At 62.8% G+C, this 57,671-nt stretch carries 44 protein-coding genes and 3 tRNA genes (1 of these 47 only partly in view); 23 read left to right on the top strand and 24 right to left on the bottom strand.

Annotated features, from left to right (window positions below):
* Positions 1-6 precede the first annotated feature (6 nt).
* On the bottom strand, positions 7-1,563 hold the full coding sequence (locus tag J2S97_RS13940; protein WP_307050396.1) for an ABC transporter substrate-binding protein: 1,557 nt from the start codon (positions 1,561-1,563) through the stop codon (positions 7-9).
* 344 nt (positions 1,564-1,907) lie between these two features.
* On the opposite strand from J2S97_RS13940, the gene J2S97_RS13935 reads away from it, so the two are divergent.
* The 3 genes from J2S97_RS13935 (at position 1,908) to J2S97_RS13925 (ending at position 4,751) form a co-directional block, all read left to right on the top strand.
* Complete coding sequence (locus J2S97_RS13935; RefSeq protein WP_307050394.1) at positions 1,908-2,822, top strand: 2-hydroxyacid dehydrogenase; 915 nt, start codon at positions 1,908-1,910, stop codon at positions 2,820-2,822.
* Complete coding sequence (locus J2S97_RS13930) at positions 2,819-3,211, top strand: universal stress protein (protein WP_307050392.1); 393 nt, start codon at positions 2,819-2,821, stop codon at positions 3,209-3,211. Before J2S97_RS13935 ends, J2S97_RS13930 begins: the two co-directional genes overlap by 4 nt.
* 175 nt (positions 3,212-3,386) lie before the next feature.
* Positions 3,387-4,751: an MFS transporter gene (locus J2S97_RS13925; protein WP_307050391.1), complete on the top strand. Its 1,365-nt coding sequence runs from the start codon at positions 3,387-3,389 to the stop codon at positions 4,749-4,751.
* 147 nt (positions 4,752-4,898) lie between these two features.
* Here the strand turns inward: J2S97_RS13925 and J2S97_RS13920 are convergent.
* Positions 4,899-4,981, bottom strand: a tRNA-Leu gene (locus J2S97_RS13920).
* Positions 4,982-5,334: 353 nt separating this feature from the next.
* Here J2S97_RS13920 and J2S97_RS13915 point away from each other — a divergent pair.
* Genes J2S97_RS13915 through pknB form a run of 7 tightly spaced genes read left to right on the top strand, consistent with a single transcriptional unit; the run spans position 5,335 to position 15,027 of the window.
* Positions 5,335-6,081 (top strand): FhaA domain-containing protein, encoded by a 747-nt coding sequence (locus J2S97_RS13915; RefSeq protein WP_307050389.1) that lies wholly within the window; start codon positions 5,335-5,337, stop codon positions 6,079-6,081.
* Complete coding sequence (locus tag J2S97_RS13910) at positions 6,078-6,560, top strand: FHA domain-containing protein FhaB/FipA (protein WP_104174632.1); 483 nt, start codon at positions 6,078-6,080, stop codon at positions 6,558-6,560. The genes J2S97_RS13915 and J2S97_RS13910 overlap by 4 nt, the downstream gene beginning before the upstream one ends.
* Before the next feature lie 2 nt (positions 6,561-6,562).
* Entirely contained in the window at positions 6,563-8,332 is a 1,770-nt protein-coding gene (locus J2S97_RS13905; RefSeq protein WP_373460559.1) for a PP2C family protein-serine/threonine phosphatase, read from the top strand.
* The gene (locus tag J2S97_RS13900) at positions 8,329-9,789 is read left to right on the top strand and encodes an FtsW/RodA/SpoVE family cell cycle protein (protein WP_307050386.1); all 1,461 of its coding nucleotides are present in this window, start codon (positions 8,329-8,331) and stop codon (positions 9,787-9,789) included. The genes J2S97_RS13905 and J2S97_RS13900 overlap by 4 nt, the downstream gene beginning before the upstream one ends.
* Positions 9,786-11,246, top strand: coding sequence for a peptidoglycan D,D-transpeptidase FtsI family protein (locus J2S97_RS13895; RefSeq protein WP_307050384.1), 1,461 nt, complete (start codon positions 9,786-9,788; stop codon positions 11,244-11,246). The genes J2S97_RS13900 and J2S97_RS13895 overlap by 4 nt, the downstream gene beginning before the upstream one ends.
* The gene (locus J2S97_RS13890; protein WP_307050383.1) at positions 11,243-13,072 is read left to right on the top strand and encodes a protein kinase domain-containing protein; all 1,830 of its coding nucleotides are present in this window, start codon (positions 11,243-11,245) and stop codon (positions 13,070-13,072) included. Before J2S97_RS13895 ends, J2S97_RS13890 begins: the two co-directional genes overlap by 4 nt.
* A gap of 56 nt (positions 13,073-13,128) precedes the next feature.
* Entirely contained in the window at positions 13,129-15,027 is a 1,899-nt protein-coding gene (pknB, locus tag J2S97_RS13885) for a Stk1 family PASTA domain-containing Ser/Thr kinase (RefSeq protein ID WP_373460558.1), read from the top strand.
* Between the two features lie 24 nt (positions 15,028-15,051).
* Here the strand turns inward: pknB and J2S97_RS13880 are convergent, their stop codons facing one another.
* From J2S97_RS13880 to J2S97_RS13870, 3 genes are read right to left on the bottom strand one after another with little or no spacing between them, the layout of a single operon-like run.
* Positions 15,052-15,693, bottom strand: coding sequence for an aminodeoxychorismate/anthranilate synthase component II (locus J2S97_RS13880; RefSeq protein ID WP_307050379.1), 642 nt, complete (start codon positions 15,691-15,693; stop codon positions 15,052-15,054).
* Positions 15,690-15,860: a hypothetical protein gene (locus J2S97_RS13875; RefSeq protein WP_307050377.1), complete on the bottom strand. Its 171-nt coding sequence runs from the start codon at positions 15,858-15,860 to the stop codon at positions 15,690-15,692. The genes J2S97_RS13880 and J2S97_RS13875 overlap by 4 nt, the downstream gene beginning before the upstream one ends.
* Positions 15,861-15,864: 4 nt before the next feature.
* Positions 15,865-16,659: a class E sortase gene (locus J2S97_RS13870; RefSeq protein ID WP_307050375.1), complete on the bottom strand. Its 795-nt coding sequence runs from the start codon at positions 16,657-16,659 to the stop codon at positions 15,865-15,867.
* 176 nt (positions 16,660-16,835) lie between these two features.
* Here J2S97_RS13870 and J2S97_RS13865 point away from each other — a divergent pair, with 176 nt between their 5' ends.
* Positions 16,836-17,090, top strand: a complete 255-nt coding sequence (locus J2S97_RS13865) for a cell division protein CrgA (RefSeq protein WP_307050373.1) — start codon at positions 16,836-16,838, stop codon at positions 17,088-17,090.
* Between the two features lie 99 nt (positions 17,091-17,189).
* Here the strand turns inward: J2S97_RS13865 and J2S97_RS13860 are convergent, their stop codons facing one another.
* The gene (locus J2S97_RS13860) at positions 17,190-19,472 is read right to left on the bottom strand and encodes an immune inhibitor A domain-containing protein (protein ID WP_307050371.1); all 2,283 of its coding nucleotides are present in this window, start codon (positions 19,470-19,472) and stop codon (positions 17,190-17,192) included.
* A gap of 151 nt (positions 19,473-19,623) precedes the next feature.
* On the opposite strand from J2S97_RS13860, the gene J2S97_RS13855 reads away from it, so the two are divergent.
* On the top strand, positions 19,624-20,235 hold the full coding sequence (locus J2S97_RS13855; protein ID WP_307050369.1) for a DNA-3-methyladenine glycosylase I: 612 nt from the start codon (positions 19,624-19,626) through the stop codon (positions 20,233-20,235).
* 1,124 nt (positions 20,236-21,359) lie between these two features.
* Here the strand turns inward: J2S97_RS13855 and J2S97_RS13850 are convergent.
* Both J2S97_RS13850 and J2S97_RS13845 read right to left on the bottom strand, forming a co-directional pair.
* Complete coding sequence (locus J2S97_RS13850) at positions 21,360-22,229, bottom strand: rhomboid family intramembrane serine protease (protein ID WP_307050367.1); 870 nt, start codon at positions 22,227-22,229, stop codon at positions 21,360-21,362.
* 6 nt (positions 22,230-22,235) lie between these two features.
* Positions 22,236-22,781 (bottom strand): peptidylprolyl isomerase, encoded by a 546-nt coding sequence (locus J2S97_RS13845; RefSeq protein WP_307050364.1) that lies wholly within the window; start codon positions 22,779-22,781, stop codon positions 22,236-22,238.
* Between the two features lie 154 nt (positions 22,782-22,935).
* Here J2S97_RS13845 and J2S97_RS13840 point away from each other — a divergent pair, with 154 nt between their 5' ends.
* On the top strand, positions 22,936-23,892 hold the full coding sequence (locus tag J2S97_RS13840) for a hypothetical protein (protein WP_307050362.1): 957 nt from the start codon (positions 22,936-22,938) through the stop codon (positions 23,890-23,892).
* 122 nt (positions 23,893-24,014) lie between these two features.
* Positions 24,015-24,890 carry a glycosyltransferase gene (locus J2S97_RS13835; RefSeq protein ID WP_307050360.1) on the top strand — a complete coding sequence of 292 codons (876 nt, stop codon included), beginning with the start codon at positions 24,015-24,017 and terminating at the stop codon, positions 24,888-24,890.
* A 52-nt stretch (positions 24,891-24,942) separates the two neighbouring features.
* On the opposite strand, the gene J2S97_RS13830 is transcribed toward J2S97_RS13835, so the two are convergent.
* Positions 24,943-25,857, bottom strand: a complete 915-nt coding sequence (locus J2S97_RS13830) for a DMT family transporter (protein ID WP_307050358.1) — start codon at positions 25,855-25,857, stop codon at positions 24,943-24,945.
* 109 nt (positions 25,858-25,966) lie between these two features.
* Here J2S97_RS13830 and J2S97_RS13825 point away from each other — a divergent pair, with 109 nt between their 5' ends.
* Positions 25,967-26,335, top strand: coding sequence for a cupin domain-containing protein (locus J2S97_RS13825; RefSeq protein WP_307050356.1), 369 nt, complete (start codon positions 25,967-25,969; stop codon positions 26,333-26,335).
* Positions 26,336-26,387: 52 nt separating this feature from the next.
* Here the strand turns inward: J2S97_RS13825 and J2S97_RS13820 are convergent.
* The 11 genes from J2S97_RS13820 to dnaA all read right to left on the bottom strand — a co-directional run bounded on the left by J2S97_RS13820 (position 26,388) and on the right by dnaA (position 38,676).
* Positions 26,388-26,463: transfer RNA gene (locus J2S97_RS13820), tRNA-Ala, on the bottom strand.
* A 71-nt stretch (positions 26,464-26,534) separates the two neighbouring features.
* Entirely contained in the window at positions 26,535-26,687 is a 153-nt protein-coding gene (locus J2S97_RS13815) for a DLW-39 family protein (RefSeq protein WP_307050354.1), read from the bottom strand.
* A 23-nt stretch (positions 26,688-26,710) separates the two neighbouring features.
* Positions 26,711-26,784, bottom strand: a tRNA-Ile gene (locus J2S97_RS13810).
* A gap of 98 nt (positions 26,785-26,882) precedes the next feature.
* Positions 26,883-27,530 (bottom strand): DUF3566 domain-containing protein, encoded by a 648-nt coding sequence (locus J2S97_RS13805; protein ID WP_307050352.1) that lies wholly within the window; start codon positions 27,528-27,530, stop codon positions 26,883-26,885.
* On the bottom strand, positions 27,527-30,235 hold the full coding sequence (gyrA, locus tag J2S97_RS13800; protein ID WP_307050350.1) for a DNA gyrase subunit A: 2,709 nt from the start codon (positions 30,233-30,235) through the stop codon (positions 27,527-27,529). The genes J2S97_RS13805 and gyrA overlap by 4 nt, the downstream gene beginning before the upstream one ends.
* Positions 30,236-30,298: 63 nt before the next feature.
* Positions 30,299-32,389: a DNA topoisomerase (ATP-hydrolyzing) subunit B gene (gene gyrB / locus J2S97_RS13795; protein WP_307050348.1), complete on the bottom strand. Its 2,091-nt coding sequence runs from the start codon at positions 32,387-32,389 to the stop codon at positions 30,299-30,301.
* Between the two features lie 412 nt (positions 32,390-32,801).
* Positions 32,802-33,362, bottom strand: coding sequence for a DUF721 domain-containing protein (locus J2S97_RS13790; RefSeq protein WP_307050345.1), 561 nt, complete (start codon positions 33,360-33,362; stop codon positions 32,802-32,804).
* Entirely contained in the window at positions 33,359-34,564 is a 1,206-nt protein-coding gene (recF, locus tag J2S97_RS13785; protein WP_307050343.1) for a DNA replication/repair protein RecF, read from the bottom strand. The genes J2S97_RS13790 and recF overlap by 4 nt, the downstream gene beginning before the upstream one ends.
* Before the next feature lie 36 nt (positions 34,565-34,600).
* Positions 34,601-35,485 carry a phosphogluconate dehydrogenase (NAD(+)-dependent, decarboxylating) gene (gene gnd, locus J2S97_RS13780; protein ID WP_307050338.1) on the bottom strand — a complete coding sequence of 295 codons (885 nt, stop codon included), beginning with the start codon at positions 35,483-35,485 and terminating at the stop codon, positions 34,601-34,603.
* 107 nt (positions 35,486-35,592) lie between these two features.
* A complete protein-coding gene (gene dnaN, locus J2S97_RS13775; RefSeq protein WP_307050336.1) occupies positions 35,593-36,717 on the bottom strand; it encodes a DNA polymerase III subunit beta in 1,125 nt (374 codons plus the stop codon).
* A 537-nt stretch (positions 36,718-37,254) separates the two neighbouring features.
* Positions 37,255-38,676 (bottom strand): chromosomal replication initiator protein DnaA, encoded by a 1,422-nt coding sequence (gene dnaA / locus J2S97_RS13770; protein ID WP_307050334.1) that lies wholly within the window; start codon positions 38,674-38,676, stop codon positions 37,255-37,257.
* Positions 38,677-39,145: 469 nt separating this feature from the next.
* On the opposite strand from dnaA, the gene rpmH reads away from it, so the two are divergent.
* The 8 genes from rpmH to J2S97_RS13730 all read left to right on the top strand — a co-directional run bounded on the left by rpmH (position 39,146) and on the right by J2S97_RS13730 (position 44,858).
* Complete coding sequence (gene rpmH, locus J2S97_RS13765) at positions 39,146-39,283, top strand: 50S ribosomal protein L34 (RefSeq protein ID WP_003800212.1); 138 nt, start codon at positions 39,146-39,148, stop codon at positions 39,281-39,283.
* Positions 39,284-39,325: 42 nt separating this feature from the next.
* The gene (gene rnpA, locus J2S97_RS13760) at positions 39,326-39,736 is read left to right on the top strand and encodes a ribonuclease P protein component (RefSeq protein WP_307050332.1); all 411 of its coding nucleotides are present in this window, start codon (positions 39,326-39,328) and stop codon (positions 39,734-39,736) included.
* A complete protein-coding gene (gene yidD / locus J2S97_RS13755; RefSeq protein WP_307050330.1) occupies positions 39,729-40,124 on the top strand; it encodes a membrane protein insertion efficiency factor YidD in 396 nt (131 codons plus the stop codon). Before rnpA ends, yidD begins: the two co-directional genes overlap by 8 nt.
* 16 nt (positions 40,125-40,140) lie before the next feature.
* The gene (gene yidC / locus J2S97_RS13750) at positions 40,141-41,124 is read left to right on the top strand and encodes a membrane protein insertase YidC (protein ID WP_307050328.1); all 984 of its coding nucleotides are present in this window, start codon (positions 40,141-40,143) and stop codon (positions 41,122-41,124) included.
* The gene (locus tag J2S97_RS13745) at positions 41,124-41,690 is read left to right on the top strand and encodes a Jag family protein (RefSeq protein WP_307050326.1); all 567 of its coding nucleotides are present in this window, start codon (positions 41,124-41,126) and stop codon (positions 41,688-41,690) included. Before yidC ends, J2S97_RS13745 begins: the two co-directional genes overlap by 1 nt.
* Positions 41,691-41,709: 19 nt before the next feature.
* Positions 41,710-42,360, top strand: a complete 651-nt coding sequence (gene rsmG / locus J2S97_RS13740; protein WP_307050324.1) for a 16S rRNA (guanine(527)-N(7))-methyltransferase RsmG — start codon at positions 41,710-41,712, stop codon at positions 42,358-42,360.
* Between the two features lie 87 nt (positions 42,361-42,447).
* On the top strand, positions 42,448-43,515 hold the full coding sequence (locus J2S97_RS13735; RefSeq protein WP_307050321.1) for a ParA family protein: 1,068 nt from the start codon (positions 42,448-42,450) through the stop codon (positions 43,513-43,515).
* A gap of 65 nt (positions 43,516-43,580) precedes the next feature.
* Entirely contained in the window at positions 43,581-44,858 is a 1,278-nt protein-coding gene (locus J2S97_RS13730) for a ParB/RepB/Spo0J family partition protein (RefSeq protein WP_307050319.1), read from the top strand.
* 7,694 nt (positions 44,859-52,552) lie between these two features.
* On the opposite strand, the gene trxA is transcribed toward J2S97_RS13730, so the two are convergent.
* The 4 genes from trxA to murJ all read right to left on the bottom strand — a co-directional run.
* Positions 52,553-52,879 carry a thioredoxin gene (gene trxA, locus J2S97_RS13725; protein WP_307050317.1) on the bottom strand — a complete coding sequence of 109 codons (327 nt, stop codon included), beginning with the start codon at positions 52,877-52,879 and terminating at the stop codon, positions 52,553-52,555.
* A gap of 37 nt (positions 52,880-52,916) precedes the next feature.
* A complete protein-coding gene (trxB, locus tag J2S97_RS13720) occupies positions 52,917-53,873 on the bottom strand; it encodes a thioredoxin-disulfide reductase (RefSeq protein ID WP_307050316.1) in 957 nt (318 codons plus the stop codon).
* A gap of 208 nt (positions 53,874-54,081) precedes the next feature.
* Positions 54,082-55,695: an ABC transporter substrate-binding protein gene (locus tag J2S97_RS13715; RefSeq protein ID WP_307050314.1), complete on the bottom strand. Its 1,614-nt coding sequence runs from the start codon at positions 55,693-55,695 to the stop codon at positions 54,082-54,084.
* Between the two features lie 165 nt (positions 55,696-55,860).
* Positions 55,861-57,671: the 3' portion of a murein biosynthesis integral membrane protein MurJ gene (gene murJ / locus J2S97_RS13710; RefSeq protein ID WP_307050311.1), read on the bottom strand. Its footprint extends 259 nt past the window's final position; the window shows 1,811 of its 2,070 coding nt (coding positions 260-2,070); the start codon falls outside the window, past its right edge; its stop codon occupies positions 55,861-55,863.

Raw genomic sequence — 57,671 nt, 5'->3', positions numbered from 1 at the left:
TCCGCGCTAGCTTGCCGGGGTCATTTCCGAAACACGCAGTTCGTCGCCACTGGACGAATTGGGCGTGTAGTTCACGGATTTGGCCTTGCCGATGATGCCGGTCTGGTGCGAGATGTGGGCAAACTGGACCACTTTGTCGTTCTGGTAGGCGAAGATCTCTTCGAAGTCCGTCTTCCGCGCATCGCCGGAGGCCGCATCCGCCTTCTTGATCATGGCGTCGAACTCGGGGGTACCGAAGTAGCTCTGGGCTCCGTTGGACAGCATGTACTGATCCACGGTGAAGGCTGCATCGCCGGCCTGGTTGCCGTGCTGGGTCATCAAGGCCACCGCGCCTTCATCGTCCGGGAAGGGGCGGACCTGGTAAGTCAGGTGCTGGCTGGTCTCGAGCATCTTGAGCTTGACGTTCAGGCCGGCCTGGCTCAGCTGCTCCTGGAGGACCTGGCCCAGTTCCGTGATCTTCGGGAACTGCGCACTGCGGACCACCAGCGAGATCTGCGCGGACGTATCAACGCCGTCGGCGTTTGCTTCGGCAACGAGGGACTTCGCCTTGTCCAGATCGAACGGCCAGCCCTTCAGTTCCGAGTTGTGCCCCACAATGCCTTCGGGAACCAGCTGGGCAGCCACCTGGTGCTTTCCCTGGTAAAGCGAGTTGACGATCCCCTCCTTGTCGAGGGCGTAATTGACTGCCTGGCGAACCCGGATGTCATTGAGGGGTGCTTCGTTGGCGTCGAGCCGCAGGGCAACCGTCTCGTTGTTGGGGTAATCAACGCCCAAGTCGCCGATGTTGTCATCCGGGCTCAGGCCCATGGCAACATCAGCCTCGCCGCTGGTGATCATGGCAGCACGAACCGAGCTCTCCGAACGCCACTGGTACTCGGCCTTGGCGTAGGCGGGCTTGTCTCCCCAGTAACCGTCCCAGCTGGACAGCGTGATCTTCTGGCCGGCGTCCCACTTCTCGATCTTGTACGGGCCCGTGCCGATCGGCTCACGGACCTTCTCCGTGGCACTCGTGGACGCCGGTACCACCTCGAGGAACGACAGGCGCAGCGGCAGGATGGGATCAGGTTCGGGAGTGGTCACGGTCAGGGTGGTGGCATCGACGGCTTTCACGGCGAGGTCCGCGTCGCCGAAGACGTAGCCCTCCACGTTGCAGCCGAGCTTGGAGTTGACCGCTCTTTCGATGGTAAAGGCGGCGGCTTTGGCATTGAACGGCGTGCCGTCCTGGAACGTCACACCTTCGCGCAGCTTGAGGGTCCACTCGGTATCCGTGGTGGCCTTCCATTCGGTGGCGAGCTTCGGCTCCAGTTCACCGCTCTGCGGGTTGCGTTCAATGAGCGGTTCAGTGACGTTCGAGCGCACCACTACACCGGTGGAGGTCAGGTTCGACTCACAGGCTTCCAAGGTGGGCGGTTCCTGGCCGAGCACCACGCGCACCGTATTCGAGGAGGCGGCGCCGGCGTCGGAATTGGCTACTGAGCAGCCGCTGAGACCTAACATCGCGACGGATGCCAAGGCCGGCCATTTGAGCAAGGCGGGAAATGCGGGCTTTGAAGAAGACGTCATTGGATTCCTCCGAATTGGGTGTTTGCGGCAGGGGGTGCTCTTGCACCGGTGGAACCAGGCAACAAGATCAGGTGTTTCGGGCCGCGCTGGACTCAAGCTAGTTGAGGTCCAAAGGCTCCACAAGGCTTTTGCCGGCGGCTCGGAGGGCGCGGCGGGGCCCGCTCACAGCGTCGGCACCCTGTGACGGACACCACTTATCCCGGAATTCCGCGTGGTTCCGCCGGAGTAGTCCAATCGATTCACTTCGGGCATCGAACAATGCCATTTACATGTTGGACGCGTATGGATCGGAAACCTAGGGTGCAGATATGAACAACACCGCCGTCCTACAGGTAGGGCCACTCATGCCAATCGTCCAAGAATCCATCAGGAGCGAGTACGACGCCGTGCGGCTCCCCGATTCCGCCCCCGAGCGGGAAGAGTTTCTGCAGCACCACGGCGGGGAGTTTGAGGTTGCCGTGACTTCAGGAAAATTCGGAGTGGGCCCGGACCTGATGCGCGCACTTCCCAACCTTCGCGCGGTCATCAATTTCGGCGTCGGCTATGACACCACGGACGTTGCCCAAGCCGCCCAGCGCGGCATCACGGTCAGCAACACCCCCGATGTCCTCAACGACTGCGTGGCAGATACCGCCATCGCCCTGTACCTGGACGTCCTGCGCCGCGTGAGCGCCGCGGACCGCTTCGTCCGCCGCGGCGACTGGCTGAGCGCAGGTAACTTCCCGCTGGCCACCAAGGCCAGCGGCAAGAAAGTGGGCATCCTCGGGCTCGGCCGGATCGGGCGGGTCATCGCCCGAAGGCTGGAAGGCTTCGACTGCGACATCAGCTACCACAGCCGCAATCCGGTGAAGGGGGTCGGCTACGAGTACAAGGCCTCACCGCGCGAACTCGCCTCCGGTTGCGACGTGCTGATTGTTGCCGCCGCCGGCGGGCCAGGCTCGGCCAAACTCGTGGACGCGGATGTCATCGAGGCGATCGGACCCGACGGCTACCTGATCAACATTGCCCGGGGATCCGTGGTTGATGAGGACGCCCTCGTGGCCGCCCTGCTGGCCGGGCGGCTGGCTGGGGCCGGGCTGGACGTCTTTGCGGAAGAACCAAAGGTCCCGGAAGATCTCCTCGCTCTGGACAATGTGGTTCTCCTGCCTCACCTCGGCAGCGGAACCCACGAAACGAGGGCGGCGATGGCAGAACTTACGCTCGCCAACCTGCGTCAGTTCGTGGCCTCCGGTTCGGTCCTGACGGCGGTGCAGGCATGAGTGTCGCCGTGGGATACGTCGCCAGCCAGGAAGGCCGCGCCGCCCTCAGTGCCGCTATAGGGGAGGCGGCACTGAGAAAGACCACCCTGCAGATCATCAGCCCGGTCGCGGGCGAAGCGTCTGCCGAGGCGGACTCGGACATCCGTGGCGCAATCGCCGCAGCAACAGCTGCGGGCGTGCAGGCCTCGGTCCGGCCCAACGAAGGCACTGACGCTGCGGACTTCATGACCGATGCCTCCTACGAGGAGGATGTCGAGCTGATAGTGATCGGAGTCAGGCGGCGCTCCCCGGTGGGGAAGCTGTTCCTTGGCAGCACTGCCCAGCGGGTCATCCTCGAAGCCGGCTGCCCGGTCACTGCCGTCAAAGCGGACGTCGGCCCCCGGAACTGAGAGGCAACTGCACCCTTCGTGTTGCCCTGTAGGTATCAAGCTATGCAGAATCTGTGTTGGACGTGCATTACTACGGTTGAATAAAGTCGAGGGGCAAGCTGTGGTGGGGACCACAAGGGCCGGCCTCCGGTCCCCCGCAGCGTGAGCTTTATTCATCTATACAGAGGATTTTCCCATGCAGTCTGTAGACATCGCTGTCACGGATCTGGCGTCTGCCACCAAGAAGTTCTTCCGGCGCGTTCTGCCCATCATGCTGGTTATGCTCGTCTGCAACCAGCTGAACCGATCGAACATCGGCTACGCCCACGAGCATCTGGAGGCGGATGTCGGAATCGGCGCCGCAGCTTACGGCTTCGGTGCGGGCCTGTTCTTCGTTGCCTACGCGATCTTTGAACTGCCCAGCAACGTGATGATGGAAAAGTTCGGCGCCAGGGTCTGGCTCACTCGGATCATGATCAGCTGGGGCATCGTTTCGTTCCTGATGGCCTTCGTGCAGAACGAAATGATGTTCTACGTGCTGCGGTTCCTGCTGGGCGCGGCCGAGGCCGGGTTCTTCCCCGCCGTCATCTTCTATTTCGCCCGGTGGGTTCCGGCGGGCCAGCGCGGCAAGGCCACCGCAATCTTCATTGCCGGTTCGTCGGTTGCCGCTGCTCTGTCCGGGCCCATCGCCGGAATGCTGCTCAGCCTCCAGGGCGCCCTCGGTTTCCGCGGCTGGCAGTGGCTCTTTGGCTTCGAAGGCCTGCTCTCGGTCGCCGTCGGCATTACGGTCTACTTCCTCCTGGATGCCAGGATCGAGGACGCCAAGTGGCTGAACAGCAGGGAGAAAACGGCACTCATCAGCGCCATCGCCAGCGAGGACGCCGAGCACACCACCGGCAAGGACACGAAGGTCAATCGCTGGAAGATGCTGCTGAACCCGCAGATCCTCCTCCTGTGCGGTATCTACTTCTCAGTCCAGCTGTCCATTTACGCCAACACGTTCTGGCTGCCCAGCATCGTCAAACAGATCCCCGGCACCACGGACCTGAGCGTCGGGTTCCTGTCCGCCATTCCGTGGGTCTGCGCCGTCTTCGCGATGTACTTTGCGGCCAAATGGCAGGACCGGGCAAAGTCGAAGCGCCCGCTGCTGGTGGTGGCCCTGCTGGTCGCCGCAGTGGGAACGTTCGCGGCGGCCGTCGCCACGCCGGTTCTGGCACTCGTTTTCCTCGCCGTCGCTGCCATGGGCTTCAAGAGTGCGTCGCCGCTGTTCTGGACCATCCCCCAGTCGGGCCTGCATCCCCTGGTTCTCGCGCCGGCCATCGCCATCATCAACTCGCTCGGCAACCTGGGCGGCTTCGTTGCCCCGTTCGGCTTCGGCCTCATCAAGGAACAGACGGGAAGCGTTGTGCCCGGCCTGTTCGCCCTGGCGGCGGCTTCCACGCTCGCCGCCGGCCTGGTGTACTTCCTCAAGGAACGGACGACGACGGCGGCACCGCCTGCTGCTGAAGCCGCCGCAGCTGCATCCTCAGCAGAAACCCTGGAGCCAGCCGCAGCCCGCTAGGCACAGCCCTCTGCATGATTTCTCCCCGCCCCGTGGCGCAATCCCCCACTCATAGCTAGGGGAAAGGACCGCGCGGCGGGGAGAAGCCGTTCGAGTCAGTTAACGCAAAAGAACCCCGGTCCTAAGACCGGGGTTCTTTCATTTGCGTGCGCGAGGGGGGATTTGAACCCCCACGCCCTTTCGGACACTGGCACCTGAAGCCAGCGCGTCTGCCGTTCCGCCACTCGCGCGCAACTTCTTTCACCCGACTGGACGCCCGATTTCCGGACTGCCAACCTCGTAAAAGCAGCGAGATCAAGCATAACGGACAACCACGGCAAAACACCAATCGGGGCCCGGGGCTGTCCCTGCGCGCAGAAATACCCCCCGCGATATGCCCCTCCGGTGATGCCGCCCGAACCGCGCCATGGCAAGCCCGAATGAACTAATCTCCCCGCCCCGGCGTTGTGCATTAAGGTCATTCACAGCCCTGCCCAGTAGTATCAGATGTAGGAGTGCCCGTCCCCGGCGCACTCCCGGCAATGTTGTGAACTGAGTTCCGAAACGTGCGCTGCCCCGCAGCCGTCAGGAGAGGAGAGGTGCCATGGGAATGCTGGACAAAGTCGAGCGCGGCATCGAAAAGGCCGTCCGCGGTGTCTTCTCCACCGGTTCGCGCGCCCAGGTGGAGCCTGTGGAAATCGCGAGCCGGCTTCGCCGGGAAGTGGACCACAAGGCCATCACCATCGCCGCCGGACGCACGCTCGCCCCCAACGTTTTTGACGTCCGCCTCAGCGACGACGACTTCAGGCGCGCGCAGGAATGGGGCACGCCCCTGGCGGAAGAACTTTGCGATGTGGTGATCAACCACGTCCGGAGCCAGGGCTATACGCTCCGGGGTTCGGTCCGCATCTCCTTCCGGCGCGACGAGGAAATCCGCGCGGGCGATTTCGAAATTGATTCAAAGACGGAGAAGGCCTCCGGTTCCCCTGCGGCTCGGCCCGCGCCCCGGAACAATGTCCCGGCCGCTCCGAGCCGGCAGCCCGTACGCCTCCAACCTGTCCTGGACATCGACGGCCAGCGTTATTCGCTGAATGCCGCGTCCATCGTCCTGGGCCGGTCATCTGAGGCCGACATCCTGGTGGACGACACCGGGGTTTCCCGCCGCCACCTCGAAATCCGCACCGCCAACGGCACCACAGAAGCCGTCGACCTGGGATCCACCAACGGCAGTTACGTCAACGGACACAAGGTCGTAGGCAGCGTAGACCTTACTGACGGCTCCACCATCACGATGGGACGGACCAAAATCATCTTCCGCCTTTTGCCCGCCAACTCCGGTGGCCGCCCGTGAGCGAACTGACCATTACGGCCCTGCGCTTCGGTTTCCTCCTATTGCTGTGGGTCCTCATCTTCAGCATCGTGTCCGCCATGCGCCGGGACCTGATGATCGGTCGGAAGGCCGCCATGGGTGCCCCTACCGCCCGCCAGGTGCGCAAACACCCCGAACTGGCGGAAGCCGCTCCGCCGCCCGCGAAACAGCAGGCGCGCCAACTGGTTGTCACAGAGGGGCCGCTCAAAGGCCACACCATCCCGCTCGCCGAGAGTCCCATCCTCCTGGGCCGCGCCCAGGAGGCCACGCTGGTCCTTGAGGATGACTACGCCTCCGGCCGGCACGCCCGGCTGTTCCCGCAGGGCAGCCGTTGGTTCATCGAGGATCTCGGCTCGACCAACGGCACGTATCTGAACAACCAGCAGCTCACCCGCGCCCTCCCGGTGGAGCTCGGTGTCCCCGTGAGAATCGGCAAGACGGTCATCGAATTGAGGCCATAGCCGTGGCCGTCCCGGAGATTCCCGCTGAAAAGGGCCCCACCCCGATGCGGCCGCTCATCATGCGCTATGCCGCTCGCTCGGATGTGGGACGCATCCGCGCCAAAAATGATGACTCCGCCTACGTCGGCCGGCACCTGGCCGTCGTGGCAGACGGCATGGGTGGCCACGCCGGGGGTGACGTGGCCTCCGCGGCGACTGTCCTGGACATGCTCCATCTGGACCACGGACATTACAACGGAGACGCCGGAACCGTACTGGCAGATGAGATCCAGACCGCCAACTCCCTGCTGTCCGAACTGGTCCATATCAATCCCAAGCTTGCCGGAATGGGCACCACCGTCACCGCGCTGCTCCTGGCCGAAGGCAAACTGCACTTCGCCCATATCGGCGACTCCCGCGCCTACCGGCTGCGCAACGGAGAATTCAAGCAGATCAGCGTCGACCACACCTTCGTCCAAAGGCTCATCGACGAAGGCCGGCTGCGCCCCGAGGAAGCGGAAACGCATCCGCACAAGAACGTCCTGATGCGGGTCCTCGGCGATGTCGATGCCAGCCCTGAGCTCGATCTGGCAACCCTGGACGTCGAACCCGGCGAACGGTGGCTGCTCTGCTCTGACGGCCTGAACTACGTTGCAGGACATGTAGTGGAACGCACGGTCCGCGAAACCCAGGACCTGCGCGAATGCGTCGAAACGCTCGTCGACCTCACCCTTGAGGCCGGCGCCCCGGACAACGTCACCGTTGTCATGCTGGAAATCGCCGAACAGACTCCCGACGACGTCCGCACGGCCGCCGTCGAAATTGTTCAGCCGCAGGCTGGCAGCACAAGTGCGGCCGGTGCAACGGGCGCGGCCGCCTTGGCAAGTGCCCCGGTGTCCTCTGCAAAGATCCCTGACGACGAACCACAGCTGCCTGACGGGTCCGGCGCGGGAAAGCCCCCGGAAGCCGCCCCCGATGGCTCCGAACCGAAGCCATCCGGAGACGGCGCCATCGGTGCCGACGGAGCCGGCAGCACCCACGGTGGCGGTGTCGACAACGGCGCCCCCGGGCCCACATCAGGGCCTTCTGAACCCTCCACCACCACGGACCCGCATCTGGGCGAGCACCTTTCGGCTGCCGTCCTCCGCGAGGAACTCTCCACGCGTCCGCACGAACTCGTTGGCGCCGCCGTTGCCGCGGCCGAGTCCGGCTCCATCCCGACGATTGCCGGGCGGACCGTCGCACGCCGCGCCGCAACCGTCCTTACCCACAAGTCTGATCAGGGCCGCGAGGAAACCGACGAGTACAAGCCAGCAGCCAAGCCGCGCCGTTGGGTGACCATCGCCACGGCAGCAGCCGTCCTCGTCATCCTGGGCGTCGGCCTGTGGCTGGGGTATGCCTGGACGCAAACGCGCTACTACATCGGTGAATACGACCAGCGCGTTGCCATCTTCAACGGCGTTTCACAGCGGCTGGGGCCCATTCAGCTGTCGACCTTGGAGACAGTGACTGAGATCCGCATGTCGGACCTTCCTGAATTTTCGCAGCAACGGGTCCGCCAGACGGTTCCGGCACGAGACCTGTACGATGCACAGCGGATCGTCAAGAACCTCGACCTGACCGGCACCACGTCGCCGTCGAACGAGTGCGTGTCCCCATCGCCCACGTTGACGGCAGCCCCGTCGCCCTCCGGCACGGCGCCGGCACCAACCGGCACAGCGGCTCCGCCCGGAACATCGACGCCGCCCGCAACACCCAGCCCGTCCGCCAACGTTTGTGAGGAGGCCAAGTGACACAGATTGAGGCCATCCCCAAGCCCCGCAGGAATACCGAGCTGGCCCTCCTGATCCTTGCCCTTGCCGTCGGCATCGGAGCCAATGCCCTGGTGGGTGTCGACCAGGAAAAAGCGTTTGATACGGATTTCTGGTTCCAGTCCAGCCTTCTGGCTGCTGCCGCCCTCGTTTTCCATATCGTGCTAAGGATCCGGGCGAAGTATGCCGATCCGGTTATTCTTCCCTTGGTGGTCGCCCTGAACGGCCTGGGGCTGGCCATGATCCATCGCTTGGACCGGGTGGGTGAGGACACCGGCAACAACCAGCTCCGCTGGACCCTGGTTGCGATGGGCGTCGCTATCGCCGTCATCTGGTTCCTCAAGGACCACCGGATCCTGCGCCGTTTCACCTACATTTCGTTGGCAGTCAGTGCCCTGCTGCTGATTCTGCCGCTGGTGCCCGGCATCTCCGCGGGCGAAATCCTCGGAGCCAGCGTCTGGATCAAGATCGGCCCGATGACCTTCCAGCCGGGTGAAGTCGCCAAGATCACCCTGGCTATATTCTTCGCCGGCTATCTTTCCTCCAACCGCGACCTCATCCTGCTGGCCGGCCGCAAGATCGGTCCGCTCCAGTTCCCGCGCTTCAAGGACATGGGCCCCATGATCACCGCCTGGCTGGTGAGCATCGGCGTCCTGATCTTCCAGCGCGACCTCGGCTCCTCGGTGCTGTTCTTCGGGCTGTTCATTGTGATGATCTACGTCGCGACGAGCCGCATCAGCTGGGTGATCATCGGCGTGGGCCTGCTGCTCGGCGGCGGCTTTATTGCCTCCCGGGTTTTCTCCCACGTGGGCCTCCGCATCGACGGTTGGCTCAACGCCTTCACGGACGAAGTTTACGGACGGCAGTACGGCGGCAGCCTGCAGATCGTCGAAGGCCTGTTTGGCATGGCCAATGGCGGCCTGGTGGGGACGGGCCTCGGCCAGGGGCGGCCCAACCTGGTGCCGTTTGCCAACAGTGACATGATCATCGCTTCGTTCGGCGAGGAGCTCGGCCTGATCGGTCTCTTCGCCATCGTGCTGATGTACCTGCTGCTCTTTACGCGAGGTTTCCGCGCAGCCCTGGGCACGCGGGATGCTTTCGGGAAGCTGCTTGCCTGCGGGCTGTCGTTCGCGATCGCGCTGCAGTGCTTCGTGGTGATCGGCGGCGTCACGCGCCTGATTCCACTGACCGGGCTTACCACGCCGTTCCTGGCAGCGGGCGGGTCCTCGCTGCTGGCCAACTGGATCATTGTTGGCCTGCTGCTGATGATTTCTCACACCGCACGCGGTCCCGTGGACACCACGCCCATGCCGCACGGCGTGGAGCCCGGGGAGAAGAAGCCTGCACCGGCCTCCCCGCCGCTGCCGGCCAAACAGCCCGGCCGGCAGCCTTCCTCCGCCCATCCCGAAGCGCCAACTGAAGCGGTGAAACAACTGTGAACCATGCAATTCGGAATTCATGGATTGCCGCGGTAGCCATGTTCGCGCTGATCTTCGGCGCCCTCAGCTATGTCCAGGTGGTGGGCGCGGACGAACTGCAGGCCAACGCCTGGAACAAGCGCGCCATCCTGCAGAACTACTGCAACGACCGCGGCGCCATCATCGTCGGCGGAAAGCCCATCGCCCAATCCGTTGCCGCCTCGGAAAGCTGTAAGTTCCAGCGGACCTACACGGAGCCCGAACTTTATGCCGGCATCACGGGGTACTTCTCCAGGAGCTTCGGCGTCACCGGGCTGGAAAGCGCCCTCAACCAGCAACTGGCCGGCAGCTCGGACCAGCTCTTCCTGGACCGGGTGGGCCAGCTCTTCCTCGGAAACCAGCCCAAAGGTGCTTCGGTTGAACTCACGCTGGACCCGGAGATCCAGAAGCTCGCCTACGATCTGATTCCGGACGGCCAGCGGGGATCGATTGTGGTGACGAACCCGAAGACGGGTGACATCCTGGCCATGGTGTCCAAGCCGTCCTACGATCCCAACCTGATCGCAACCCAGGACCCGGAGGCCGAGGCAGCCAACTTCAACGAGCTGAACAAGATCCCCGGGATCAACCTGAACCAGAACGTGAGCGGCCCCACCGGCGCGCTCCTGGCACCGGGCTCCGTGTTCAAGCTCGTTGACACTGCCGCGGCGCTCAGCTCGGGAAAGTACAACAAGGACAGTGTGCTGCCCAACCCCGCCGAGATGAGCTTCCCGGGCATCCAGTACAAGCTCCCCAACTACGCAGGCGGCAACTGCTATGCGCAGGACACTGCGGACTTCGCCTTCGCCCTCCAGCAGTCCTGCAACACTCCTTTCGCGGCGATTGCCCGGGACCTGGGCCAAAAGGCGATCGCCGACCAGGCCGCAAAGTTCGGCTTCGGCGAGGACCTCGGTGACCAGCTGAAGCTGGACTACGACAATAGGCCGTTCCCGGAGGAGGAACTGGATGCGGCCGGGCTCGCCCAGTCCGCCATCGGCCAACGCGATGTCCGTGCCACCCCGCTGCAGATCGCCCTAATGACCTCAGCCATCGCCAACGGCGGGGTCCAGATGGAGCCTAACCTGATCAAGACCGTGCGGTCACCGGACCTGCGGATCATCAGCGAACCGAAACCGGAAGTCCTCCGGACGTCCACCAGCCCGGAGATTTCGCGGCAGATCACCGAGTGGATGACCAGTGTAGTCAGCCAAGGCATCGGCCGCGGGGCGGCCGTTCCGGGCGTCCAGGTGGCCGGCAAGACCGGCACGGCCGAGCTGGGAACAGACGGCCTGAATAATTCATGGTTTACCGGGTTCGCCCCGGCCAACGACCCGCAGGTGTCGGTGACCATCGTCATGCAGGGCGTGGACATCACCACCGGCGCACAGCTAACCAGTCCGAACGCGAAAAAGATTTTTGAGGCGGTGTTGAATAAGTGAGGCCTACATCGGGAATCACCCTCGGCGGGAGATTCCAGCTGACCACGCGTATTGCGATTGGCGGGATGGGAGAAGTCTGGAAAGCCAAGGATCTTATCCTTGGCAGGATTGTCGCCATCAAGGTGCTCAAAGAGGAGTACACGGGCGACCCCGGGTTCCTCCAGCGCTTCCGCGCCGAAGCGCGCCACACGGCGCTTCTGAACCACGTGGGCATCGCCAACGTCTTTGATTACGGCGAAGAAGAGGGCTCGGCCTACCTGGTCATGGAGCTGGTACCGGGCCATCCGCTGAGCAGCATCATCGAACGTGAACAGGTGCTGTCCCCGGACCGCACTTTATCCATGATCGCCCAGACTGCCCGCGCCCTGTCCGTTGCCCACTCACAGGGCCTGGTGCACCGTGACATCAAGCCGGGGAACCTGCTGATCACCCCGGACGGTCGCGTCAAGGTGACCGACTTCGGCATTGCCCGGCTGGCGGACCAGGTCCCGCTGACCCAGACCGGACAGGTCATGGGCACGGCCCAGTACCTCGCCCCGGAACAGGCAACGGGCCAGACCGCGACCGGCGCCTCGGACATCTACTCGCTCGGCGTCATCGGCTACGAGTGCCTCACGGGCCACCGTCCGTTCTCCGGTGAATCGCAGATCGCCATTGCGCTTGCCCAGGTGAATGATGCCCCGCCGCCGCTGCCGGAAACACTGCCGACGCCGGTCCGGGCACTCCTGATGTCCATGCTCGCCAAGGACCCCAAGAACCGCCCGGCCAACGCCATCAAGCTGTCCGAGGCAGCGGAAGCCATCCGCAACGGCGACATCGCCGCTGCACACGCCGCTGTTCCCGGAATGCTGCTCTTCGAGGCTGCCACCGGGCCAATCACGGCACCGGTGGACATTCCCACCGCAGCGACCGGCGTCATCGAATCCGGTCCGGAAAAGGACAGGTCGGCGACGACGACTTCCGCACTTCCGGTGGTCGGCGCCGCGGGCGCCGGGGCAGCCGCCGGGCTTGCCGCCGGTGCCGCCGGCGCGACCGGTCCGCGCAGCACCCTGTCACGCGCCGACGCCCTTGCTGCCGAACGCAGCTGGGAGCAGGAAGAGGAACAGGACCGCTACGACGAACCGGAGGATGAGCCTCAGCGCAAGGGCCGCAGCCCGTGGACGTGGCCGCTGATCGCACTGATTCTGCTGGTGCTCTTCGCCCTCGTGGGCGTCATCCTCACACAGGCCGGCATCCTGTTCCCGTCCGGTCCGGCAGAGTCCTCGTCGACGTCAAGCAGCGCCAAGCCCAGCACCAGCGCGTCGCCGACGTCCACTTCGGCCAGCCCTACCCCCACCAGCCCGAGCCCGACGCCCACACCGACGCAGAGTACTCCGGAGACCATTAACCTGATCCCGGACGCCTACCTTGGCCGGCCGTACAACGAGGTTCGCAGCACGCTGGTAGGCATGGGGCTGCAGGTCATTGGCGAGCAGGTCTTCAACGATGCGCCGGCAGGCACGGTCACCAATATCGAACCCTCGGGTCCGGTAAATCCCGGGCAGGCCATCACTGTCACCTATTCGAAAGGCCCCGAACCGAGCCAGGAGTCTTCAGTGCCGGCAATTGGCGTTGGCAGCTCTGAATCACAGACGCAGCGCGCCATCGAAGACGCCGGGCTGCGTTGGGTGAAGGGCGAGGACGTAGCGGGCAGCGCCGGACAACAGGCGGGCACGTTCGTCAGTTCGGAGCCGGCCGCCGGCAGCAAGGTGCCCGCCGGTTCCGTCGTGACGTACCACCTTGCCAAGGAGCTCCTGCCCACGCCCAGCAACTCGACGTCGAACTAGGGCGCACCGTGCCGGACTCACCCCGTATCCCGTCGCACAGAGAGGACAGCCTCCCAGTGAATACCCAGCGCGTCCTCAACGGGCGGTACGAACTCGGTGAGCTGATTGGCCGCGGCGGCATGGCTGACGTGCACCGCGGCGTTGATACCCGGCTGGGCCGGACAGTGGCCATCAAGCTGCTCCGGCCGGACCTGGCCCGGGACCCTCAGTTCCAGGCCAGGTTCAAGCGTGAAGCCCAGGCGGTGGCCGCGTTGAACCATCCCTCGATCGTTGCCATCTACGACACCGGGGACCACGCCGTTCCGGGAGGTCCGGAGGACACCGTCCGGGTGCCCTACATTGTGATGGAGTTCGTGTCCGGAAAGACCCTCAGGGATCTCATCCGCGCCAAGGAAGTCAGTATCGGTCATGCCATCGACTTCACTCTCGGCGTGCTCTCCGCCCTTGAGTACAGCCACCGGGCGGGCATTGTCCACCGGGATATCAAGCCGGCAAACGTGATGTTCTGCGATAACTCGGACACTATCAAGGTGATGGATTTCGGCATCGCCCGGGCCATGGCCGATTCCTCCGCCACGATGACCCAGACCCAGGCTGTCGTGGGCACCGCGCAGTATCTTTCCCCGGAACAGGCCCGCGGCGAAACTGTGGACGCCCGTAGCGACCTCTATTCCGCGGCGTGCCTGCTGTACGAGATGCTGACGGGGCGGCCTCCCTTTGTTGGGGACAGTCCTGTTTCCGTCGCCTACCAGCACGTCCGCGAAATTCCCGAGCCGGCCAGCAGCCTCAATCCCGAGGTGTCAGAGGCTCTTGACAGTGTCCTGGCGAAAGCCCTCCAAAAGAACCGGGCAGACCGTTTCCAGGATGCGGCCGCGTTCCAGCGGGCCCTCCGGGCGGCGCGCAACGGCATCGCTGTGCCGGACGTGGCGGCGGGCGAGGCATCGACGGATCCCAACAATACGGTCCCGGCGGCGGAACGGACTGCCCGGACTGCCCCGTACTCGGTCACAGGGGCGAGTTTCCTTGACGATTCGCCGAGCGGAAGGCTCCGGCCTGTCCAGGACACCCTCGGCGATGACCGGGCGCTGCCCGCCCAGGTTTACGAACCTTCGGAAGCCAGCGACCTCCCACTCGGGCTTCCGCCGGAACGTGAGCGTACCCCGCGGCAGAAGTCCCGCCGTCGGACCTGGATTGCCACCTTGGTGATCTTTACCCTGCTGGTCCTCGCCGGGGGTGGCCTCTGGCTCTACAACATGATGAACCAGCCGCCCCCTCCAGTGGCCAAGATCCAGGTTCCGTCAGTATCGGCGCTCACCGAATCCGAGGCGTTGCAGCGCCTCTACAATGCCCGGTTCAGCCCGACTATCAACAGACTGCCGCATGACACCATCACCAAGGGCACGGCCATCGGCACGGTGCCCGCGGCAGGAACATCGATGGAACCCGACTCCAAGGTCACGTTGAACATCTCCGACGGTCCGAGCGCCGTCAAAATCCCGACTGACCTGCCGGGGAGGACGGAAGCCGCTGCCCGGGATGTTTTGCGGCAAATCGGGCTTGCAGGCGCCCCCGGTACCACTATGGCGAACAGCGCAACCGTGCCCGTTGGAATCGTGATCACCACCAAACCCGCACCGGGCGACACTGTCGCTGTCGGAACCACCGTGGAAATTGTGGTGTCCACGGGCAAGGTGGCCATGCCCGAACTCCGCGGCCTGCCCCGGTCGGAAGCAGAGGCAGCGCTCAAGAACCTCGGCCTTGGCATGGAAGTAAAGGAAGTCGAGAACTCAGAAGTTGACCCTGGCAAGGTGACCGAGCAGAGCGATGCGGTCAATGCGCTGGTGGAGCAGGGAAAGACCATTAGCGTGATCATTGCCAAGGCACCGGCGCCCAGCCCGACGCCGACCCCCACTCCCACGCCCACCGAGACCGACCGGGATCGGGACCGCGGTTAGAACGCTACGCGGCTGGAACGTTGATCAGTGCTGGATGAGCGGGCTCAATTTGGCAGCCCGCTCGGCTGCACCTTCCATGCCCAGGGATTCCAACCAGTTGCCCAGCATCTGGTAGCCGCCCTCCGTGAGGACCGATTCCGGGTGGAACTGCACGCCGCAAAGCGGTGCCGTCCGGTGCCTGAGGCCCATGATCACGCCGTTGGCCGTCTGCGCGGTGATCTCCAGGACGTCGGGAATGGTTTCACGGACGGCGGCAAGGGAGTGGTAACGCGTGGCCGTGACAGGGGAGGGGAGCCCGACGAAGACGCTGTCTCCGTGATGTTCCACCAGGGACGTTTTGCCGTGCATCAGCTCGGGGGCGTGCGTCACGGTGGCGCCGTAGGCTTCGGCCAGCGCCTGGTGTCCCAGGCACACACCGAACATCGGCTTGTCGTGGCCGCCGCACCATTTGATCAGGTCAATGCAGACGCCCGCCTCGGCAGGGGTGCCCGGCCCGGGTGAGATGAGGACGCCATCGCGTGCGTCCACCATCTCGATTGCCTCGGCGAGGGTGACGTCGTCGTTACGGACCACCGTTGTCTCGGCGCCGAGCTCCTGGAGGTAACCCACCAGGGTGTAAACAAAGCTGTCGTAGTTGTCTACGACCAGGATCTTGGTGGTGCTCATTGTCGAGTTACTAAACCAATCGTTGAGTCGGTGAACTGGGTGAACTGTGACATCCAGGGAAAGAGGAACTGAACCATCAATACCAGCACGCCGCCAAGCAGCACCAGTGATGTGACGATCCTGAGCCACAGCGGCCCCGGCAGGTGGCGGAATATCCATCCGTACATAACGTCAGCCCTTCCCGAGCGCCTTGGCCACCTGGGCCGCTATTTCTGCCGGCGGCCCCGCCGATGCCGGCTGCCAGTGGTCCAGCAGGGAATACGCAATGATTCGTTCCTGCGAGCCAAACCGCGGGTTGCAACTGGTCATGGTGAGATAGGCTTCCGTCGGCCGGGCTGCGGGCTGGGTGGGTACCGGCAGCAGCACATCGGTGGCTGACGGGAGCACAATCTGGTTGTTCCGGAAGACGTAGACATAGAATCCGTCCTTGGTCTGGACATAGATCTTGTCGCCCGGAACCAGGGTGTGGATGTTGTCCAGTACGGCCCCGTGCGTCTGGCGGTGACCTGCCACCGCGAAGTTGCCTGTCGCCCCGGGCATCGCCGTATTGCTGTAGTGGCCAAGGCCGAGCGTATCCAGGACATCCATGGAGGTTCCCTGGACGATGGGCCGGGTGTAGTCAGGACCAAACCGGGGGATGTACATGATGCCGATGGTTCCGCCGTGTCCGGGCGCCTTGGCAACCTTCGGCGGGCCGTAGTCGGCAGGCGCGGGGGGAGTTTCACCAGGCGGGGCAGGAGCCACCGGACCCCCGGAACCGCCCAGTTCCTGGGCGAAATTCCTGATGGTCTCACTCTGCTTGGCATCGGACTCAACGTTGGTCCACCACAGCTGCCATGCAACGAACAGGAGCAGGACCACCCCCACTGTGATGAGCAGCTCGCCAGCGATTTTAATGAGCTTCCGGAGAACTCCGACGCCGCGTGCCGGCACGGCGGAGGCCGTCCCCTTATCCAGCAACACCACGTGATCTCCTCAATTGGCAGCGCGGGCGGGCGCCGGCGTGTTCTGAACTACAGCTAGAATTGGCTGCTAGTAAGAATTCAGACCTGACCAAAGGCGCCAACACCGCCGGCATCTTCCTTCTTGCAGGATACCAAGCCGGAGGCTCCGCCCTTGATTCAGCCCGACGAGGAGGACCCGTGCCCGAGTCAAAGCCACGAAAGAAGACCGCCGGCGCGGAAAAGCCGGCTTCTGCATCGCAGGCCTACAAGCCCAACGCGGTGTGGTTCAAGCCCGTCATGTTCGGCCTGATGATCATTGGGCTGCTGTGGATCATCACCTTCTATATCAGTGAAGGCGCCCTCCCCGTCAGGGCCTGGGAATCCTGGAACATCGTGGCCGGGTTCGGCATCGCCATCGCCGGGTTCCTGATGACCACGCGCTGGCGCTCCTAGCCACACCCATCCCGGGCTGACAGCCCCTTCAGCGACACCCCTTCATGCAAAAAGTCGGACCGGCATTTAGTGCCGGTCCGACTTTTTTATCGCTGGAGACTAAAGCCCAGGATTGACCACGTGGATGGCGAGGTCTGAACCGGCGTCGGACATTACGGAAATCTCCACACCGTGACCCGCAACCTTGACGCTTCCAAAGGGATTCTCCGCGCTGTAGTAGGCCAGCGGATCAATGTCTTTGAAGACTCCGATCGGCGGGCTACTCACTGCGCAGGCGTCCAGCGAGGATATGGCCGGATTGCGTTTGGTGCCCGACTGCACTTCCTTCGCGATACACAGCGTGTCCGTGGCTTCGAGCCCGAACGTCGCGTCGAACGGCTGCCGGCTGTTGCCGGGCATTGTTCCATCGGACCACTTCAGGGGTGCGGGGCGGGCATCGACCGGCAGCGCCGAGCCTGCACCGGGGTGGGCCGAAACATTGTTGTCAGCATAGGAATCGTCGATGTACCAGACCAGCATGCCGTTTTGGTATCTAAAGAAATCGACCCAGTTCGGCGCGGTGATGCCCTTGGTGAAGACGTATGGACCCTCCGCAAGCGTGGCGTCAAAGCCCACATACTCACGGTTTTCCACGAGGTAGTACTGCTCAGTGGTACGGGTGACCGAGCCGGTGCTTAGTTGCCACTGGCCGTCGGCAAGCCACTGACCCTGGCCCTGCTCGGCGTCGTCGCTGAGGATGACGGTCTTTCCGGCCGAAATCTTCACATCGTCAATGAAGGCACCGGGGTTGTGGACGCCTCCGTCGGTCTGGTACCTGAAGCGGAAGTGCGACGCGAGGCCGGCGGCGTCATAGGAGTAGCGAACCTGTCCCCATCCTGCTGCTCCGCTGAGCGCGCGCCCTGCGGACTGCCAGGTCTTGCCCCCATCAGTGGAGTATTCACCGTAGAGGAAGTCGTAGTCGGCCTCGATGTCATACCAGGCGTTCGCCGTGACCGTCACCCGAGACTGCGCCGGGACGGCATGGGTCAGGGATTCATTGAGGTTGTCCTGGCTGCCTGTCCACCATGCCTTGGTTCCCGAGGCCGGGGCGGTGTAGTCCGTGCTGGTTGTCTTGTCCGGAAGGTTGACCCGGACGGCCTGGTCCTTGCCCTCAGCCTGGAGTTGGGCGGGATTCAGGACGAAGTCTCCGCTAGAGCCTGCCTGCACGGTGCTGTGGTCCAGCCAGCCGAGGAAGAGCTTCTCCTCGGGTCCCATCAGGCCCGGGGTGGTGCCGATCCCTTCGTTGGCCGCCGAACCGTGTCCCAGCCAGGACCCCGAGCTCATGAGCGTCCAGAACGCGGTGCTGTTGGTCGCGGCTCCCGAGGTGTCATAGAAGTCGGGCAAGCCAAGGTCATGGCCGAACTCATGGGCAAATACACCGACTCCGCCGTTTTCGGGTTCCGTGGTGTAGTCGCCCAGCCAGTATTTGGAAGACCCGAGCCTGGTACCGCCGGAAAGGTTCCCTTCGGGGCCGGCGGAGCCGAACTGGTTGCCGAAGGCATACCAGCGGTGGGACCAGATCGCGTCCTCGCCCTGGGCGCCGCCGCCGGCTTCCTCGCCCTCGCCGGCGTGCACTGCCTGGAAGTGGTCGATGTAGCCGTCGGATTCGTCGAAGTTGCCGTCGTTGTCGAAGTCATAGCGGTCCCACACATCGAACTGTGCGAGGTACGCGTCGATTTCCGCCGGCGTTTTGCCCGCGGCAACCTGGGAATTCCACCAAGCGTTGCCTGAATCCCTGATGAAGGCCCATGAGCCGCCGGTGTCCTCGGTGGCGTTGTCGCCATAGAAGGATCCGTTGTTCGGCACCTTGACCCAGTCCGTTACCGTGTTGGTCACGGAATAATTGCCGTTTGAAACTGCCTCGTAGTAGCCCTTCATTGATTCGCCGTTGCCATTAAAGAGTTCTTCGTAGTGGGCCGCGCTGAAATCACTGGTCCACAGCGTGGTGTTGTCCACGGAGCGGTCCGGTTCGGCGATCGCATTGTGCAGCGGGCCCGGCGCGGTTCCGAACCGGCCTGCGCCTTGGTCGCCAAATTCGGCCAGGATGGTGAAGATCTTGTCCTGTTTCGCGGTTTCGATTTCGGCGAACTTGTCCTCCGCCAATTGGACTACGCCGTCGTCGTTGGCTTTCGCCTGGCCCTTGGCCACCTTCTCAATAGCCGCCTTGCGTTTTTCAACGAGTTCCTTCGTCCGCGGTCCGGGACGGTTGTCCTGCCGGATTGCCGATGCCGGCGCCGTTGTCGCGTCGTCAACAGGTGGTGCGGCTACGGCCGGGGCCTGGATGCTGAGCATCCCGAGAACGACCCCCGCGACGCCAGCCACGGCAATTTTGGTTTTCCTCACACGTACCTCCCAGTATTTTGTGATCAGAGCCACAGCATAATGTGAGAGTGAGCCTTCGGCTATCAACTTCGCCATGGCGGAGGCATGTCAGGTCCCCGGCGCTGAATATGCTGTAGGCAGCACCACCGCACAGGAAAGCTAAGGAACCCAGATGACTCCGGATGAACGCGGCACCATTGTCGGCAGCGACGGCCTTGCCCGTCCGCCGTGGGCCGCGACGGACCCCCTGCTGCAGGAGTACTACGACACCGAATGGGGCATGCCTGTCCGCGACGAACAGGGTCTGTACGAACGCATCAGCCTCGAGGCATTCCAAGCCGGCCTGTCCTGGGCCACAATCCTGCGGAAGCGGCCCGCCTTCCGCTTGGCCTTCCACAACTTCGAGCCCGATATCGTCGCCGCCTTCACCGAAGAGGATGTCGAACGGCTGATGCTCGACGCCGGCATTGTCCGGAACAGGCTCAAGATCAGGGCCGCCATCACCAACGCCCAGGCCACCATTGCCCTGCGGAATGAAGGCGGTCTGGTGGACTTCGTCTGGAGCTTCCAACCGGCGGTCACGCCAGTTCCTCTGATTCACGCGGAGATTCCCACTACATCACCGGAATCCGCAGCCCTTTCCAAGGCATTGCGCAGCAAAGGCTTCGCGTTCGTCGGTCCCACCACGATGTACGCGCTCATGGAGGCGATCGGCATGATCGACACCCATCTTGTGGACAGCCACCGCCGGGGCTCGTCGGGCGTATGGTCCGTCCGGGACTGAAGTTATCCCACCCCTGTGGGGAAAGTTATCCACACTGTTGATAAGCCTGAGGGCGCCGGCCGGCTCTTCTGCAGGCCGTGGCCCGCCATGGAGACGCATGTGAAGTGAACCACATCGTCGTAAGTTATTAACACTGTGGATTCTCTGTGGATAACCCGCAGGCCCGGCTTGATACCGGAAATCCGGCTGGGCATGGACTGACGGTGCTGTCCTCGGCCACGCCGGCTTCACCGCGGGTTGCGAATGTTTGGTGTTGCGCACATATCCACTTAAGAACAGCACTATCCCCAGAAGTTATCCACAGGTGGGGATAACCTGGGGGTTAAAATCACTGTCGAACGACGGATCAGGCTTCATGCCGGTGAATTCCGGCGTACCGCTTCGGTGCCCGCAGTTATTAACAGTGTGCATAACCTGTTGAATGAGTCGGTCCTTTTCCGGTTCTTTCCTCTGCAGCGGTAGTTTCCACCCGGGTGCGTGCGGCCGACGCAGCAGTCCTCCCCAGCGTGTCAGTGGCCGGGTTGCTGTAAGCCCCCCGCGTTCCGTCGGCTTATCTGGTGGTCGGGCACCCAACCGCGAAGGCCAAGTTGTCCACTTAACCACAGCCCCTAGGAACATCTTTATCCACAGATGTGGACAAAAAGCAGCCCCCCTTGTCGATAATCGCCAGCTGACAAGGCCAGTGCGGGGGAGGAACGTTGAACTACAAGCGTGTAAGTTACCAACAATGTGGATAACCCTTGTGGATAACTTCCGGAACGACGATGGGCTGAAGACCGGCGTGTGGGCAGGGCAGTCGGCGGGAGGTGCGGGGAAGGCCAGGGTGGGGTAGACAAGGCGCACGAAAGGGTGGCGGCGGCGCGCTCCAGGGTCGCGGTGCCAGGGTAGCGGTGCCAGGGCTCGACCGTGCCCCGTGAGGGAGCGCGGTCCAGCGCGTGGGACTGGTGGGTGGGCAGCAGGCCGGCTCCGTGCAGGCGCGCGGGTAGCGCGTGCGGGCTAGCAGGCAGCTGGCCGGGCCCGTGGAGGCGCGTGAAGGGTTGCATGCGTGCGGCAGCGGAGTAATACGGCGCAGCTATCCCCAGTCAGGGAGCATTGCAGCCGCCTTCCGGCGAAAGCGGAAAGCTTTAGACTCCGGCCATTCTCAACCAGGTGGCGCCAATGAGCAGGCCGAGGACAAGCAGCAGGCCGGCCGACTGCCAAAGCCACTGCCGCGGACCGCGGGGGGCATAAGCAATCACGGCGGCGCAGGCGGCACCGGTAACCAGGCCGCCAAGGTGGGCCTGCCAGGCGATCTGGGGAACGATGAAGCCGATGGCGCCGTTGATGGCGATCAGCACCCAGAGCTGCTTGGTATCGCCGCCGCGGTGTCGTTGGACCACCAGCATGGCGCCGAACAGTCCGAAGATGGCGCCGGAGGCGCCCACAACTCCGGAAGGCGGGAGGACCGGGGTGAGGAAGAGGAATCCTACCGAACCGCCGATGGCTGAGATGAGGTACAGGGCCAGGAAGCGGAGCCTGCCGAGGAGCGGTTCCAGCGCCTGGCCGAACATCCACAACATGTACATGTTGAGGGCGATGTGGAGGATGAATCCCTGCGAATGCAGGAAGGCGGAGGTCAGCATCCGCCAGGGTTCGAAATAACCGAACTCGGGAGTGGCATACACGGAGGCGAAGGCGAGATTTTCCTCGACCGCCCGCCCGGGGATCAGCCACTGGAGCACGTAAAGTAGCGCGCAGGCGGCGATGATACCGAACGTCACCAGGGGCCTGCCGGCAACGGCGGTGCCGCCGTAAACGGTCCTGGCCGTCGGCGTCGTACGTTTTGTTTCGTTGACGCAGTCAATGCATTGGAATCCGACGGCGGCCGCCCGCTGGCATTCCGGACATGCCGGGCGCCCGCAGCGCTGGCACCGGACATACGAAGGCCTATCCGGGTGCCGGGGGCACACCGGAATCTGTGCGGACGGCTCGGCCGCCGGAATTCCGTAACTCATGGAGGGTTAGAGCTGCTCGACGTCGATGCTGTTGATGACAACGTCCTCGACCGGGCGGTCACCCATGCCGGTGCGGACACCTTCGATAGCGTCAACGACCTTCTTGGACTCTTCATCAGCAACTTCACCGAAGATGCTGTGCTTGCCCTGCAGCCAGTCGGTGGGGATGGTGGTGATGAAGAACTGCGAGCCGTTCGTACCCTTGCCCATCTGGATGCCAGCGTTGGCCATGGCCAGCTTGTACGGCTGGTTGAACGTCAGTTCCGGGTGGATCTCGTCGTCGAACTTGTAGCCCGGTCCGCCCACACCGCGGCCCAGCGGATCGCCGGCCTGGATCATGAAGTCCTTGATGATGCGGTGGAAGATGGTCCCGTCGTAGAGGGGGGTTCCGGTCTTGTCCTCACCGGTTTCCGGGTGGGTCCAGGCCTGCTCGCCCGTGGCCAGGCCGACGAAGTTCTTGACCGTCTTGGGCGCGTGGTTGCCGAAGAGGTTGACGACGATGTCGCCGAGGCTGGTGTGGATGGTTGCTTTTGCAGTTGCGATGGCAGTCATAGGCCCATTGTTCCACGTCGGGCTATCGCGCTGCAGGCCTGCCGGGCAGTTCCGCGCTAGGTGAAATCAGCCCGAAATGCACGTGAAGAATAGCCGGTGCGTACCAATCCACGTAGGCTAACAACAGAACCGTCACATTAATCGGGAGGTAGTTGTGAAGAAATCGGATCGTATTGCCCGTGACCTGGAGCAGTCAGTCAGCAGCGCGGTAGAGAACGCCAAGGATTGGGCAGCCCCCCGCGTTGAAGCAGCCGTGGACTGGGCGGTTCCCCGCCTGCAGCATGGCATCGACACCGCTTCCCCGAAGATTCAGGAAGGGCTCAAATCGGCAGCCCACAACCTGGCCGACGGCGTTGCCACCGTGACGCCGCGCATCCAGGACGGGCTGGCCAACCTCGCGCCCAAGATCCATGAAGTTGTGGATAACGCCACTCCGCGCCTCCACGAGGCCCTGGACAAGGCCACTCCGGTGATCTCCCAGGCCCGGGACCGCGTTGTGGTCGAATACCTTCCCAGGCTGTCGGACCAGATCGGCTATGCGTCGGAGGCAGTGCACCGCACCCTCGAAAGCGCACCGGCCCATGTGGACGCGGTCGCCCAGAAGCTTGCTGATTCCGGGGTCGTGCATTCCATCCAGGACCAGGCCCAGGCCGCGAGTCACCAGCTCAAGGCAGCTGCAGCCGAAGCCACCCGCGTAGTCACCGGGGAAGTGGCCAAGCCGCAGAAGCCCAAGCACCGCGGACTCCTGATCTTCGGCGTGATCGCTGCCGCGGTTGCCGCCGGTGTCGCCGCTTGGAAAGCCTCCAAGCCCGTGGAGGATCCTTGGAAGACGCCGGCTCCGGTAACGCCTGCGCCCGTCCCCGCCACAACCGTCAATGACGTCGCGGCGACCTCCGACAGCGACGCCAGCGCTACGCCTACCGCAGGCGAGAAGGCTGTCGACGTGGCGGACGCTGCTGCTGACTCTTCCGACGACGCCGCCGAGAAGGCAGCTGATGCAGTTGAGGACGCCAAGGACGAGGCAGCCAGGGTTGCCACGGACGCCAGGACTGCGGTGAAGAACATCGCTTCCAGCATGAACAACGGTGCTGCGAAGGCAACCGAAAAGTAGTCCTGCCGTCGTCGTACGGCACCACAGCCGAGGGGTCCCGCAGTGCGGGGCCCCTCTGTTGTTTCCCCGACCTTCACCCGGCGTCCCGGGCCGCGACACGCAAGGGTGCTAAATTTGTGGTGATGTCACCCGATAGATCCGCCGAGGATGCCTCGCACGACGCTGCGCTAATGCCGGGCGTATCCATCGTCATACCGGCATATAATGAAGAAAGCGTCATCCGGCAGTGCCTCATCGCGGCTGTTTACCAGTCCGTGCCTGCTGCGGAGATCATCGTTGTGGACAACATGTCCAAGGACCGCACGGCGGAAATCGTGCGCCAAATGCAGCTGGAATATCCCGAGAGCCCCATCATCCTGCTCAGCCAGGACCGGGACCAGGGCCTCATTCCGACTCGTAACTTCGGCCTCAACCACGCCACAGGCGATGTGCTGGGCCGGATCGACGCGGACTCCGTGGTGGAACCGGACTGGGTGGAACAGGTCCAGAAAGCCTTCCTTGACCCAACCGTCCAGGCTGCTACCGGCCCCGTGGTGTACTACGACATGCCGATGCGCCGCTTCGGGCTCAAAGCCGATGACAAAATGCGGCAACTGATGCTCAAACTGGCCAAGCACCAATACCATTTCCTCTTCGGGTCCAACATGGCGCTCCGCCGCACAGCCTGGGAAACGATCCGCGACGAGACCTGCCGGGATGAGAAGGACGAGATGCACGAGGACATCGACCTCTCGCTGCATCTGGCCGACCACGACCTCAGGGTGCAGTACTGGCCGCAGATGGTCTCCGGAATGTCCGCCCGCAGGCTCGAGGATTCTCCCCGCGACTACCGGTACTACGTGACCAGGTTCGACCGGACGTACAAGGCCCACAACGTCAAGAAGATGGCCCTCAAGGCGCCCATGGTGGTGTTCTTTTCCGTCTATTTCCCGGCTAAGCTCCTGCGCGCCATCCACACGGTGAACTCCACCCAGCCCGCGCGCCGTGGCGGCCAGTAGCCTCCAGCCGCGCCGTCAGCCGAAGCCGGATGTCCGCACCACGGGCCGGGCGTTAGTCCGTTCCCAGCTCCGCCAGGCGGCTTGTGCCGCGGCGGGCGGTCCTCCTGCGCCGCTGTCCGGCTACGACGACGGCAAGCCCAACCAGAATCAGCCCCAGCCCGGCATACGTGCCTGCCGGGAGGGTCTCGCCTAGGAACACGGCGGCCAGCAGCGCGGCGCCGGGAATCTCCAGCAGGATGATCATGGAGACCAGCAGCGGGCTCATGGTGGCCAGCAGGTGGTTGAAGGCTGTGTGCCCCACCAGTTGGGCACACACGGTGATGGCCAGGATCCCCACCCAGCCCGCGGCGTCGAAGCCCACCAGCGGCTGGTTGGAGAACAGTGCCAGAAGCGCCACCACGGCAGCGCACATTCCGTAGCAGAGCGTTGTATAGGTGCCGGTGCCCATGGTTTCGCGCGCCTTGCCGCCTGCCAGTGTGTAGAGGCCAGCCAGGGCGCCTCCCGCCACCGCCAGCAGGTCGCCCAGCAGGGCTTCCGGTGACGTACCCATATCGAAGCCTGTGATGGCGACTACGCCCCCAAACGCCATTCCCAAGCCCACCAGGACTTGCCAGCGGTGGCGCACTCCCCGGAACAGCTGGAAAACTGCGATCCAGCCTGACTGGAGACAGACCAGCGCCGTAGCCGCTGCCACGGAAGTGAGCTGGAGGGAGGTGATGAAGCAGGCGAAGTGCAGTGCCAGTGCGACGGCGGCAAGGACCACCCAGCGGAACTCGCGGGGCGTCACCTTGCCGAATTGCCGGGGGTTGGTCACCAGGACCGGTGAGGCCATGACAGCGGCTCCGATGGCGTTTCGCCAGAAGGCGATGGCCAGGGCACTGACAGTGGTGGCGCCCAGCGTGGCGGCAATGAGGGGCCCCGAGGAGGCCACACCGAGCACGCCCAAAGCGGCGAGGAAGAAGTTCACTGTTCCAACAGTAGTGCTGGCCCAGAACAGGCGGCGTGCCGTTGACTGTGGAATACCGCAGTGCCAGTCTTAAGGCCCGGTCTCACTGTCATCCAAGAAGGAGACCATCATGTCGTCGATAGTCCGCATGAGCCTGGACGAACCCGAAGAAACCCGGCCCGTCGAAGATGGAATGGGACAGGTGGAGCTCGTCAACATCAACGCTGGAGCGGTGGGACGGGCCACGTTTCTGCCAGGCTGGCAGTGGTCCAAGCACGTCAAGCCAATCGCGAAAACGGAAAGCTGTATGGCGAGCCATATGGGGTACACGATTTCGGGTCGCTTGAAGGTGGTCATGGACGACGGCGAAGAGATGGAATACGGCCCCGGCGACTTCGGAATCATTCCGCCCGGACACGACGCCTGGGTGCTGGGCGATGAGCCCTATGTGGTCATCGACTGGCAGGGCATGGACGACTACGCCAAGCACAAGGATTGAGGGCAAAGCAAAAGGCCCCGGAATGCGTTTCCGCATTCCGGGGCCTTCCTTATGGTGGAGGCACGGGGACTCGAACCCCGAACCCCCTGCTTGCAAAGCAGGTGCGCTACCAATTGCGCCATGCCCCCATAAGAAGCAACCCGTCAATCATACCCTAGTTCCGGAGCGCGTCTTACCAGCGTCCAGACCGGGGATCCGGCTATTCGACCGTGTCAGTCGAATCGCTCCAGACCGTTTTCCGGGCTTCGGATTCCTGCACCTTCTTGACGAGCAAGGCGCCTGCGATAGCAACTGCAACAAACAGCAACTTCTTCACATGCACCCCGTTCCGGTTCGGTGTTACCCGAACCATTTCCAAAACCTGTGCAGGTTCCGTGGGCGTACCAGGACTTGAACCTGGGACCTCTTCGTTATCAGCGAAGCGCTCTAACCGCCTGAGCTATACGCCCCGATGCCTCATCGGGCCGAGACATGACTTTACAGCACATCCCGGCCCGATCTCAAATCGAGGCATTTCGCCGGTGGAATTCCGGCGAAAATCCACGGACTAGTCGTCCGTCAGGGTCACGCCGATGCCACCTACGAGGGTGGCGGAGATGTTGTACAGCACGGCTGAAAGCATCGACAGGGCCGTCAGCAGCACAACGTTCACGACGGCGATAATGACCGCAAAGGAGGCCACCTGGCCGAGGGAAGCGACCTTCTTCAGTTCGAAACCACCGCCTTCGGAACCGGCCAGCGTTCCGAGCAGGCTGTCCACCTGGTCAAAGATGCCGGTCAGGTCCAGGACCGTCCAGAGGACGATCGCCGCAACAACCGTGACGATGCCGAGCGCAACGGACAGCAGGAAGGCCATCTTCAGCACGGACCAGGGGTCCACCTTGCTGACGAGCAGCCGGGCGCGACGGACCTTAGCCTTCGGAGCCGGTTTCACCAGCCCTGGAGTGCCTTGGGCGCCGGCCTGGGCCGGACGCTGGCCAGGAACGGTTGGACGCTGCCCCTGGGGCGCCTGGGCGGGGCGCTGCCCCTGCGCAGGGCGCTGGCCGGGGACCACCGGACGCTGCGCCGGAGCGCCGGGCGTCGAGGGCCGCTGCTGGGGACGTACGGGGGCGTTCACGCGCGGAGCGGACGCCGGCTGCCTGATCCCGCCGGGAGTGTTGCTGTTCGGCTTGGGATATGAGTCGGAATTACTCACTCGTTACCTCCGGTATTTTCTTCGTCCAGCTCAGCGTCGTCCGATGACTCTTCGGACTCCGCGGCCGGTGCTGAATCTGCCTCTGCGGACCCGTCATGGGATCCGACACCTTCAGCCAACGTTACGTCATCCCCGGCCGCAGCCGGGCTTTCGTCCGGGTTTTCCGGGTCAGTGGCTTCGGCCTCGTCACCTTCCAGGCCGCGTTCGCTGTTGCGCGCCACCTCGATGATGCGGTCGTTCTTGTCCGGCTTGGCGAAGATGACGCCCATGGTGTCGCGGCCCTTGGCAGGTACGCCGGCCACCGAGGACCGGACCACCTTGCCGCCTTCCATGACCACCAGGACTTCATCCTCTTCCTGGACAATCAGGGCACCTACGAGGTGGCCCCGTTCTTCCTGGTATTTGCCGACCTTGATTCCGAGGCCGCCGCGGCCTTGGAGGCGGTATTCCTCCACTGCGGTGCGCTTGGCGTAGCCGCCTTCGGTGACGATGAAGACGAAGGAACCGTCCTTGACGACGTCCGCCGCCAGCAGTTCGTCGTCTTCACGGAACTTCATACCCGTCACACCGGAGGTAGCGCGACCCATGGGGCGCAGCGCATCGTCCGTGGCCGTGAAGCGGATGGACTGTCCCATGCGGGAAACCAGCATGAGGTCATCGGTTTCGGACACAAGCTGGGCGGACACGAGTTCGTCGCCGTCGCGCAGGTTGATCGCGATGACACCCGCGGAGCGGTTCGTGTCGTAGTCCTCCAGGCGGGTCTTCTTGACCAGGCCCCGCTTGGTGGCCAGCACCAGATAGGGCGCGTGCTGGTAGTCGCGGAGGTCCAGCACCTGGGCGATGTGCTCGTCCGGCTGGAACGCCAGGAGGTTGGCTACGTGCTGGCCCTTGGCGTCACGCCCCGCTTCCACGAGCTCGTAGGCCTTGGCGCGGTAGACGCGTCCCAGATTGGTGAAGAACAGCAGCCAGTGGTGCGTTGTGGTGACGAAGAAGTGTTCCACGACGTCGTCGCCACGCAGCTGGGCGCCCTTGATGCCCTTGCCGCCGCGCTGCTGCGAACGGTAGTTGTCACTGCGAGTCCGCTTGACGTAGCCTCCGCGGGTGATGGTGACCACCATTTCCTCTTCAGGAATGAGGTCTTCCATCGACATGTCACCGTCGAAGCCCATCAGGATCTTCGTGCGGCGGTCATCCCCGTGCTTGGCGACGATCTCGGCAAGTTCGGTACTGATGATCTGGCGCTGGCGCTCTTCCGAGGCCAAGATCGAGTTGTACTCGGCGATCAGGGCTTCCAGTTCGGAGTGGCGGTCCTGGATCTTCTGGCGTTCCAAGGCGGCAAGCCGGCGAAGCTGCATGTCCAGGATGGCGCGGGCCTGCAGTTCATCGATGTCCAGCAGCTGCATCAGGCCGTCGCGGGCCGCCTCGGTGGTGTTGGACGCGCGGATGAGGGCGATGACCTCATCCAGCATGTCCAGAGCTTTGAGGAGAGCACGCAGGATGTGTGCTTCCTCTTCTGCTTTACGCAGGCGGTAGCGGGTCCGGCGCGCGATGACGTCCATCTGGTGGGTGACCCAGTGCCGGATGAACGCATCCAGGCTGAGGGTCCTCGGGACGCCGTCAACGATGGCCAGCATGTTGGCCGCGAAGTTGTCCTGCAGCTGGGTGTGCTTGTAGAGGTTGTTCAGCACCACCTTGGCCACGGCGTCGCGCTTGAGCACGATCACCAGGCGCTGGCCGGTGCGGCCGGAGGTCTCATCCCGGAGGTCGGCGATGCCCGAGATCTTCCCGTCCTTGACGAGTTCCGCGATCTTGATGGCGAGGTTGTCCGGGTTGGCCTGGTAGGGCAGTTCGGTGACCACCAGGCAGGTGCGTCCCTGGAGCTCTTCAACGTTGACCACGGCACGCATGGTGATCGAGCCGCGCCCGGTGCGGTAGGCGTCCTCGATGCCTTTGTGCCCAAGGATCGTGGCGCCGGTCGGGAAGTCCGGACCCTTAATGCGGAGCAGCAGTTCCTCCAGCAGTTCCTCACGGCTGGCAGTCGGGTTGGCCAGGTACCACTGCACGCCGTCGGCAACCTCGCGGAGGTTGTGCGGCGGAATGTTTGTGGCCATGCCGACGGCGATGCCCGAGGAGCCGTTGACCAGCAGGTTGGGAAAACGCGCCGGCAGGATGGTGGGTTCCTGGTTCTTGCCGTCGTAGTTGTCCTGGAAGTCGACGGTTTCCTCGTCGATGTCGCGGACCATTTCCATGGCGAGCGGGGCCATCTTGGTTTCGGTGTAACGGGGGGCTGCTGCTCCGTCGTTGCCCGGCGAACCGAAGTTGCCCTGCCCGAGCGCGAGGGGGTAGCGCATGGTCCAGTCCTGGATCAGGCGCACCAGGGCGTCGTAGATGGCCGTGTCGCCGTGCGGGTGGTACTGGCCCATGACTTCGCCCACCACGCGGGCACACTTGTTGAAGGAGCGGTCCGGGCGGTAGCCGCCGTCGAACATCGCGTAGAGAACCCGGCGATGGACGGGTTTGAGGCCGTCACGAACGTCCGGCAGGGCGCGGCCGACAATGACGGCCATGGCGTAGTCCAGGTACGAGCGCTGCATTTCCGTCTGCAGGTCCACCTGCTCCACGCGGTCGACCAGCACGTCGCCCTCCAGGACGGGCTCGGCGGGACCGGCTGATGCGGCCGGAACCTCGGGTGTTTCGTCACTCATAATCTATGTTTTCCGTTTCAGGTATATGTCGGATCAAGAATATTCGGGGCCGGAAGGGCCTCTTTAGATATCCAGGAACCTGACATCCTTTGCGTTTTGCTGAATGAAGTTTCGGCGGGATTCAACGTCCTCGCCCATCAGCACGGTGAAGATCTGGTCTGCCGCGAGGGCGTCATCCATGGTGACCTGGAGCAGGGTCCGGTTGTCCGGGTCCATTGTGGTGTCCCACAGTTCGGTGTAGTCCATCTCGCCTAGGCCCTTGTAGCGCTGGATGCCGTTGTCCTTCGGAATGCGGCGCCCTGCAGCCTGGCCGGCCACGAGCCGGGCGTCGCGTTCGCGGTCGCTGTAGACATAGTCGTGCGGTGCATTCGACCACTTGATCCGGTACAGCGGCGGTTGGGCCAGGTACACGTAGCCGTTTTCAATCAACGGGCGCATGTAGCGGAACAGGAGCGTCATCAGGAGCGTGGTGATGTGCTGGCCGTCAACGTCGGCATCGGCCATGAGCACAATCTTGTGATACCGGAGTTTGCTGAGGTCGAAGTCCTCGCCGATGCCCGTGCCGAAGGCGGTGATCATGGACTGGACCTCGTTGTTGCCAAGGGCCTTGTCCAGCCGTGCCCGCTCCACGTTCAGGATCTTGCCGCGAAGGGGCAGGATGGCCTGAGTTTCCGGGTTCCGTCCGCGCTTGGCGGAGCCGCCGGCGGAGTCACCTTCCACGATGTAGACCTCGCACTTGGCGGGGTCCTTGGAGGAGCAGTCGGACAGCTTGCCCGGCATGCCGAAGGATTCCAGCGGGCTCTTGCGGCGGGCGTTGTCACGGGCCTTGCGGGCGGCCATGCGGGCCTGGGCAGCCGAGATGGCCTTGCGGATGACGTCGCGTGCCGGGCCGGGGTTGCGTTCCAGCCAGTCACCCAGGCCGTCGGTGACCACACGCTGGACGAAGCCCTTGACCTCGGAGTTGCCGAGTTTGGTCTTGGTCTGGCCCTCGAACTGCGGTTCGGCCAGCTTCACGGAAATGACGGCGGTGAGCCCTTCACGGATGTCATCACCCGTGAGGTTGTCGTCTTTTTCCTTGATGATGTTCTTCTCGCGCGCATAGCGGTTGATGAGCGACGTCATCGCGGCGCGGAAGCCCTCTTCGTGGGTGCCGCCCTCATGCGTGTTGATGGTATTGGCGTACGTGTGGACGCTTTCGGAGTACGCATTGGTCCACTGCATCGCCATCTCCAGGGCGATTTTCCGTTCCTTGTCCTCGGTTTCGAAGGCGATGACGTCCTCGTGGACCACATCAACCTTCTTGCCTGAGTTCAGGTGCTTCACGTAATCCAGCAGGCCGTCGTCGTACTGGTAGACAACCGTCCGGAATTCGGCGGCGACTTCGCCTTCAGTGGGAACGGCGTCAAGGTCCAGATCCCCGTCTTCGGAGTCCTCCAGCGTGCCGCGGCGCTCGTCCGTCAGTGTGATGCGCAGGCCCTTGTTCAGGAACGCCATCTGCTGGAAGCGGGCCCGGAGCGTCTCGAAATCGAATTCCGTGCTCTCGAAGATACTGGCATCCGGGTAGAAGGTCTGCGTCGTACCGGTCTGGTCCGTCTCTTCACCCTGGACCAGGCTGTCCTGGGGCTTGCCGCCGTCAGCGAAGGACATCCGCCAGACGTGGCCCTGGCGCCGCACTTCCGTGTCCACCCGGCTGGAGAGTGCATTGACCACCGAAATGCCGACGCCGTGGAGCCCGCCGGACACGGCGTAACCGCCGCCGCCGAACTTTCCGCCGGCGTGCAGGATGGTCATGACAACCTCGACCGTGGGCTTGTGCTCGGTGGGGTGCATGTCCACGGGGATGCCGCGGCCGTCGTCAACCACCTTGACGCCGCCGTCGGCCTGGAGAACAATCTCGATGTGGGTGCAGTACCCGGCCAGGGCCTCATCTACGGAGTTGTCCACCACTTCGTACACCAAGTGGTGGAGGCCGCGGGGTCCCGTGGAACCGATGTACATGCCGGGGCGCTTGCGGACAGCTTCAAGCCCTTCAAGGACGGTGATGTCGCTGGCACCGTATCCCTTGCGTTCGGCTGCCTCCGCCGGCGCATCAGTTGTACGGGCATCCTCAGCTGCTGGTACCACTGCCGGGATATCTGCATTGTCGTTAGCCACAGGCGCTTTCGACTCCTCTGTATTCGTATGGCCGGCCGTCACCATCTCCGATAGAAGAGGTTCCCGCCAACAGGCACGTCACTGTTAACGCCGATTACTTCGGTGACTGGCGGAACCGTGCCCCGGCCGCAGGGAATGCGCCGGAAAACGGACTCAGTCAACGTTTCACCGGCGCCCAGTTATCTACCCCGATTCTACCGTGCGGGCGGGCGTAATCCCGCATTCCAGGGCCCCAAACGCGGAGGAAAGTGGCGCTGGCAGGCCATTGGCTCTGCCTGCAAGGCTCCAGGGGTCCGGTCTCCGGGTTCCTATACGGCGCAGGGGCGTTTGAGCGCCCTACACGCCGTTTCGCCATTTTTCAAGAGTCCGGAGTGCCGGCGGCCGGGATCGCTCCGGCCGTCACGGCGTTCGGCTATCCGTACGTGTCGCGGGGACCGCGGCCGTTGACTGTCCGGCCGCCCTTCCGCCAGCTGGGTGCCGCCGGTCCGAGGACCTGGATCTTGGTGACTACCCCTTCGCCCAGTTCCGTCCGGAATTTCTCCAGGAGGCTGAAGCTGAGCAAGCGGAGCTGGGTGGCCCACGCCGTGGAATCGCAGCGTACGTGGAGCGTGGTGTCGGTAAAGCTTTCCGGAGTGCAGTGCGCCGAGATCTCCGGGCCCACCAGTGTGTTCCACTCGGCCATGACCGATCCGACCGCAACCGGGGAGGTCCAGCCGCGTTCCGCTACGAGCCGCCCCACCACTTTGCCCAGGCCCAGCGGGTCGCGGCCGGTGCCATGGAACTGCGTGAAGCCGCGGGTGCCGGCGGCGCTGCGTCCCGGTTTCTTGGCTCCGTTTCCGGGCGGCGGGTACTTGCGGCGGATTTCGCCGCGGGCGGCCGCCGCTTCGCGCATCCGGTTGAGGGCTGCCTGGGCAGCATCGATGTCGTCGGGATCGCGGCCAGGCTGCAGTCCGCCGACGGTGTCTTTATTCATCGGGATTCCGACTCATCGATTCCTCCGGGGACGACCTTCACCCGCCGCCCGGCCAGTTCCTCCGGAATATCGGCGTCGACGGCGGCGGTCACCAGCACCTGTTCGGCACCGGATACTATTGCGGCCAGTTTACGCCGACGTTGGACGTCGAGTTCGGCAAACACATCGTCAAGTATGAGGATCGGGGCGGACCCGCCGGTGCGGGCGTCGTCGAGCATCACGTAGTAGGACGCAAGCCGCAGCGAAAGGCACATGGACCATGTTTCGCCGTGGGATGCGTAGCCTTTCGCGGGCGCCTCGCCGAGGATGAGTTCCACATCGTCGCGGTGCGGGCCAACGAGCGAAATGCCGCGCTCCAGTTCCTTGCGGCGGGACGCCGAAAACGCCTGCACGTAGCGTTCGGTCAGCTCGTCGACGGACAGCACCCGCAGGTCCTCAACGCGTCCGACGGCGGCGGGTTCGGCAGCGTAAGCCGCGCCGGCGCCGTCGTCGTCCAGCAGGTCCTGGAGCGTGGACCGGTAAATCGCGTCCGCCACCTTGGACCCGTCGGTCAGCTGCGCATAAGCCTTGGTCAGGTGGGGCCTGAGGCGTTCCACCAGTTCCAGTCGGGCGTGCAGCAGTTGGGCGGCGGCCCGCGCCATGTGCTGGTCCCACACATCCAGCGTTGCCTCGTGGCCGGCGGTGAACTTGCCGGCCCGGCCCGATTTCAGGAGGGCGTTGCGCTGTTTGAGGACGCGGTCGTAGTCGCTCCTCGTGGCGGAATGGCGCGGCATGAGGCTGACCAGCAGTTCGTCGAGGAATCGCCGCCGGCTGGAAGGATCCCCCTTCACCAGGGCCAGGTCTTCCGGGGCGAAGAGCACCGTTTGGCAGATGCCGAGGATGTCGCGGGCACGCACGGGGTTGCTGCGGTTGATGCGCCCCCGGTTGGCACGGTTCCCGTTGATTTCGAGTTCCAGCACCGTGGACTGCTCACCCCGGACCAGTTTGGCCCGGATCAGCGCTCGTTCGGTGCCGAAGCGCAGCAGCGGGGCGTCTGAACTGACGCGGTGCGAGCTCAGGTTGGCCAGGTAACCGATGGCCTCCATGAGGTTGGTTTTGCCAATGCCGTTGTATCCCACGAGCACCGTCACCCCGGGCTCCAGGGCGAGGTCCACCTGGGCATAACTGCGAAAATCGGTCAGCGAAAGCTTTTCTAGGTACACGCCGTCTTCAGGATTCCCGGACTGCTCGGTCTGCTGTTACTTGGCCGGGCGGGTGGCATGCCCGCCGAATTGATGCCGCAGTGCGGACACCATCTTCATGGCCGGCGAGTTGTCCTCGCGGGACGAGAACCGCGCAAACAGGGCTGCTGTGATGGCCGGCGCCGGAACCGCGTTGGCGATTGCCTCTTCGACGGTCCAGCGGCCTTCTCCAGAATCTTCGACATAGTCGTCGATCGAGGCCAGGCCCGGATCCTCGTCCAGTGCCTTGACCATGAGGTCCAGCAGCCAGGAACGCACAACCGTGCCCTTCTGCCAGGCGCGGAACGTTCCGGGCAGGTCAGTGACGATGTCCTTGGCGGCCAGAAGCTCGTAACCTTCGGCGTAGGCCTGCATGAGTCCGTACTCGATGCCGTTGTGCACCATCTTGGCGTAGTGGCCCGCCCCAACTCCGCCGACGTGGACGAAGCTGTCCGCCCGGTCGCCTTCGGGACGGAGCGCATCAAAAGCGGGCATGGCCCGTTCGATATCGGCGGCATCGCCGCCGGCCATGAGCCCGTAACCGTTCTGCAGCCCCCACACGCCGCCGGATACGCCGCAGTCAGCGAAACGAATGCCCTTCTCAGCCAGCGAGGCACCGTGTTTCTGGTCCTCGGTGAAGCGGGAGTTGCCACCATCGATCACCAGGTCACCGGCATCGAGCTTGGAACCGAGTTCGGTGATCACGGCATCGGTGATTTCGCCTGCCGGGACCATGACCCAGATGACGCGCGGGGCGGGAACGGCAGCGATGAGCTCGTCCACCGTGGCCACATCGGTAACGTCAGGGTTGCGGTCGAAGCCCGTGACCTCGACGCCGCCCTTGCGCAGCCGTTCGCGCATGTTGAAACCCATTTTGCCAAGGCCTATCAGTCCGATGTGCACGGGTAGAACTCTTTTCTGCGCTGGTGTGGTGGTGGGGCTGCGATGGTGGACCCAACCGGGTCGCAGTAAGTGTCGTTGTGGGTGCCCAAAACGACAACAGCTGCTACCTAGTTGGGCAGGCGAACCGGCATGACCAGGTACCGGTAGTCGTCCTGGTCGTCACCGTCGGCGTCGGCCTGTGCCGTGATCATGGCCGGCTTGGGGGCCGTGGTGAAGGAGAACCGAACAAACTTGGTCTCGATCACGCTGAGGCCTTCGATGAGGTAGTGCGGGTTGAACGCAACTGTGATTTCATCGCCGGTCAGCTGTGCTTCAAGTTCCTCCGACGCCTGGGCGTCCTCGCCGGTGCCGGCGTCGAGGTGAAGCTGGCCTTCTGTGAAGGCAAGCCGGACCGGGGTGTTGCGTTCGGCAACGAGGGATACGCGCCTGACCGCCTCGACCAGTTCCTGGGTCTGCACGGTGGCGTGGATGGGCGTGGCATCCGGGAACAGCGAACGGATCTTCGGGTAGTCGCCGTCAACCAGGAGTGACGTGGTGGTGCGGCCGCCGCTCTCGAATCCGATCAGCCGGCTGTCGTCGTCGGCCAGCGCGAGGTTGATGTCTCCGCTGTTGCCGAGCGTTTTCGCAACCTCGTTCAGGGTTTTCGCTTTGACCAGGGCGCTGGTGGAGATCCCGGGAGTGACAGGCTTCCAGGGCACTTCGCGCATGGCCAGGCGGTAGCGGTCGGTTGCCAGCAAGGTGATCAGGTCGTCCTCGATCTCCATGCGGACGCCAGTGAGGATCGGCAGCGTGTCGTCTTTGCTGGCGGCGATGATCACCTGGGAAACGGCCTGGGCGAAGGAATCGCCCGGTACGGTTCCGCTGATGGTGGGCAGGGCAGGCAGTGGCGGGTATTCGGCCTCGGGCATGGTGGCGAGGTGGAAACTGCTGCGGCGGCAGGTAAGCGTGACTTTGTTGCCGTCGGTTTCGACGACAACGGGGGCCGACGGCAGGCTGCGGCAGATGTCCGCAAGCAGGCGGCCGGAGACCAGGATGGTGCCTTCGACGGTGATATCAGCCGGGATTTCGAGCCGGGCCGATGTCTCGTAGTCGAAACTCGAGAGGCTCACAGTGCCGGACTCGGCCTTGAGGAGGAGCCCGGAAAGCACTGGAACCGGCGGCCGCGGAGACAACGACCGGGCGGTCCACGTGACGGCTTCTGCCAGGACGTCCCGTTCGACTCTGAACTTCACGGAAGGGTGCCGCCTTTCATTGCTGCTGCCATTTTCTCAACGGGAACTCCCGCAGGGAGTCCAAAAGAACCTTGCTCCCGAACACCGGAACCTGCATGGTCCGCGCTTGCTGAACCACAAACAGACCCAAGGATGGGAGCGCTGCTGACAGCTTAGCCGGAACATTGAGGATTTCCCCATCCCCGTCAGGGACGCCGGCCCTGCGGGGCCGAGGGCACGAGGCTGTTCGGGGCGGGGAACGAGATTGTTATTTGAGGGAATTTCAATTTTTTGGGATTAGTAGTGTTAATAACTGCTGTGGAAACTGTGGATAACCCTGTTTCGCGGCACGATTCCGCGGTTAAGCCCTGTTCATCCGTTGTGGGCGAAGCAGGTTTTAAACAGGGTGTGGATGGGGACAACTTTTTTGGCCGTTTCGCTGATCCACAGATGCCTTAAGGGTTTTAAGCCCATTAACCGTGGTTGTCCCCTTAACTATCCACAGGCTTATCCACATGCCCCTGTTAATAAGGTAAGGATGTGGGCCGGACGGCAGGCTCAGGAATCCCGCTGCTGCTGCTTTATGCGGTTGGTCAGCTCCGTAACCTGGTTGTAGATCACACGACGCTCGGCCATCAGTTCGCGGATCTTGCGGTCTGCATGGATCACGGTGGTGTGGTCGCGGCCGCCGAGCTCCTGCCCGATCTTGGGAAGCGACATGTCGGTCAGTTCCCGGCACAGGTACATGGCGATCTGGCGCGCGGTCACCAGGGTGCGGGTCCGCGACTTGCTGCAGAGCTCTTCCATGCTGAGCTTGAAGTAGTCAGCCGTCTGGGTCAGGATCTGCGCCGAGGTGATCTCCTGTGCGCCGTCGTCCGTGATGAGGTCCTTGAGCACCATTTCCGCGAGGGCAACATCCACCGGCTGCCGGTTCAGGCTGGCGAAGGCCGTGACACGGATGAGTGCGCCCTCCAGTTCGCGGATGTTGCTGGAGATCTTGGACGCGATGTATTCGAGGGCGTCATCCGGCGCGGAAAGGCCTTCGCTGAGGGCCTTCTTGCGGAGGATCGCGATTCGGGTTTCCAGTTCCGGCGGCTGGATGTCGGTCAGCAAGCCCCATTCGAAGCGGGATTTCATCCTGTCCTCGAACCCTGCGAGCAGCTTGGGCGGCTGGTCGGAGGTGATGACAACCTGCTTGTTGTTGTTGTGGAGCGCGTTGAAGGTGTGGAAGAACTCCTCCAGCGTGCGGTCCTTGCCGGCCAGGAACTGGATGTCATCGATCAGCAGGACATCCACGTTGCGGTAGGTGGTCTTGAAGCTGGTGCCCTCATCGTCCCGGATGGAGTTGATGAAGTCGTTGGTGAATTCTTCGGAGTTTACGTAGCGGACCCGGATGCCGCTGTAGAGGCGCCGGGCGTAATGCCCGATCGCGTGCAGCAGGTGGGTCTTGCCGAGTCCGGAATCACCGTAGATGAACAGCGGGTTGTAGGCCTTGGCCGGTGCCTCGGCGACGGCGACGGCGGCTGCGTGCGCGAACCGGTTCGAGGAACCGATCACGAACGTGTCGAAGACGTACTTTGGGTTGAGACGGCCGAATTCGTGCGAAGTGCTCGGCAGCATGGGCTGCGGCTTCTGTTCCACGGTGGGATCGGTCCCGAGGGAAAGTTCGACGGCGGGTTCCGGCTCCGTGTGGAGGGGCACCAGATCAGTGTCGACGTCTATGGCGCAGCGGATGTCGTCGGAGAAGACGTTGTGGAGGGCATCGTCAAGGGCTTCCTTGACCTGGGTCTGCAGTACCTCGCGGGTGAGTTCGTTGGGTACCGCCACCAGGAGGGTCGACCCAATCAGTCCCTGTGCCTGGGCGAGGATTACGAAGCCGCGCTGCCGGGGTGAAACCCGGTGGTCCTGCTCCAGAAGGCTCACAACCCGCCGCCAGGAACTTCCGACAGTATTCGCGTGGTTGGCTTCGTCTACTGTCATCAATCAGTTCCTCAAACTTGCTTGCCTGCATTACCTGCAGCCACAAGTCCTGAACCAGGGGCTGGTTCCGGCTTATATCCACAGGGTTATGCACAGAGCGTGGATAATCGGCTACTGAGCCACTCTAGGGGATCAAAAGCCTAGAAGATAGCTGGGTAGAGCCTTGTGGATAATTACACCGTTGTGGTTCGAAATCGCACCCTGTGAGCCACTTCATCCACAGGCTGTGGGCAGAGGTTAACCACAGCGGGTGCAGGGCCGTGACCCCTGGCCCGGTTTGACTACGGCACGCTTTTTGGCCTAACGTTGTGAAGTCCTTTGTGTCCGCTTTTCGACCTCATTTGAATCTCTCTGACGTTCTGCGTCCTACGAGCCGAGGGCAGCGTGTGCACATACAAAACTTAGCGTCGGCCAGTTCTTCCCCTTTTTGATCGGGTGGGCGCACCTTTGATCCACTGGAGTAACTAACGTGAGCAAGCGGACTTTTCAGCCGAATAACCGCCGTCGAGCCAAGAAGCACGGCTTCCGCCTTCGTATGCGTACCCGTGCCGGCCGTGCCATCCTGGCAGCCCGTCGTGGCAAGGGCCGCACCGAACTGTCGGCCTAAATACACTGACTCGTCGGTCTACATCCCTTTGCGAGTTTAACGGTGCTAGCCACCAAGAACCGTCTGAGGACATCAACCGATTTTTCAACAACTGTACGTTCCGGCGTCCGCAATGGACGCCGGAACGTAGTGTTATATACGGTAGCTATTGCTGCTGACGAACCAAGCCGGATCGGATTCATCGTTTCCAAGAGTGTCGGGAACGCTGTGGTCAGGAACCTCGTTAAGAGGAGACTGAGGGAAGCCGGTGCTTTGTCGTTGCAGGAATACGGTACCGGGTTCGCCATTGTGGTCCGGGCACTGCCTGCGGCCGCGGCTGCCAGCTGGGACCAACTGCTGGCAGATTACAACGCCGCTCTGGAAACGACCATGAAACGGCTGGGCGGCCGCCTTCCTCGGGCCGCGTCAGCGGTTTCACGGGAAACAACACAGGAAGGGACACCGCGTGCGTAACGCCATTGCCGCCGTCGTCCGTTTCTTCAAACCAGCAGCGTTCGTCGTGGGCAAGACGCTCTGGAACCTGCCCCAAAACTTTCTTATCCTGCTGCTGATGACCTACCGCAAGGTGATTTCACCCTTGTACGGCCAGGTCTGCCGCTTCTTTCCTTCGTGCTCGGCCTACGCCCTCGAAGCAATCACGGTGCATGGTGCCGTGAAGGGAAGCTGGCTAGCGGTCCGGCGCCTGGCGCGCTGCCATCCTTGGAATGCCGGCGGTGTGGACCACGTCCCCGCCGGCCATCGCCACTGGCCCGATCACCGGACCCCCACAATTGTTGTACTGAACAACCCGGACAAGTACCTGGCTGCGCAGTCTGATGGAGAAGGCCGCACTGCGGCCTGACGAATAGGGATATCGTATGGACTTCTTTGAAACAATCATGTTTCCGTTCAAGTGGCTGGTTTCCATCATCATGGTGGGCTTCCACGAGGGCCTGACCGCCATCGGGCTGCCTGAGGCATCCGGCTGGACGTGGACGCTGTCCATCATCGGGCTGGTGCTGGTGATCCGTGCCGCCCTGATCCCTGTGTTCGTCAAGCAGATCAAGGCGCAGCGCGGCATGCAGCTCCTGCAGCCGGACCTGAAGAAGCTCCAGGACAAGTACAAGGGCAAGACCGACCAGCTCTCCCGCCAGGCCATGGCGCAGGAACAGATGGCCATGTACAAGAAACACGGCACCAACCCTTTCTCGGCCTGCCTCCCTATGCTCATCCAGATGCCGTTCTTCTTTGCCCTGTTCCAGGTGCTTTCAGGCATCAGCACGAACGCCCGCGAGGGCGAGGGTGTAGGCGCGATGAACCACGAGCAGGTGGTGCAGTTCGACCAGTCCAGCATCTTCGGCGCTCCGCTGTCCGCAACCCTGCTTCATGGCACGCCCCCGGGCGGCAACGTGGTGGCAGTGTGGATCCTGTCAATCATCATGATCCTCGCGATGACGGCGTCCCAGTTCATCACCCAGAAGCAGATCATGGCCAAGAACATGTCTGAAGAGGCTATGGCCAGTCCGTTCATGCGCCAACAGAAAATGATGCTCTACATCCTGCCGATTGTGTTCGGTGTGGGCGGCATCAACTTCCCCATCGGTGTGCTGATCTACTGGACCACCACCAACCTCTGGACCATGGGCCAGCAGTTCTTCGTGATTCGCCGTATGCCGACGCCGGGATCCCCCGCCGCCAAGGCCCTCGCCGAGCGGCGCGCCGCCAAGGGCCTCCCGGCCCTGCCCATCCTGGGAGGCAAGAAGGCCGACGTCGAGGCCGAAGCTGCGGCTGCTGCCGCCGCCGTCGCCGAGGCCAAAGGCCAGCGCATCCAGCCACAACGTAAGAACAGGAAGAAGAAGTAATGTCTGTCGATAGCACCGAAAACGCCGTTACCGCCGAGGCCATTGAAGACCAGGACGACGCCCGGGACGAGAGCCAGGATTCGGGCAAGGGTTCTTCTGCGAGCCGGCTGGAGGAAGAAGGCGACGTCGCGGCCGACTATCTCGAAGAGCTGCTGGACATCGCCGACATTGACGGCGACATCGACATCGAGGTTCGGAACGGACGGACCTACATTTCCATCGTGGCCGAGGAAGAGTCGGCAGGGCTGGACAGCCTCGTTGGCCGCGACGGAGAAGTGCTGGAAGCCCTGCAGGAGCTGACCCGCCTCTCCGTGCTTTCCGCAACCGAAAACCGCTCCCGGCTGGTGCTGGACATCAACGGATACCGGCAGGAGCGTGCCGGCCACCTGCAGAAGATCGCAGAGGACGCCGTGGCGTCCGTGAAGGTGTCCGGCAACGCTGTGGCCCTGGAGCCGATGAGCGCTTACGAGCGGAAGATCGTCCACGACGCAGTGGCCGATCTTGGGTTCGTGAGCGAATCCGAAGGCGAAGGTGCCGGGAGGCACATCGTTGTCTCCGCAGACTGAAGACGCCGGGACGCTGACAATGGTTGACATCACTGCCGCGGAGCTGAAGGCAGCCGAAGCGATCTTTGGTGACCGTCTGGACCTGGCCAAACGCTATGTGGAGCACCTGGCCACATCCGGGACCGAGCGGGGACTGATTGGCCCCCGTGAGGTTCCCCGGCTCTGGAGCCGGCACGTATTGAACTGTGCCGTCATTGAGCGGGAAATCGCCGATGGCAGCCACGTCGCGGACGTTGGGAGCGGTGCCGGGTTGCCTGGGCTTTGCCTGGCAATCGCTCGTCCCGACCTGGAACTGACCCTGATCGAGCCGCTGGAACGCCGCGTGATCTGGCTCCAGGAAGTCGTGGACGACCTCGGCCTGACAAACGTCACCGTGATGCGCACCCGCGCCGAACTGGCTGTGGGTATGGTCAATGCGGACGTCGTCACCGCCCGGGCGGTTTCCGCGCTTTCCAACCTGGCCGGCCTGACCATCCCCCTGCTCGCAGGCAAGGGAGAAGTTGTGGCCATCAAGGGACGCAGCGCCGGCGAGGAAATCGAGAAGGCCGCCAAGGCCATCCGGAAGCTCGGCGGCGTGCAGACATCCGTCGTGGTCGTCGGTGAAGACCTCCTCGAGGAACCCACCACTGTGGTCCGAATCATCGTTAATAAGACGCAAAAGATTGCCTAGCCGCTGGCCCGGTGCCGCAGGACTTTAGGGGGAAGCGGTTAGGCTAGTGAACGGCAGAAAAAGCCGAATGAGAGTGAGTGTGTCACAGTGACCAGTAGCGAAGCCTCCACACAGCGGATACCCCCGTTTGTGTCCCTGGGGTCCGCGCGGGCCATTGTTGCGCCCTCCATCGCGCAGAGTGACTCGTGGAATCATCTGAATTCGGTTGCAAACCGCTCAAAATCGACGGCAGTTTCACGTGAAACCGCCGACTCGGTCAGCGGGAACATCATGGACTCCATCGATGACTCGAGCCCCATCGCCCGCGATCTGGCGCACGAGAACAAACGCCGGGAGCGCTTGATCGGCCGGCAGCTTCCCAAGCCTGAGAAGACCCGCATCTTCACGGTTTCAAACCAGAAGGGCGGTGTCGGCAAGACGACCACTACGGTGAACATTGCCGCTGCCCTTGCGGCCGCAGGACTGAACGTCCTGGTCATCGATATTGATCCCCAGGGCAACGCCTCCACCGCCCTCGGGATAGAACACCATGCCGATGTTGACAGCATCTATGACGTCCTGATCAACGACGTGCCTCTCAAGGATGTTGTGGCTCCGTGCCCCGACATTGCCAACCTGATTTGTGCTCCCGCCACTATTCACCTGGCCGGCGCTGAAATTGAGCTGGTTTCGCTCGTTGCCAGGGAGCAGCGGCTCCGCCGTGCGATTGATGTCTACGCCAAGGAACGCCAGAAGGCCGGGGAGGAACGTCTTGACTTCATCTTCATTGACTGCCCGCCGAGCCTTGGCCTTCTGACCGTCAACGCCTTCTGCGCCGCCAGCGAGGTCCTGATCCCCATCCAGTGCGAGTATTACGCCTTGGAGGGCCTCAGCCAGCTCCTGAAGAACATCGAAATGATCCAGAAGCACCTCAACGCGGACCTGGTTGTTTCGACGATCCTCCTCACCATGTACGACGGACGCACAAACCTTGCAGCACAGGTGGCTGCCGAGGTCCGTCAGCACTTCCCTGACCAGGTCCTTGGCGCTGTGGTTCCGCGGTCCGTCAGGATCTCGGAGGCTCCCAGCTACCAGCAGACTGTGATGACCTACGATCCGTCCTCCAGCGGTGCACTCTCCTACTTGGAAGCCGCAGCGGAAATCGCTGAACGTTAGAATTTTCAACAATTGCACTAGCCAGAGCCGGGTCTGCCGGGCTCTTCCATTGGAGGGATTTACCCATGAGCGATAAGCGACGCGGCCTCGGTCGTGGTCTTGGCGCACTCATTCCAAGTTCCGCTCCGGCTAACGCTTCCGGCAACGGCGCAGCGCCTTCACGCCCTGTTGACCTCTTCTTCCCGGAGGCAAGGAAGAAGCCGACGACTGCCGCCAGCGTTCTCATTGAAGAGGACGCGGCGGCTTCGGCCTCAGCAAAACTAGGCTCTGAGACATTGCCAGCTGAGAGTGCACCGGCGGACCAAGTCTCTGACGGCAAGTCAGATTCATCGAAGCCCGCGGTTGCTCCGGCTTCGGCTGCAACGAAGAAGTCCGACGGCGGCTCGGCGTCCTCTGATTCGAAGGCTCCTGCCAGGAAGTCGGCTGCCAGGTCGGGTGCCGCACAGCAAGCGTCCGCTGACGCGGCTGTCCAAGATGAGGCCGCGTTGACCCCGGCCAGCGACGACGGACCAGAGCTGGTGGAGGTTCCCGGCGTCAGGTTTGCTGAGATCCCCGTCGGCGACATTCATCCGAACCGCAAGCAGCCCCGTTCCGTCTTTGATGAGGACGACATGGCGGAGCTCATTCATTCAGTACGTGAAATAGGCGTTCTCCAGCCAATTGTGGTCCGTACTTCAACCGAAAAAGGTGGCGAACCGTTTGAGCTCGTCATGGGTGAGCGTCGCTGGCGTGCGGTACAGGCTGCCGGGATGGAAACTATCCCGGCAATTGTCAGGGACACCACGGACGATGACCTGCTGCGGGACGCACTCCTCGAAAACCTTCACCGCAGCCAGCTGAACCCGCTTGAAGAAGCGGCGGCCTACCAGCAGCTGCTGGAGGATTTCGGCACGACGCACGAACAGCTCGCCGACCGCATCGGCCGCTCGCGTCCCCAGGTTTCAAATACCCTGCGTCTCCTCAAGCTGCCGCCGTTGGTCCAGCGCCGGGTTGCTGCGAGTGTATTGTCCGCCGGCCACGCTCGTGCCCTGCTCGCCCTTCCTGATGCGGCTGCGATGGAGCGCTTGGCACAGAAGATCGTCGCCGAGGGTATGTCGGTTCGCGCAACCGAAGAAGCTGTGACTCTGTATCAGAGCCCGGCAGCATCCGCGAAGAACAACGTTCCCCGCCCCGGGGCACGCCACGAACGCTTGGATTACCTCGCATCATCTCTTTCGGACCGGCTGGACACGAATGTCAAGATCTCCCTCGGCGCCAGGAAGGGCCGTGTGAGCATTGAGTTTGCCAGCGTGGAAGACTTGAACCGGATTATGGAAGTCCTGACACCCGGCTCTGAGAACTAATACATCGGCAACACGGAAGGGCCTGTTTCACGTGAAACAGGCCTTTTTCGTCTGCGGATGTTTTAGGCGCCGGTGTGGGGTCAAGTGTGGGTTGGTTCCTGAGTCCGATCCTTAAGTCGGGTTCCTCAAATTGGGCCACCTCCGTGTTGGCTGCTCTTGTTGTCGTTGCTCAACGCTGTTGAAAAGTAGCTCACGGCCCACGCCGCAACTGCCTAGGGACCGGCCTGATCTCTTGTAGAGGTCTTGGCTGGATAAGCACGCTGTTTTCTGAGTTGGCGGGCCCCCGTGGGCTCCTTAATTGGGTCACATCAGCCCCCAATTGCGTCCCGGCGGCCCCGCAGAATGCGTCCCGCCGAAGCCCACAGTGGGCGCTGCCCGGCCGCTGGAATGATCTTTGACGCATCCGGCGGGCCGGTAAGCCTACGCCCCGGCGTACCTTGATCCAACGGCCTTTCAGCGGCGAACGGTGTCCCCAGGGCGCCACGTTGGGTCGAAGCGGTGTCGAAGCGGTGTCGAAGGGCCTGTTTTTCGCGCCTTACTGGCGGGAAACTATGTCGGGACCCATATTTCCATCACTCGCGCAGGTCCAGCGGCTCAAAGGATAACGCCCGGGGCCAACCGGCACCGCACGTTCTGCCGTGGTGCGGGCAGTGTAGCCCCGCTCGATCAGTGGCATGTTCCTCGGCCGATGCGATCAATCCCTACTGCGATCAATCCATAAAGCGCAATCCGTGCGTCAACCATGAGCCCGGGCGGCGCCCGGGAGGGGAAGGATAAGAAGGGGGCCTGTGAGGTTGCGGAGGCTGTGGGTTGGGCGGATGGACTTCGGTCGCGGGACTGAGAAGCTGAGTGCCAGAAGTCAATGTCATCGCCATTGAGGCTTACGACGAGGCAGGATTTGCAACTATTGACCTCGACAGTGGGCGGCGGCAAGGTTTTGTGGCCTGAAATTGGGGCCACTTTGAGTCTTGCTGCGTGTCGGGACAGGGAGGTTTCGTCGGGGCGACCCCGTTCTGTTTCACGTGAAACATGGTGGGCGGCCATTCAATCCAGGGGCGAACTGGGCATGACGACCTGCGACCAGGGGCGTGGTCAATAGCTCGGATAGGCGTAGCGGCGTCATCCGCAGTAGAAGGCCTGCCAGCACCGTGTACCAGTGCCAGTATGCCTTCAATCGCGGATGAACTGACGGCATTCGGATCCTCCGTCCAACCTCATCAGCTAGCTTCCGCCGCAGATCGTCGCAAGATGGCTTGCATGGACGTATGACCGGCCAGAACGTAGTGGACAGTCCCCCAGGCTCCCGATTCACCGCCGTCTGCTATGGACAAGATGATGAGACCGCGGCCACGGGCCTGACGACAAATCCACACAGCAGCTGCACCTAGTTCCATACGATTTTCGCTGGAGCACTTTCACTGCTCTGAGGTGCAGGATTCCCGTCGATGACAGGTTGCTGGATATCCGTCCACGGCGGGCTGAACACTTCTCGTGCAGGGTCTCTGTTTAGCAGGGTCGCAGCCTACGGACCTCACGGCAGAACAGTGTTGCAATCAGCAGCGCAAATGGCGTCTGCCCTAGTCCTGCTGCTGACCGCGTGGATCGACAGTCCTGCTGACCACGTGGATAGACGACTGTCCGGATCCACAGGCAGAACCCTTGGTTCATCGATTCAGCAGTCGAGGATCTTGGCCCGGGATGATGAGGGAGCCTGTGCCTGTGATGTTTCACGTGAAACGATGTCATCATCTTGGTGAACTGGGTCGTCATCCTTCAGCCGAGGACGCCGGACATCGGCAGTCACCGTCGCGTGAACTAAGGGCTAAGTTGTGAATGGCCAATGGGGAGCCAACCGTACTGAACGCACGTAGCCTGCATCCAACAGCGGTATGACCGCCCCACCGCCCCACCCGCTTCATGCTGGGTTTATCGTGAGGTCTGCTTGTCAGCGAAGTCCGCCGGGGTTCAACCGTTCGCCACTGCTCGGACCTGCTCTTGCTCCGACACAGAAGCCAGCTGGCGCCGTTTGGAGATACCGCCTGGCGGTACCCATCGGGGCGGAGGCTGGATGTTTCACGTGAAACGATGAAACAACAGGTGCTCAGACAAGTCATCATACTTATTCAGCAATGAACTGCGGCCACGCGATAATCGCTCGGTGGGTGGCGACGGTTGGCGGCGATGAGTTGTCCCCACCCCCTTTGGCTCCCTGGTCGGGGCGGTGACGTCTGGCTGACCTTGGGTGTGCCTTGAAATGGCCCTAGCCGCTTCAGGAGTTGGCGAGAGCTCAACGGGTTGGGGTAGACAAAGTCGACTCGAGGCTTGTCTGATCCCTGTTCGCCCCGGACCGGGTTTTGGACGGTCAGTTTGGTCAGTCCTTCTCTTGTCTGAAGAGGCGGGCCGACTCTTGTTGAAGTCGATTCAAGGGTCACAAATCAGCAGCCTTGGTTTCGCTGAAGGCGCAGATTCTGGACCGATGGCTTCAGCCATCTCCAACGAACGTCCCAGGGGTGCAGCTTGCTCCCCCGCGGTAGGGGCGCCGAAGCACGGTAACGTGGCTCAGAAGTACTGGCAACTCACCCCACTGCTGGGTGCGCGGCGAGTTCCTCGCATCCTTGCGAACCACCTGTTGGCTGCGCCTGTCACGATGCGTGTGCGCCCGATCTGATCGTTTGCACGGATAGGTGACGAGCATAGATTCCTCCTTCCAACCAGGTGGGCGGACTCATCTCGTGCGAGTCCGGTGAACTAGCCTGGCGCCCGCCAAGGCCGGCTGCTTGGTACAGGAATGTGATTTTGGTCAGCGACCACGGGTCCGCGTGCATCGCTCCTTGGCGAATCAAGGCGGTGATCCAGGGGTGGATGCAGCTGAGGCGCCCTCGGTGTGTGCCCACAGTTTGCATCCTACAAGGCCAAGGGTTGAGGCTTTCTCTGCTGAACGGGCGAAGCGGATGGCGGTTCTGCCTGGCCTCCCAAGCATTGGAGGAGGTGTCTCTGCTCCAGCTACGGGTGTCCTCTCAAGTCCACCGCGAGGGTACCTGAGGGCATTCAAGTCTCGTGGTGAAATCCAGCGAAATGATGGGGCCAGTGCATAAGGCGGTGCATAACGCGGTGGATATCCCTGTGGATAACTTTGTGGATAGACCGTGGTCTAACGCTCTCCATTCGTATCTCACGGGGGCTGCCACAGCGGGCCGAAGGACCGTCATTTCACTACCGCCTAACGTGTTTCACGTGAAACATCGCACTCCGAGCTTTCCGGGCCAGAATTAGGATCAATTCTGGCAATTTCAGCGAATATGGCCCGATTTTGGGGCGATTTCAAGACTATCGCGCCGACTAGTCAGCACCCTTCACAAGCGCCGCATTAAGTGACTCCTGCCACACTGCAGGGCCGACCGCTAATCCTGCCGTATATGTCGAGCATCACAGGGGCTCCTCCCTCGATGGCCCTGTGGATAAGCATGTGGATATCTTCTGTGGAGAAATGGATCAAGACTGGGGAAAAGTCGGGCGCCAGTCGTCTCGGCGGTGAATTGCATGTGCTCCCCCTGTGCGCTCAACCTCGGTCTAGTCAGTGCCTTTCTGCGTGTAAGTGGGACGGGAACATTTAGCGAGCGGAAGCTGTCATCCCTAAACCGGCACCGCTGGTGATGGATGGTTGCTGCCGAGTGATTCGATCAACGCGCTGCGGCAGAGTCTGAGTGGCCCACAGAACGCTATTGCGCAGTCCTCCAGAACAGGGCTACGCCACACTGCCGCACATCAAAGGTGAGGTTGTGGTGAGTGGTCAACCTTGGGAACAGGGTGTTTTGCCAGTGACCGGAGTTATCCGCAATCCGTGGAATGTTCTTCTTTCTCTCCTTCTTCGCCGGCCTGGGTGAAGCGGACGTGCGTCGACACCACCGAAAGGTGATCACTCCAGATCCCCAGCACGGCCTCTGTCTCCATTTATGAACCGAGGGCAGGCATCATCCACACAAATGGGCAGTTTGCTGTACGACGACTTCTCAGCCTTGGGCTGGGTTGCTCGCGGCAGTAGAGTAGCGCCCCTCTACGCGTCGTGATGCCGTACGTCGTGATGCTGTACCTTGCGGGCAATATCTGCAGGGTGCCGTAAATTGACCCGGTCAAAATGCTGGGCCAGGGTTTCATCATGGAACATCTCAGGTGGCGACGGAGAGCAGCATCGGCGACGTAGTGTGCGAGTGGTTTGGGCGCGTGCAGATGGTTTGTCTGCCCGCCGACGTATCTGGCCATTGTGGAGCGGGTCGATCATCGCCGGTCTGCGCCGCATCAGGATCCGGTCACAGTTCGCGAGATGCGGTGCGGCCAGGTCAGGATGTCTGGCAGATCGGGGTGGCACATCAATAGAATCGGAAATATCAGAAGTTCCGTGGGTGTCTGAGTTCATCCCAGTGATGGTTCTTGGGCGCGTACCTTGAGATCCCATTGGAGGCACAAAAGCATAGGCCAGTCGTGCAGTGATGGATAGGCTGCCAGCGTGGCCGGGACCTCGGAGGGCTGGTTGACGGGCGGTCTCCGCAGCAGGGCAGCCGGTTTGGCATCTGTATGGACAGGCACGTGCATGAGTGTGGGCAAGGATGGCTTCTTGCGCAGTACGAACTGGCTATCTTGCACATGATGGTTCAAGAGAGGACCTGCTGTGTGTGCGCAGGCTAACTGCATGAGTGAGGTGCGGACTCAGTGTCTGCTTGCCGGTTTGTGGTCCCAGCTGGCTTATCAGCGACCAAGCGGAGAATCCTTGGGCAGACCATATGGTGGGGCCCAGTACATGGCGGAGCCAGACTGCCTCGAGTGGCCTGCTGTAGCGACTGTCGAGGTCCATGCGCCCTACTGGCAGGACGGGAGGCTAAGGTCGGTGTATTCGCTGACCTCGGCTGGGCGGGAGCCCTTTCATCTGGGCCCCGGATCGGTGCCTTCCTTTCGTGCGTTGCCCAATACTGTTCTCAAGATTTTGTCTGGACGACGCAGTGAAATCTCGATCGGTTACTAAGCGCATGCGAAATCAGTGTTTCACGTGAAACGTACGTGACTGGAGCCCGTCTTCCTTGGCTCGCGCAGCCGATGCCGTCAGCTGGGCTTGCGTGCCACCTGGCCTGGAACAGTCCCGGACCCGGGTCCAGTGCCGGCCTGGTGCAAACGGACTCTGCCCGCGGCAGCGACAACCAAGAGCCCGGCATCCGACGGCGGCTATTCATCATGCGGTTGTTGGATCCCCTGTGCCTGTACTCAGGGTCCACTCTGCAGGAAGCGGACAAGAGCCTGATGAATTCCCACAGGTCGTGTGAATTTCCGTTTCACGTGAAACATTATGTGCGTGCCGAGTTGATGGCCCTCATCTTCGGTGGCCATTCTGGCCGTCCCCGTACTGCGGGGGCGTGGAGCAGTTCGCGGGTTCCCGAATGCCCTGAACAGGAAGCCTCGGAGCCATCTGATGGCTCGGGGCGGTTGCTCACCCCGGCCGATATAGCTACCGACGCGCAGTGCGGTGCGTCGCTCGGGCCGCCTCGAAGCCCCGCGTGGCGTCCTAGGGTTGCCCCGACAGTAGTCATGTACAACCACGACAGTAGTCACTTACAACAGAGCCCCTTCTCACTGAGCTTCTGGTCGGCGGACACCATCAGGGCGGTCTAACACCGGAAGGATCGGAGGCTGTGCACTGCTTAAGGAACTGGAATCTGTTGATGGCAGAATGACCGCCCCCGAATAGTCGACGAACGCGTCGTCGAGGAATGCGCAGCCACGAAGCCGCAGTCGGCGTGTGTGGACGTTCGCTATCGAGTTGTGCACGTCGTGTTCGCGCGGTTCGACGGCGTCAGGAGGCGCCGGCTCTCCAACATTTCCTCGGAGTACAGGACCAGGGCCTTCTGGTCGACTGCGAGCTTCAGGGTTGCTTCCTGCTCTGGCCTTTCTCACCTTTTACAGGATGCGAAATCAACACTCCGCAGGCGGGACTCTGCTGCGCACCGGTTTCGCATCGAGCTTCGCAATTGGAGGTAGTGGCTGAGCCGCGTTCTGCGGTGGGCAATTGATAGCCGCCAGCTATGTTTCACGTGAAACATACGTCGCCCCTGGCTCCGATCCTGCGTTCGCTATACCTGGACGAGCGGTTGGGCATTGTCGGGGACTGCTGCCGTTGCGTCAGCAGTCCCCAATGGATTGTTCACGCCACGGGTTCTGGGTTTGGGCATTCTCGCTGACCGGCCGTCGTTCCAGTTGCCAAGCGTGCGATGTTCCGGCGGCGACAATACCGATTTGGATCCTGGATCGGCAACACGCATTTGGTTTGTGCAGGCAGCTAGCCGACCACCGGTGAAGAAATCAAGATGGATTCAAGTGCAGGCACAAGGGATACCCGCAGCAGGCGCAACGGCCCGACATGAGCGCATCAACGCACAAGTAGCGGGTCCTCCGACCGGAACTTGCTGGTACGCGAGGCAGCAAACCCATGAGGGCCGCCTTGCCATGTCACGACTCCTCCTTTGCACGAGGTGTGCAGATTCGAGCAATCTCCCAAGGTTTTTGGAGCGCACTTCATTTTGGAGCAATGTGGATCTGACTGATTCAGCGACTAGTTCCCGAGGGGCTTCGCTCCGCCATGGGGGTGGGAACTATGCTCGTAGGTTCGATTGATGTCAACGAGGCGGCGCTTTTGCAGGTTTTTCTCGGCGGACACAATGCCGAGGTGGGGATGCAGTTTCCCATCCTGAGGTCAGCCGGGCCTCGGGCGGTCAGTAGGTAGATCACCTGGCATGCCCGGACGTGCCTGGGCTGGGATCGAGGGTGTAAGAATCAACGGGTGCTGTGGAGTCGTGGGCTCGAGGCACCCTGGGGCGGGAAATAGGCACATGGGGCGGCGGTTGTTTCACGTGAAACGTCAGCCCGCAGACACTGTTGAGCCAGCGGGTGCGTCCACACGTAGGTTTCCGCCAATCCACCCGTCCCCCACGCCCGCACTCCGCTCCGACCCCATCAGCCTTCGTAGACTGAGTTGCTGCCTGGACAGTCTCGCTGTATTTGTCGCGATTCCAGGGCCGATGAGGGTTCGGTGCCAGTAGCCCCGCAGGCTCTCAGGAACTCAGATTAGCGTGTTTCACGTGAACACTCACCGTCAGGATCGGCCCAGTGTTTCACGTGAAACACTCGCCGTCAGGAGCTGGCCGTTAGCCTGATTGCCGCCAAGGCCCGAATGTTTGAGATCCGGCCGCCGACCATCGTTGCGAAGCCATCTCTCCGCCGCCGGCCAGCCTGTGATTCTTCGCCTCCAGATGCCTTGACACCCCAGTCGGACGAGTTTGGGTGACCCCAGGTAGGGGCACAATTCCGGTCACACTGTGAGCCTCTTCTGCAGAAGAGTATCGCCTGAACCAACTGACCGAAGTTTAGGTTCCGTCGATGGCCGGCTGCCACGTAAGCCCCTTGCCTGAATCCGATCTCTGCAGTCCTCCCCCGGTACCGTCCGGACCCACTGGCGCCTCAAAGTTCGATTCCCACCCCAAATGGCTACTTGCACTGCGGACACGTACTCCCGACGCGCCGGGACACGACCCGAACCGTGAAACGAAAACGGTGGCCATCACCCTGATTGAGTGATGGCCACCGTTTCGCCCCGCAAGTCCGGGGGTCTGCGTGGTCAACGGCGCTTGATCCGCCCTTAAGCGGCCAGCGTGCTACGAGAGGACGTCGGCAAATTCCTTCTCGAAGAACTGCTTCGGCTTGGCACCGATGACGGTGTTCTTCACCTCGCCACCCTCGAACAGGTAGACAGCTGGAATCGAGGTGATACCGTACTCGGCAGCAATAGCCGGGTTGTCATCGACGTTCACCTTGACGACATTGACCTTCTCGCTGTACTCGACAGAGATCTCGTCCAGGATGGGGCCCAGCTTGCGGCAGGGACCGCACCACTCCGCCCAGAAGTCCACGATGACCGGCTTGTCGGCCGACAGTACATCCGTGCTGAAACTTGCGTCCGTTACGTCTTTTGCGTTGCTCATTGCCTTGTTGTTTCCCTTCGGATCAATAGTGCGCTGTTTAGGCGTGGAAGTCTGCGAGGTAGTGCTCGACGTCGATGGCTGCAACGCAGCCCGAGCCGGATGCAGTGATGGCCTGGCGGTACGTGGGGTCCACAACGTCGCCGGCAGCAAATACGCCCTTGACGCTCGTCTTGGAGCTGCGGCCCTCGACGGCGATGGTGCCCTCCGGCGTAAGGTCCAGCGTGTCCTTGATGAGCTCGGTGCGCGGATCGTTTCCGATGGCTACGAAGACGCCTGTTACAGCCAACTCAGATTCGGTGCCGTCCACAAGATTCTTCAGCTTCAGGCCGGTGACCTTGTCCCCGCCCAGCACATCCTCAACGGCTGTGTTCCACACGAAGTTGATCTTCTCGTGGGCCTGCGCCCGGTCGCCCATGATCTTGGATGCCTTGAGCGTGTCCCGGCGGTGCACCACTGTGACTGACTTGGCGAACTTGGTGAGGAACAGTGCTTCCTCCATGGCGGAGTCTCCGCCGCCGATAACCGCGATGTCCTGATCCTTGAAAAAGAAACCATCGCAGGTTGCACACCAGCTAACGCCGTGGCCTGACAGTCGCTTCTCGTTGGGAAGACCGAGCTCGCGGTAAGCCGAACCGGTAGAGAGGATGATGGAGCGGGCCTGGAACGTCTCTCCCGTGGCGATGGTGACGGTCTTGATGTCGCCGTCGAGGTCAAGTGCGGTGACGTCCTCGAACTGGATTTCCGTTCCGAAGCGTGCGGCCTGCTTTTCGAAGTTCTCCATCAGGTCCGGACCCATAATTCCCTCCGGGAATCCGGGGTAGTTCTCCACATCGGTGGTGTTCATCAGTTCTCCACCGGCCGTAACGGAACCGGCAAGGAGCAGAGGCTTCAGGTTGGCTCGTGCCGTATAGACTGCAGCCGTGTAGCCTGCAGGGCCGGAGCCGACGATGATGACATCACGTACCTGGGACGCGGTGTTTTCTGCGTTGCTCACTGAACGGTGAACCTCTTCCTTAGTCGATGCGCCTGCTTTTGATGGCCGGCCACATGGCACAACCCATTGTTGGTGCTGAATATTCCGGGGTAGGCGGTAGCCCAACAAGACGCCACCACTCAGGGTACCGCCTTGCTGGGCTGGGAGACGCCCTGTTACCGGGCCTCCAACGCGCCGGTGGGCCCGTTGCTGCCGGGCGTGCCGTCCCCTACTGAACCTTGATCTCGGCGAGGCGGAGCCCGTAGCCGAAGCGCGTCTTGGGCGCCGCCAGCTTGGGAAGGTTCTTGATGGACACAATCACGTACTGGGCCGTAACCGGCTCAGGCAGCGGCATGGTCAGGTCCGGCGAGGTGAAGCTGTTGCTCCCAACCTGCTTGGCTCCCTCCATGGACGGGCGGTCGTTTGTCAGCACGCTGATGCTGCCGCCGGAACCGCCCAGCTGGCTCAGCGTGATGGAAGAGACTTTCGAGGGATTCTTCAGCTTGACGACGAGGGACACGTCAGGAGCCAGGCCGCCCCAGTTGTCCGTGGCGAACTCCATGTCCGACCAATAGCTTGCACCGTTGCCGTCGAACGTCTTGGAAAGGTCGCCGTCGTAGGTGGCGGCAAAATCAAAGTCACCCAGGCGGGAGACGCCCTCGACCGCCGGCGGACCTGCCACCGGCGCAGATGCGCTGGGCGTGGCCTGCCCGGACGTCTGGGGTTGCGCGGTGCCGGACGTTCCTGGAACGGGATTACTCTGGGGCTCGCTCTTAAACAGGCTTCCCAGGTTGGATACGGCAAAGATGAGGCCAACTACCAATACGGCAGCCAGCAGCCCGCCCACGAGCCAGCGCATTGACCGGGGCTCGCGCTCTGGAGGCTCTTCGTCGTCATAATATTCGTCTGTTTCGTCGTCCCGACCGTTCCGGGCGAAGGCCGGGAAGGTGCCAGCCATGCGTTCCCGTGCTGTTTTGGCTGGTCCGGTGGAGGGCGCCGCTTCATCCGTGTAGTCGTAGTCATCGTCCGCCCACAGGGACACTTTTGGAGATTCAGCAGCCGAGGCCTGGGCACTCAGCGATTCTGTGTTCCGCTGCGCGCTGGGGGCCGACGCCGGTGTGCTGGCCTGTTGGGGAACCGCCTGCTGCGGGGTGGTCGCCTGGGGCGCGGTGGAAGGCTCCCTGGACGACTTGCCCGCCGCTGCGGCACCGGCCGCGAGCCCGGCGGCACCGGCAGCAGCAGCCCCTGCACCGGATCCGCGTCCGTTGGCAGCACCGGCGCCGGAGGAGCCAAGGGATGGCGCCGACGACGGGCGCGCCGGTGCAACGCGCGCCGGGACAACCGGCGGAACCACCGGGGGCGATGATTTCTTGCGTTCCTGTCCGGCGGGCTGGTTGTTGCCGTAATTGATGTAGCCGGCGTCAACTTCTTCTTCGTCGTACAGGCCGTCATAGGTCTCCGGCTCGTGGGAACGGGCCTGGCCGAAAATTTCGCTGCCGAGGGTGTCCGTGAAGAAGGGCTCGACGTAGGGCGGGTTGGATGCCACCACGAGGTCCAGGAGGTCGGCGGCCGACGTGTGGTTGGTGATCAGGTAGGTTGTGGAATCGCTGACGCCAAGGTCCAGGATCTGCACATTTCCGGGACGTTCGCCGGTGGCAACCTCACGGGCGCTTTGGGCTACCTGCTCCGCATTGTCAGGACCCGCAACCAGGATGCTCACTGGCCGGTTGAGGACTTGGTCAACACCATCCAGCACCAGATCATGGTCGTGTGAGGTCAATACGGTGGCGGTGACCTTGTAGCGGCCGCCGAGCACTGATCCAACATCGATCGGGTGGGACACGGGTTCCTCCTAGACTGTCCGGGGAATTGCCGCCTCGGTCATGCCAAAGCGGATACACCGGTTAGCCGGTTAATTTCTGGTCTGTAATTACCCTAGTTAGCTTCTGATCCTAGCCGATGGAGCATAACGGCCGTGTGAGACAGGCGCTGTGAAACCGCCGCGTTGTCACCTTTTCTTCCTTCGGTGCTTGCTGAAGTACGGGTTGCGGCCGGCCGTTCCCTGGAAGGTCCTGCGGCCAGGCAGCGGGATCTCCTCACGCACGATGCTCCCGCGGGCCGTGTTGGGCACTTCCTCTGCCGGGAGGTATTCGCCCGCGGTCGCGGGATGCTGCCCGTCGTCGTGCCGGGGCGGTTCTTGAACCTGCGGTCCCGCGCGGAATGATGCGGCATCGAACTCTCCGGATATCCTAGGAATCAGTCCGGTATCGACCGAAACTGTGGCGCGCTCCGCCGTCGTCCGTTCCCGTGCCGAAGCGGTGCCCGCCGGCGTCCCCGGAGCCGCCGGTGCGGCGGCTGGAGCGGAGCCCCGGCCCAACCGGCCCAGCAGGGGCTGCAACAGGTCGCGAAGTTCCGTGACGCGGAAAAGCTTCAGCAGCAACAGGTATGCCACGAGCATCACAGGCCCGACGACGACAATGGTCACCAAGGCCTCGATCCTGCCGCTCCAGGCGAATCCATCGGCACTGTAGCTGCCCATGAGCCACAGCGTACCGGCGCCGGCCACAGCGGAACCCAGCGCCGCGTAACCCATTCGGATGTACGAGTTGGCGATCCGCGGACCGTCCAGATGACCCAGCAGGCGGCGTAGGAAGAACGCGCTCACAACCACGGACAGGATGTTTCCGCCCGTGTACAGGATGGCAATGGCGAAAATAATCTGGTCGAAGGGCAGGAACTGGATGCAGAACGCCGCCACGACGTTGACGAGCGCCAGCACGAGCTGGATGTAGAACGGGGTCCGGGCGTCCTCGTTTGCGTAGAAGACCCGGGACATCATGAAGTTGGCACTCATGAACGGCGTGCTGAGGGCCAGGATGGTGAGCGTCTGGGCGAGCATCACGCCGTCCTGCTCTTTGCCGCCCGAGAAGAACATGCCCAGCGGCCCGGCGAGGGCGAACAGTGCCAGTGCCCCGAAGACCGTGGCCACCGCCATGGTCCTGAGGCCATGGGACAGGGCGTCGCGCAGCTCGGCCCGGTTCCCGTCCTGGACGGCCCGGGTCATCCGGTTGAACAGCACAGTCGCGAGGGACAAGGCGATGATGGAGTGCGGCAGCAGGTATAACTGGCTGGCCACCTCCAGCACGGCGTTGCCGGGCAGGGTGGCAGCGGCGGAGAGGTCCCCCGCGTGCTCGAGGCGAAGCCGCTCGGCACCCGGAATGGTGGCAATGCGCATGACGTACAGGAAAGCGAGCTGCCCGACGGCGGCAGTCAGCAGCGTCCAGACGCTCAGTTTTGCGGCCTGGCCGAGCCCCACCCCGCGCCAGCCGAACCTGGGACGGAGCCCCAGCCTGAGCCTGAACACCGGAATCAGCAGGATGGCGGTCTGGGCCACCACGCCCACGGTGGAGAACCCGGCCACCAGTAATGTTTGGGTCGGCCCCCAGTTGTCCAGCGTGTGGGGATTAGTGACGTTGGGCCCGAGGATCCAGATGAACATGCCCAGGCCGGCGATGGCCACGATGTTGTTCAGGATGGGCGCCCACATGGCCGGACCGAAAGCCCCGTTGGCGTTCAACACCTGCGTCAACAGGGCGTAAAGGCCGTAGAAGAAGATCTGGGGCAGGCACCAGAACGCGAAGGAAACCGCGAGTGATTTCTGTTCGGCCGAGTACCCCTGCGTGGTCAGCTCGATGACCCACGGAGCCAGGAGGGTGACGAGCAGGGTCAGGCTCAGAAGCACCAGGACAGCCAGCGTAAGGAGCCGGCTGATGTAGTCCGCTCCCCTGTCCGGTGCCTTGCTGGCCTTGATGATCTGGG

The organism is Arthrobacter oryzae, assembly GCF_030812315.1.
Classification (GTDB): Bacteria; Actinomycetota; Actinomycetes; order Actinomycetales; family Micrococcaceae; genus Arthrobacter; species Arthrobacter oryzae_B.
This window is presented reverse-complemented; position numbering and strand designations above follow the sequence as displayed.

Excerpts from the sequence above, each read along its gene's own strand:
- J2S97_RS13940 (WP_307050396.1), bottom strand. The coding sequence starts at position 1,563 with ATGACGTCTTCTTCAAAGCCCGCATTTCCCGCCTTGCTCAAATGGCCG.
- J2S97_RS13935 (WP_307050394.1), top strand. The coding sequence starts at position 1,908 with ATGCCAATCGTCCAAGAATCCATCAGGAGCGAGTACGACGCCGTGCGG.
- J2S97_RS13930 (WP_307050392.1), top strand. The coding sequence starts at position 2,819 with ATGAGTGTCGCCGTGGGATACGTCGCCAGCCAGGAAGGCCGCGCCGCC.
- J2S97_RS13925 (WP_307050391.1), top strand. The coding sequence starts at position 3,387 with ATGCAGTCTGTAGACATCGCTGTCACGGATCTGGCGTCTGCCACCAAG.
- J2S97_RS13915 (WP_307050389.1), top strand. The coding sequence starts at position 5,335 with ATGGGAATGCTGGACAAAGTCGAGCGCGGCATCGAAAAGGCCGTCCGC.
- J2S97_RS13880 (WP_307050379.1), bottom strand. The coding sequence starts at position 15,693 with ATGAGCACCACCAAGATCCTGGTCGTAGACAACTACGACAGCTTTGTT.
- J2S97_RS13875 (WP_307050377.1), bottom strand. The coding sequence starts at position 15,860 with ATGTACGGATGGATATTCCGCCACCTGCCGGGGCCGCTGTGGCTCAGG.
- J2S97_RS13855 (WP_307050369.1), top strand. The coding sequence starts at position 19,624 with ATGACTCCGGATGAACGCGGCACCATTGTCGGCAGCGACGGCCTTGCC.
- J2S97_RS13850 (WP_307050367.1), bottom strand. The coding sequence starts at position 22,229 with ATGAGTTACGGAATTCCGGCGGCCGAGCCGTCCGCACAGATTCCGGTG.
- J2S97_RS13845 (WP_307050364.1), bottom strand. The coding sequence starts at position 22,781 with ATGACTGCCATCGCAACTGCAAAAGCAACCATCCACACCAGCCTCGGC.
- J2S97_RS13835 (WP_307050360.1), top strand. The coding sequence starts at position 24,015 with ATGTCACCCGATAGATCCGCCGAGGATGCCTCGCACGACGCTGCGCTA.
- J2S97_RS13825 (WP_307050356.1), top strand. The coding sequence starts at position 25,967 with ATGTCGTCGATAGTCCGCATGAGCCTGGACGAACCCGAAGAAACCCGG.
- J2S97_RS13815 (WP_307050354.1), bottom strand. The coding sequence starts at position 26,687 with ATGGTTCGGGTAACACCGAACCGGAACGGGGTGCATGTGAAGAAGTTG.
- gyrA (WP_307050350.1), bottom strand. The coding sequence starts at position 30,235 with ATGAGTGACGAAACACCCGAGGTTCCGGCCGCATCAGCCGGTCCCGCC.
- J2S97_RS13790 (WP_307050345.1), bottom strand. The coding sequence starts at position 33,362 with ATGAATAAAGACACCGTCGGCGGACTGCAGCCTGGCCGCGATCCCGAC.
- dnaA (WP_307050334.1), bottom strand. The coding sequence starts at position 38,676 with ATGACAGTAGACGAAGCCAACCACGCGAATACTGTCGGAAGTTCCTGG.
- yidC (WP_307050328.1), top strand. The coding sequence starts at position 40,141 with ATGGACTTCTTTGAAACAATCATGTTTCCGTTCAAGTGGCTGGTTTCC.
- J2S97_RS13745 (WP_307050326.1), top strand. The coding sequence starts at position 41,124 with ATGTCTGTCGATAGCACCGAAAACGCCGTTACCGCCGAGGCCATTGAA.
- rsmG (WP_307050324.1), top strand. The coding sequence starts at position 41,710 with ATGGTTGACATCACTGCCGCGGAGCTGAAGGCAGCCGAAGCGATCTTT.
- J2S97_RS13730 (WP_307050319.1), top strand. The coding sequence starts at position 43,581 with ATGAGCGATAAGCGACGCGGCCTCGGTCGTGGTCTTGGCGCACTCATT.
- trxA (WP_307050317.1), bottom strand. The coding sequence starts at position 52,879 with ATGAGCAACGCAAAAGACGTAACGGACGCAAGTTTCAGCACGGATGTA.